A 56574-nucleotide genomic window follows, 5' to 3' on the forward strand; every position below is an offset into this window, starting at 1 on the left:
TTGTTCATAACTGCTTTTAACTTTCGCTGAGTAGTCATGCTATTCTTAATGTAAACTCCCAAATTTACACCTAATAGGTCTTCAAAGAATGAAGCAGTTCCAGTGTACCGTTCCTTCATTTCCTTATAAAAATGACTATTTTCGAGCGTATACAATTTGAAATTCATTGAAATGAATTTCACTAACTTTTGTTTAATTGTTTCATTTTGTAGTTTCTCTAAACTGATTTTTTCCTGTTCAAGAATAGTACAAGCCCAGAATAGGCATTCAAAAACTAGTTTATTATGCTCTATACCTTCAGTTTCTAACCTTCTTTTGATTTCCTTGGTAAACTCAACTTTTCTAATAAACCCTTCATAAAGTACCTCAACATCAGTTGTTGTATTACTAAGGTTTTCAAAGAAACGTTGTATCAATTCTTTTCTGCTTTTTGAGGTACTATAATAATTAATAGGAAGGTTATGTAGTACAAGGAATAATCTTACTTTCTGCATTGCTCTCTCTAACTTTATACCTTTTTTACTGGTTTCCCTCTCTCTTTCAGAAAAAAATAAATCTAAGAAGTCCCAATAGTCTTCTTTATGTTCTTTAAATCTCTTTTTGAAATAGGTTGTGGTATCATCATTAATGTAAATTGCCTTTTCAATTTCAGCATTCTTCAAAGGTGTAATTCCAGAATTGTAACGTCGGAAAATTTCTTTTTTTATTTGATCTTCTTTTCTTTCATCTAATCTAGGTTCATTAACTACGCTAAACTCTATGATTCTTATTTTTGTATCCCAAAACACATCTTGTAACCCCGTATCGAAATCATCAAAACTTTTCTTTTTTAAATCAGGAAAGACACTCAGCCCTTTATTAGTTAGATGGAATTTGTTTTCTTTGAACCTTTTTATTGTCTCAAATCTCTGCCGTCCGTCTATAACTTCTATGTTCTTTCCAGTATTAAAAAAGACTAAAGGTGGAATTTCAGTACCCAGTAAAATGCTTTCTATAAAGTAACTAGCCTTATCAGTATCCCACACATAATTTCGTTGATAATAGGGATCGTACACAGTGTTTTTTGTCCTTCTCTCATTTGCAAACAATGTTTCAATTGACATTACTTTTGATTCGATTTTTATATGTGTTTTAAAGATTTCTTTGATTTCTTCATCTTTTAAAAAGAGTTCAGCCACTATAAAATTCCTCCTCAACTGCTTTGTTAATAAATTCTACAAAAATTCCCATTTACCTTTTTAATACCAAAATAATCAGGTTTTCACTGGTAAAAATGATCATATCCATATTTTAAGAGCGATTTAACAAAGACTAAATGAAATATCAACTTAATATAAGTTGGAAAGCAATTAAGATTTCAAAATAGGGTAATGCCTGAGTTTTTCCTGGATAAACTAGAAGTTGTTCAAGGAGAATACATGAATATATTTGATACTTAATTAGTTAATTTAATTCTGGAAAAGCTTTCACAACCAACCTTCAAAAAGTGCTAAAGAGTATTTCAGGTTAGAAGGGTGGGTAAGAAATACACATATACTATGTTATAGGAATGATTCTTGATTCTTTACGAGATTCACTCGTTATAGTTTTTTGTTTGCCTCTGTCAAAGAATATGGTTGATTTTAAAGAATCTAGGGAGCGATAGTTCAAAGACTCCAACGGGAGATAACGGAAAGCGAACCCTAGTGCGGAAATCAACAGCGGTGCTTAATAACCTCTTTTGTTAAAGAGAAAGCACCGCTATCACGCAGCGGTGCTCTTCTTCATTATTGTTTTGCTGATTTCCATCTATAAAAGATGCAGCCACCTAATACCAGCACCACACCCAATGCTCCCACGACAAGATTCTGAGTGGAAGGGGAGTGGGCTGCTGCATCACCTGATCTGGTAGGGATGGTTCCATCCCCAAGTTCTTTTAGGTCGTCTTGTGCATAAGCCAATTCTGCTGTTCTGGAGCACAACGACGTTATATACTTCCCTTCTTCAAGGCTTGCATACACGATATATTCTTTGCCAGTTTCAAAATTCACGCCACAACCTGCAGAGTCTATGGCAGTATTCACCGTTACCTCTTTGGAGTCCATTCCTTTCCACGATTCTTTTACACTGATTTTGGCTGAGAGCGTACTGTCATCTGTTTTGACATCCATCACTTTTCCGGAGAAGACAGCATCCGATTTTTCCAATTCCGCTAACGGAGTACCGGGTGGGAAGCAGGAGCAGGCGTAGGTTGAAGAGGAAAAAGGTAGAGAGAAAAGACTGATCAGTAAGAAAAGGAAGCCGATTTTCATCACTTTCATATGTTTTTCACCTCGTCTTGTTATAGTTAATAAGTTTGACGTGAGAAGGAGGATGAAAGTTACAGATAACGGTGAAATTGGTGTGATTCCTAGCAGTTGGTGACATACAAATTCAATGTTTTGGTGTTATGCACAAAAATCTTGGTTTGCGCTCAATTCTGAAGGGTTTACGCTTAAAATCGGTTTGACCCCCTAATTCCTGACGAATTCTCCAAGAAGCTAAATGATTCTTAGTTTTTCATTTTTTCATTTCCTTCTTCACTTTTGACCTTTGCGGATTAGTAAGTGAAGAAGGAGAAATCCTGCATTCTTAAAGGCTTAAGGCCATTTCTTCGGGGAAGCCAATATCCTTATATTTCTCATAGAAATTTACGGGAGACATTCTGCCCAGGCTACCATGATATCGGCGGTGATTATAAAACTTCATGAACTCATCAATTTCATAGTAAGCCTCATCAAAAAGTTCGAAATCATAACGCCTGAATAAATCTCTCTCTAAAATACTAAAAAACGATTCAATATAGGCATTATAATTTGGTGATCTGGGAGGAATCCTTTCATGAAAAACCTTATTTCTCTCGCAAAATTCACCAAAAAGATTACTGACAAATTGAGGTCCGTTATCTGTTCTTATCACAATACAATGATCGTCCGTCTGCTCTAAAGCCTGTAACCCACGTCTAATAATGGCTTCATTAAGCATTCCCGTTATATCCTTGGCTGTGCATCTGGGTCCTCTGTAATATCCAACAATGGCGCGGTCAAAAACATCAATCGCACATGCGACAAAGAAAAACCTTCGGCTTCCTGAAATGGCCCCATATTTTATATCAAGCTGCCAAAGTTGATTAGGGGCAGTAACGAGCCGATTGCGGACAAATCTTTTTGGATACTTCGGATTACCCATTCGCTGGGGAAGGAGAATTCCTAATTTCCTGCATAACCTAGCGACCTTTTTATGATTAATTTGAAGGTCGTGGTGATCTTTTAGAAATTGAGTTAGATTTTTTACACCATATGTTTCGCCGTCCCCTTCGATGGCCTCCATTAGAAATTCTTCTATCTGCTCATCCGGAATGATTTCTCCTCTATTTGTTTTAGAGTAACCTGGAATCGGGCGTCCTCTTTTTTCCTTAGCTACCGCAGCTTCTTCCATGCCATTATGGTAGTAATATAGGGATCGGTTAACCCCCGTTACCTCAGAAAGTTTAGTGATGTGAAACCCCTCCTTTGCCCATAGTCGAACCTCTTCCAAGACCGTCAGGGCCGGTACTGGGTTTTTTTTAATATGTTTCTAAGCATGGCAACTTCCAGCTCTTTTTCACCTAGGAGTTTCATGGCCTGTTCGTATTTAGCCTTCAGCTCTTCTTTTGTGGGTTCAGTAGAAACAATAGCTGATGTTGGATCCTCCATTTGTTCCCTTACCTCATCCTCATACTCTTTGATCCACTTCGTAAGGGTAGTCCGAGAAATTCCTGCATGACGGGCGATGGACGAGTAATTACCACTTTCTAAAGCCATTCGGACATAGTTTCTTTTGACTTCCTCCAAGGCTTCAATCTTTTTCTTTGGCATTGAAATTCCCCCTCCCTAATTCCTGTGATTTTATGTCTCTAGTGTACTGTTTTCAGTACAAATGTGTCCAAAGGAATTAGGGGGTCGTAGAGAAATTTTGAAAATACGTGTAAAAAAAAGAATTTATGCACAAAAACTATACATTTATGCACAAAACGCAAAATAAGACAAGGAACATCAATTTTCGCCGCGTGTCCCCCGCTCCATCCCGCACAAAATAGTACCTCGATCGCACAAAAAAGACCAATCCCAAAAAGGATTGGTCTTCAACACGTAATTAAAACAAGCTCGTACTATGAAGCGGTTGTACTTTAGCCTTAGGATCTATATAGGATTTAGCGTTATTCACCGCAGTCGGTGCTTCCCCGAATCCGCAGGCAATAAGCTTCACCTTGCCATCGTACGTACAAATATCACCGGCAGCATAGATTCCTTGGATATTCGTTTCCATTTTGGAATTGACCACAATGGAGTTTTTCTCGATTTCAAGGCCCCAGTCTTTGATCGGACCCAAAGAGGACACGAAGCCGTAGTTAACGATTACGTCATCTACATCAAGTACTTCTCTTTCTTCCGATTTCACTTTTTCAAGTACCACTTGATTAATGGCATTTTCGTCGCCGTTAAGTTCAACTGGTACGTAAGGCGTTTTAATTTCCACCTTAGAGTTCATCAAGAGTTCCACACTATGCTCATGCGCACGGAACTTGTCGCGGCGGTGGATCAGGGTCACTTTTTCAGCGATTGGCTCAAGCATAAGCGCCCAGTCCACTGCTGAGTCTCCTCCACCGAAGACGACGACCTTTTTACCAGCGAACTTGTTCATATCATCAACAAAGTAATGGATGTTTTTGTTTTCGTATTCCATCGCATTTTCCAGTTCAAGACGTCTAGGCTGGAAAGCGCCGTTTCCTGCTGTGATGATGATAGCCTTGGAATAGTGGGTTTCTTTATCAGTGGAGATTTTGAATGTCCCATCTCCCATTTTTTCCAACGTTTGTACAGACTGTTCCAATGCAACCGTTGGCTCAAACTTGGACATCTGCTCTTTCAGGTTGTTGATCAGCTCTTGCGCACGAATTTTCGGAAAGCCTGCAATATCATATATGTACTTTTCCGGATATAAAGCAGATAATTGACCGCCCAATTGTGGCAGACTTTCGATGATTTTAACACTTGCCTGTCTCATTCCCCCGTAGAAAGCAGTGAACAAGCCTGTTGGCCCTCCACCAATAATGGTGATGTCATATACTTTTTGTTCTTCGTTCATCTCTGTCTATCCCCCTAAACATTGATATAACTTCCTTACCCTATCATAGCATAAATTCAGAATAATATCTTTTTTTCATTAGGGCGAATGCTGTCACGCTTCATCTAAATAGCAGTAAAATAGTAATAATAAAGGATGGAACGGGGTTCTCAGCCAGTTTTTTATCTAAATTTTCTAAAGGTTTCAAAACAATCTTTTAGTCTTGAAAAAAGTCAAGAAAAAGAATATGATGTTATGTAGGCAATTATAGTTCTGTGACAAATTAAGCACTTTTATGCCGTTCTTATTCGTGAAGTGTTTCACAAACATTTTTCTCCTATTTATCTTTAAAAACTTTCCTTTAAGGGGATTGTAAGAATAGGTTTAGTGGAATTTGTCTAGCGTCTTTATTTTTTACTTTTATACTTAATCAAAAATATTTTAAAGGTGGATGTGATTCGATTGAAAAAGCCAAGTATAGTAATTTTAGGTGCAGGTTATGGTGGATTGATGACGGCTGTACGTCTTCAAAAGATGATCGGAGTAAACGAAGCGGATATCACTCTTGTTAATAAAAATGATTACCATTATGAGTCTACATGGCTGCATGAAGCTTCTGCGGGAACTTTGCCTGCAGATCGCACGCGCTACAAGGTGTCGGAAGTAATTGATAAGAGCAAGGTACATTTCTTGCATGACACAGTTACGGGAATCAATAAAGAAGCAAAAACCGTTGCATTGACTAAAGGTGGAGAAATCTCTTATGACTTCCTTGTTGTCGGCTTGGGTTATGAAGCGGAAACATTTGGTATCAAAGGCTTGAAAGAGCATGCATTCTCGATTGCTAACCTCAATGTTGCACGAAAAATCAGAGAGCATATTGAGTATCAATTTGCGACTTACAACACAGAAGCTAATCGCCGTGATGATCGTTTAACGATTGTTGTAGGTGGAGCTGGGTTCACTGGTATTGAATTCCTTGGTGAATTGGTAAACCGTGTTCCTGAGCTTTGCAGCGAGTTTGATGTACCAAAAGAAAAAGTGCGTATTGTATGTGTAGAGGCTGCACCGACGGTTCTTCCTGGTTTCGACCCTGAGCTTGTTGAATATGCAGTGGGTACATTAGAGCGCAAGGGCGTGGAGTTCAAAATAGGTACTGCAATCAAAGAAGCAACAGAAGAAGGCATTATCGTTGCGAAGGATGAGCAAGTGGAAGAAATCAAAGCTGGCACTGTTGTATGGGCTGCTGGTGTTCGTGGAAACCACTTGGTGGAAGATTCCGGGTTTGAAAACATGCGCGGACGTGTGAAAGTAGATCCTTACCTAAGAGCACCAGGTCATGATGATGTATTCATCGTTGGAGACTGCTCTTTGATTATCAACGAAGAAATCAACCGTCCATACCCGCCTACTGCACAAATTGCGATGCAGCAAGGGGAAGTATGTGCTAAAAACCTGGCTGTTCTGGTTCGCGGTCAAGGCGAATTGCAAACATTCACTCCTGACTTAAAAGGAACAGTATGTTCACTAGGTGAAGATGATGCGATCGGTGTAGTATTCGGACGCAAAATCATGGGTTCAAAAGCATCCTTCATGAAGAAGATGGTTGATAACCGTGCTCTTTACATGATCGGTGGAGCTGGACTTGTAATGAAAAAGGGTAAATTTAACGTATTATAATTTTTATATCAAGCCGTCCTTTTTATGGGCGGCTTTTTCTTATGGTGAATTACTGATAACATATAGATAGAAGAGAGACTAAGGGGTTGCTATCATGTCAAAAAGAGGAAATGTTTGGTTGGCTGTAGCCGGTGTAGTGAGGTCAGAGGACGGAAAATGGCTCGTGGTGAAGAAGAAGTATGGGGGACTTAAAGGTAAATGGTCCTTTCCGGCTGGCTTTGTAGAACAGAATGAAACAGTGGATGAAGCGGTGAAAAGAGAGATCTTAGAAGAAACAGGAGTGACGGTTATGGTAGAGGGCCTGATTGGTGTGCGATCGGGTGTCATAAAAGAAGAAATCAGTGATAATATGCTGATTTTTCTCTGTAGGCCACTAGACGAAGCGGTGCTGTACCAGCAAAGTGAGCTGTCTGATGCCGCATTTATGACAAAAGAGGCGTTAGAGGAAGATCCCGACACCTCCTTGCTCATCCATTATTGCATCAATCAAGAGAATCTCTCGATACTTAAAGGAACGGATCCCATGAATCCGGGGATATCTTTGGGTACAGTTCCTATAAATTATTTTTCTAAAGATTCCGAAAATTTAAGAAAAAGAGAGATTGAGGTAGATTCCACTTGATGTTATCGCTTACATTAAGATTTTTCGCTATTTTCGTCCCTTTGCAGAATATATAAATGATGATATATTATCAGAAAATTAAATTAAATTTCTGTTTTTAGAGAAAACATCATTTGGAGGGATATGGAATGAAAAATCAACTGCAAACAGAGAAAAAGGACTGTGTTTACTGTTCAGGCAAAGGATATTTTCAATTGTTGTTAGGCGGATCTGAGACCTGCAATTGCTGCGGTGGAAGCGGCAGAAAATAAGATAAATGGCACTATCACATGGTTTCGGACAAAATACCGACAAATGTGATAGTGTTTTTTCATTTGGTTTTCAAATATAATTGACTCGTATCAAGCCATTCAGTACACTAAGAAAAGATGTGTATTGGAGGTGCGCGGTATGAATATACCTATATTGCTTATTTCGATCGTACTATTTTTTGTGTTATTTTTTGGAATTGGATTCCTTCTAAATATGTTATTGCGTATGTCCTGGATTATGGCAATCATCTATCCAGTGGTTTGTATATGGATCATCGTGCAGGATGACTTGAATCTGATAGACTTTTTCAGAAATACTGGAGAAGCATTCTCCACGGTCGGGACAGGGATTGCCTCCTTGCAGATGGCAGATATCTCAATCCTGATCAGTGGTTTCCTGGGAGCCATCCTATCCGGTATTGTCATAAAAATGCTTAGAAAAAGTGGTTATCAGATGTTTTAAAGGAAAGAATCGACAAAAAAGTCGGTTCTTTTTCTTTTGCTCTTAAAACATCGCTGTTGGTTTGCGAACCTTGCTTCGATTCAGGCGAGCAGAAGTTGTATAAATTTGGAGTTCGGGCGAAAAAGAGGTAAGTTCGGGCGCAAATTTTCTAATTCGGGCGTAAATAAAATTTTACGGGCGAAAATCCAACGATTCGGGCGAAAACCCCCAAGGAACGGGCGAATCCCTAAAACTAGTCTAAGCTCCGTGGTGAAAAATCGGGTGGACGGATGAAATTTGCTGCAATACGCTGGTAAAATGGTCAGTTTTTCACCACATAAGAATCATCATATAGCAATTGGAGGCTATTTATCGGCATTTTGAACTCCGCTGTTTCTTATTGCAAAACGGTTCTTTTTTATGGGAAAAATTTAATAGATTGTTAACATTTAATGGAAAAAATAACGTGTTTACTAGACAAATCTCACAAAAATGGAATATTTCTTGGTGAAAGAGGGAAGAAATACTTTGTGAGAGGAGTGATTGTATCACATGAAAACGGCGAAGACGATATGCCGAAGGATGGTTACAGCTATTTTGTTTACTCTGGCGCTATTTGTAACCTTCCAATCTTTATCTGGTGTGGAAGCATCGACCATACAGAATTGGCTAAAAGAAAATGAAATTTATACAACGAAAGAAACAGGCGAACATGAACATAAAAGCTTTTTTAAAAAAATCGGATTGGATTGGAAGAGTTTAAAGATTGCTTTTGCTACTCCAACACTTGTTTCTTCCGAAGAGGCGGTGGAGTCTTCCAAAAGGCTTGAGGATATGGATTGGAGTGGATACGAAAAGCAGACGGTATCTGCAACCGGTTATACAGCAGGCATAGAGTCTACTGGGAAAAACCCCGATCATCCAGGGTATGGAATTACATATTCAGGACTTAAAGTCCGAAGAGATCTATATTCTACAATTGCAGCAGACATAAGTGTATTTCCAATCGGGACCATTCTTTTTATTCCGGAATACGGATATGGAGTGGTGGCCGATACAGGCAGTGCCATCAAAGGGAAAAAGATTGACCTATATTATGAGACAGTCGAGGACGTATTTTCCGAATGGGGCAAAAGAACCCTTGACGTCTATGTGGTCAAAAAAGGTGACGGAAAAATAACGGAAGAAGAGCTGACCTTATTGAATGAAGAAGAAACGATGCAGGTGTTTCGTCAGAAGTTTATAGGGGACAGTGAAAGATAATGTGGACAAGCTGAATAGCTGATAAAATGGTCGATACTATCATAAAAGATAGTTCGACCATTTTTTATCTGTGGAAAATATATCGGGATGCAAAAGCTTGGCAAGTTTTTGGAGTCCTTCCAGCAGCCTTGGGGAGGGCCGGCAGAATAGACGTTCTTCCAGCACAAAAATGTTATCCTGCTTCACTGCATTAGTTTCTGTCCATCCAGGCCTTCTACGAACATGGTCAGGGTTCATTTTGGATTCCTTCACACCGACCCAAATCATGCAAATGACATCGGGATTCCTCTTTCTGACATCCTCCCAATCAGTCTGATAGCTAGCCACTTCCTGGTCAACATACATATTGCTGCTGCCTGCCAGTTCACTGATCTCCGTCAGCCAGTTTACCGATCCTGGAGTAAATACCGGCTTTGGCCACCACTCCCAATATACCTTGGGTTTTATTTTGACGGTTGTTGCCATCTCTTTGTATGATTTTATTAATGCGCACATGGACTCCGATACTTGTCTGGCAAGCTCTTTTCTATCAGTCAGCTCCCCGACATGCAATAAGTCGTTTTGAATATCCTTTAAAGTTTGTGGATTCAATACAATATGTGGAATGTTTCTTTTCTGAAGTGATTCAATATTACGTTCCATACCAGGTACACTAAGGCTCGCGAGAACAAGATCGGGCTTCAGTGCTTCCACTTTATCCATATCAATTTGAAGGTCAGGCCCCAGCTTAGGAAGATTGGTGACTTCTTGTGGCCAGTCAGAGAAATCATCCACCCCTACCAAATCATCAATCAGATTTAGGTAATAAAGTAATTCTGTATTACTAGGACATAAAGAAACGAGTCGCATTCTATCACCTACCAGATCTCTGTAAAATAATGAAGCACTAGCGTAAGTAATATTCCTGTCAGTCCCCCAAAGAAAACTTCAATGGGCTTGTGTCCCAGAAGCTCTTTCAGGTCTTTGACTTTCTCCTGTTCGTTCATTTTCGGCCACTTTTTTGTTTCTTCTACAAACCGGTTAAAATCTCCGACCAATTTATTCAACACGATTGCCTGTTCCCCGGCATGCCTTCTTACCCCTGTAGCATCAAACATGACAATGATGGCAAAAACGGTTGCCACAGCAAAAACGGGAGAAGAAAGTCCAACCTCAAGTCCCACCCCGGTTGCCAAAGCAGTTACTGCAGCAGAGTGGGAACTTGGCATACCGCCGGTGCTTGTTATGAGGGACCAGTCAATACTTCTCGTAGCAATAAATTGAATGGGTACCTTTACGAACTGTGCAAAAAAGATTGCTGCGAGTGCAGCCCATAACGGAAAATTTTCGAATAGTTCCATGCCTCTCCCAACGCCTTTCTATGATGAAATGATAAATATACTATTTACAGGTGGATTCTTCCTTACTATACCCTTTCTCATTTGTTGTAGCACATTTCTTTAGTAAGAAATTCCTTTTTAAAGAATGAAGGGTCTTTCTAATAATTATGAATTATTTTATACCTTTTGTTAAGATAATAATAAGAGAATTTTTGAAGAGGGGATTATGCCATGGTCATGTACCCGGAAGAATACTACGAATTTTTCATTTCTTTTAACGAAGGGGATTATTATACATGTCATGATTTGTTAGAGGAAATCTGGATGACGGATAAGGAGAATTACTTTCTAAAGGGTTTGCTGCAAATGACGGTGGCCATTTACCATTATGAATACGGTAATGTGAAAGGTGCGCGTCTGATGATGCACGCAGGTCTGGTGTATATCCAGAAGTATCGTCCGAAGTTTTGGGGGGTGGATCTGGAAAAGGTCAACGTGTTCATTGTTAATTGTTTGGCTACTTTTCCTCAAGACATTGATAGGGTGCCATTTGAGGAGGTTTCCAATCTGCCGGAGCTTCCTTCTCTTGTGCTTTTTTTGGAAGATGATTAGAAACTCGAAATATTTCTTCTTTTTCGATATAATAGAGACAAATATGTGGGAGGTGCCAGAGGATGTTTACAGTACAAAATCATACGGATTTTACAGAGCAGCAAACGGCAATCATTGTAGGGCTTTCAGAAAAAAATAAAAAGGTGGAAGGTCTGCTCGGAGAATTGGATGCTCAGCTTGACGGCCAGATTACCGATCTATTGAAGGAAGGCGACATTTCCTCCAAGAAAAACAAAATAGCTAAAATACATACGTTTGGAAAAACATCTTTTAAAAGGATTTTTGTTGTAGGTTTAGGCAGAGAAGAGAAAATGAATTTTGAAGAGCTTAGAAAGGTTTTCGGCAGAGTGGCAAAAACGGTTCAAGAGTCGAAGTATACGAGCGTTACGGTCGCTTTGGATACGTTTCTAACAGATAAAATGGATGCTTTGGATGCAGCCCATGCTTTAGGGGAAGCCATTCCGATGGCTACCTATATGTATGACGGATATAAAAAGAAATCCAATGAGCCAGAGGTAAAGCTAGCGAATGTCATGGTTATTACCGATTCCGATAGCGAGGAGATCAAGGCGAGCTTGAAGGTCGGATACCAGTTCGGAACAGGAACCAACTCGGCACGTACGCTGGTCAACCTACCAGGAAACATGCTCACAGCGACGGATATGGCAAATTATGCATCCGAACTATCAAAGAAATACGGATTTGAACTGGAGATCCTGGAAAAAGAAGATATGGAAAAGCTCGGAATGGGCGCGTTGCTTGCTGTAAACAAGGGCTCAGTAGAACCTCCAAAAATGATTGTCATGAAGTACCAGGGCAAAGATGAATGGACGGACGTGATCGGTCTTGTAGGGAAAGGTATCACTTTTGATACTGGCGGTTATTCCATCAAGCCAAAGGACGGCATTGTCGGCATGAAATCCGATATGGGTGGTGCAGCGTCTGTTCTGGGTGCCATGGAAGTTATCGGGGAGCTGAAACCGGAACAGAATGTACTCGCAGTTATCGCGTCTACCGATAATATGATCAGTGGAAACGCCTTTAAGCCGGACGACGTTATTACGTCGATGAGCGGTAAAACAATCGAGGTACTGAACACGGATGCAGAAGGCCGTCTAGTATTGGCTGATGCAATTACATATGCCAAGCACCACGGAGCTAACTATCTTGTAGATGTTGCTACGCTGACAGGCGGTGTAATCATTGCGTTAGGAAACCACACTACCGGTGCATTAACAAATAATGAGGATCTATTCGAACAGATTCTCGAGGCTTCCTATGAAGCGGGAGAGGAAATGTGGCGCCTTCCGATTTTCGAGCACGCGAAGGAAAGAGTTCGCAACAGTAAAGTGGCAGATTTAAATAACTCTCCTGGTCGCGACGGACATGCCATCTTCGCAGCTGCCTTTATCGGCGAATTTGCGGAAGAGACGCCTTGGGTACACTTGGATATCGCTGGAACAGCTACAACCAAATCGAATCACGATTTAGGTCCAGCAGGCGGAACGGGTGTCATGGTGAGAACCCTGGTAACCTTTGTGCTGCGTTTTGGTGAGACGGAAGAGAAATAATAGTACGACACACCTTCTTAACGGAAGGTGTGTTTTTTTGTTCGCAAAACCTGATTCTCCCACCCTCCTACTTTTCTATCATTTTTTGTTGACACACTTTAGCAATCATGATAATTTAGTTTTATGCTTTTTTGCTCTAACTCTCTAATAGTTTAATATAGTAAAGTATAAATATAAATCGTACTTACTGAAAAGAAAGGAAGTAACACTCATGAATGCAGTCCTCATAGCAGTTTTAGTTATGCTCGTATTAAGTTTACTTAGAATAAATGTGGTATTGGCGCTGGTCACTGGTGCGCTGATCGGAGGTCTTGTTGGAGGTTTGGGCCTTGAAACGACGATCAACACGTTTACCGATGGACTTGGTGGTAATGCCGCAGTCGCTTTAAGCTATGCGTTGCTTGGAGCTTTTGCGGTTGCCTTGTCCAAGACAGGCTTGCCGGATGCACTGGTAGAAGGTGCATTGAAGCTGGTCGGATCGAAGGGGGATTCTCGAAAAAAGGCTCTATCAAAGGTACTGATCCTCATGACTATTCTTGCCGTTTCGATCATGTCCCAAAACGTGATACCTGTTCACATTGCCTTTATTCCTATCCTAATACCGCCATTGTTGAAAGTATTAAATGAATTGAAAATTGATCGCCGTTTGACTGCGACCATTATCACTTTCGGTTTAACGGCACCTTATATTCTATTGCCTGTAGGGTTCGGAGGGATTTTCCATGATATCCTGAAAACCAATATGGCAGAAAGCGGAATGAATATCAGCCTTTCTGATATCCCGATGGCGATGCTTATTCCGACATCAGGAATGGTAGCCGGCTTGTTGGTTGCCATTTTCTTCAGTTATAGAAAAGAAAGAAACTATTTACAGGAAGAAATTGCAGGGCAACAAACAGAGAGTTATACAAAAAAATCACTTACTGTTGCGATCGTTGCCGTACTTCTTTCACTTGCTTCACAGCTGTATTTGACGGAAGTAGTTGGGGTTCAAGGGATGATCTATGGATCTCTCGTAGGTATCATCATCCTTTATGCTGGTGGTGCTATGAAATTTAATGAAACAGATGTTATTTTGACTTCAGGTATGCGCATGATGGCATTCATCGGATTTGTCATGATTGCTGCATCCGGATTCGCAAGTGTGCTAAGGGAGACAGGCCACATTGAATCATTGGTGGAGACTTCTGCATCATGGATAGGAACGAACCAGCTTTTAGCAGCGTTCGCTATGCTGCTGGTCGGCTTGCTGATTACAATGGGAATTGGATCTTCTTTCTCCACGATTCCGATTATTGCTGCCATCTTTGTTCCTCTTTGCATGGAGCTTGGATTCAGCCAGATGGCGACCATCGCTATAGTCGGGACAGCAGCAGCGCTTGGGGATGCAGGTTCGCCCGCTTCCGACAGTACGCTGGGGCCGACTTCAGGTCTGAACGCAGACGGACAGCACAACCATATCTGGGATACTTGTGTGCCGACATTCATCCACTACAATATTCCACTGATTATCTTTGGATGCATTGCTGCAATGGTTTTATAATGTAGGCTACCCTGAAAATAAGTATGTGTTCTGTTTAACTCCCTGTTGATTTCCGTTCCAGGTGGCAGCGATCGCGGGGCGGTGCTTGAGCCTCCTCGGCCTTGCCTGCGGGGTCTCAAGTCTACCGCTATCTCCCGCAGGAGTCTCACACCTTGCACTCCAATCAACAGGGGAGGCAGGTGACGCATAACGTCCTCACTATATTTTTATTTCTCATGGTGTAAACCTTTTACATGAGGTTTTTGTTAAACAAAAGTGTAGTTTTGTGTGTATACTAACTGTTGATTGGAGCAATAGGCGAAGACTCCTCGAAAATGCGAGCATTTTCTTCGTGCGATGTATCGCTGCCGCAGCCTTCCTTGTCCTGCGGGAAGCGGCGTTAAGTGGAGACCCCACAGGCGAAGCCGAGGAGGCTCCACGAACGCCCCTTGGGTCGCTGCGCCTAGTGCGGAAATCAACAGCGGTGTTTAACGGAGCCGTAATAGGAAAAGCCCTGCTACTGTAATATCGGTAGCAGGTCTTTTCCTATTATTTAAGCAACTCTCCGTGTGTTGGAGATGTTCGTAGTTTTATTCAATACATGGTACAGTCTCGGTGCAATCATTGCGCAGATAAGTGTAAACACAAAATCTTTTACGGAGAACCAAGCCATGATTCCCCATGCAGCTTTGTAGCTCATACTTCCTTCCGCCACATTGTTTACGATGAACCACATATAGGTTGTGCCAATTACATATATAAGGATGATTCCAACGAATGATGCAGTCATAAAAGTGGCAAGACCCGGTTTTTCGTTTCTTTCCACAATAAGACCAACCACAAAAGCTGTTACGATATAAGAAAGAATGAAGCCGCCTGAGCCGCCAAGTACAGCACCCATCCCAGATCCAAACTGTGCGAAAACAGGTGCTCCTGCAATTCCTACCAATAAATAAACAAACATGCTTATTGCGCCAAGACGTGATCCCAGTAGAATCCCGGCAAGTATACAGAAAAATGGCTGCATGGACAATGGAATGCCTGCCACTTCCAAAAATGGTGCCCAGGAAGTAATGTTGGCCCCAATTGCCATCAGTGCAACAAACATTGCTGCATATGTAATATCCAATGTCTTCATTCTACGCTTCATAATGTAAACCCCTTTGTCTGATGTAGTTAACAATAAAAATGATAATCTATCAGACTCTTGTCTGTCAACATGATTTTTGATTAGGTTGACAAAGAAGGGAGCGCAAATTTCGTCATTTAATAAACGGGCAGGAAAACATATCGTTTTCCTGCCCGTTTTTTAGTGACTAGTTATCTAGCTGATTTACGATACCCTGCTGCAACGGCGGCTTCCTCTGAATCAAACCATTCAATAGCTTTTGTAACTTCATAGAATTGTCCTTCCGGAACATGGTAGATGAGTTCACCACGTGAATTCTGGTTACCTTTTATTTTTACAGCTGCTTGAGCTTTATTGTCAGTACGTAATTTTGTTATGAGTGCTCCTACCAGACTACTGATAAGAATTCCATTGAAAAGCACTGCTTTCTTCATTTGCCTTCCTCCTGTCCATTTCTTTTCTATATGGCCATGTATAGCACCGCCGTTGATTTCCGCACTAGGCGAAGCAACCCAAGGGGCGGTGCTGGAGCCTCCTCGGGCTTCGCCCTGTGGTGTCTCCAGCCTACCGCTACCTCCCACAGGAGTCTTCGCCTATTGCTCCAATCAACTGCTAGCATTCACTTATTTTTTTTAAAGCCTTCAATATTAAGTTATAAAGAATGAATTATTTATTTCTTACCCTTCCTTTAAAGTGCCATAAACATTGAATGCACTAGAAATTATTCCTATAGAGGTAGCTATTACTAAAAAGATAGGGAATCTTACCCCTTTTCCCTCTATTTTGTTTAACTATCCGCCAAACCGTGAATATAACGAGAAACAGAATAAATTTTATCGAATAAAGGAGTGGAAGATTCATGGATGTTAAAGGTAGCGCATTACAACTTAAGGGAAATAAATGGGTGAAGGGTGCTGTAATTGGCAGTCTAGCCGCAAGTTCCGCATTCTTGTTGAAGTCGGACTCTCGAAATAAGGTGATGAAATTTTTTCGAAGAGACAAAGGGAACCAAGAACATGAAGCAACTGAAGAAAAGGCTGATTAAGAAGGTAAAGAGAGAAGCGACAGAGCAATATATCGACTATAAGAAAAAGAAGACGAAAGAAAAGATGCAGGGGAAAATCACAGCTGCATCCGAATCGTTGGAAGAGTCCAGAAGTGATCTAGCTGATAACGTCCACAATAAAGCGGACGAAATGAAAGTGAAAATACAGGAATCTCTATTAAAGGTCAAAGACAAACTGCAAAAAGTGAAAGAAGCTGGAGAGGCTTTGCAAGGAGACACAGGAAACCGGAAGCACTCCAGTGATATAAAGTCCTATACACAAACAAATAAAGCAACGGAAATAAAGGGAATGAATGCAGTAAAAAGCAATGTGGAAATCCCGCATGCAAGTGATACTAAAGGAGTGAAGTAAATTGGCAGCTATTCAAAAGAGTACAGATGGATCAAGTTTAGCAGAAGTAATCGATAGAATTCTAGATAAAGGGGTCGTCATCGATGTGTATGCCCGCGTTTCATTAGTGGGTATCGAGCTTGTGACAGTTGAAGCACGCGTCGTTATTGCGAGTGTGGACACTTGGTTGCGTTACGCTGAAGCGGTCGGACTGTTACGAGATGACCTGATGGATGATGAATTCAAATTATCCGAACAAGTAAACGAAAGACAAAAAGCGTAAATTTGATAATAGAATAGGCAGGGGACAAGGCACATACGATATGTGCCTTTGTTCCATTTCAATGAATTGGTGGGTGATTAGGATGAGTATGAAAAAGGTATTAAACGAAGTAACGGAGTTCTTTTGCGAATTTGTGAAGCCTCCATATAAAATTACGTCCGTTCAACCGACAGACCAAGGTTGGGACGTCATTGTAGAGGTGATTGAAGAGAAGGAATATATGAAGGCATATGCCAAAGATCAGATGGTTGGCGTCTATCATGCAAGATTAAATACAGAGATGGAAGTGGAATCTTATGATCGCAGAAGCCTGCGGGCAAGAAGTTCCCTGGATTTATATCAAGAGTAAAAGTCGCTGAAATGTCGTGGAGGTTGGAAAGATGAATAAACAATTGGAGCAGGAGATTGTCACACATTCCACAGTGGATGAAATCACATCCAGAACTGTAGATTATCTAAAAAACGGTTTCCCTGTGCATTTTACAGGACCAACAGGAGTAGGGAAGACCTCCATCGCACTTCATGCCGCGCGGAAGCTCTCAAGGCCCATAGTGGTTTTACAAGGGCATGAGGAAATGACCAATGCAGATTTGTTGGGGGACTTCAACGGATATACAAAGAAACTTCTAGTTGATAATTACGTCCGTTCCGTAATGAAAAAAGAGGAAAGCATGCGTGAGAATTGGCAGGAAGGCCTGCTGCTCGAGGCAGTGAAAAATGGTTATACCCTGATATACGATGAGTTCACCAGGTCAAAGCCTGAAACGAACAATCTGTTTTTATCGGTAATCGAAGAGGGAGTACTCCCTTTGTATGGATCTAAGCATAAAGAAAAATGGATACCTGTCCATGAGGATTTTTCCATCATATTTACAAGTAATCCATCTGAATATGCAGGGGTTCATGAAACACAGGATGCGCTGCTTGACCGGATGATCACGATGGAGCTTGATTATATGGATCCTGAAGCTGAATCTGCCATCCTTAGTCAGAAGGCGGAGATAGCAGAGGAGCAGGCTGAAATGATTGCGGGATTTGTATCCAATCTGCGTGAAAAATGCTTATCAAAAAGTAAGCAAGGACCAGGAATACGTGCCGCGCTGATGATTGCGACGGTATCTAAAGATAAAGAAATGAACATCAGTGCCGAGGATGAGGAATTCAAGCAGCTATGCGTAGATATATTATTGCATACCGTTCATAAGGGCATGCAGTATGAAAAGAAATCAAGAAGCTTATCTCTTATCACACAAGAGTTCAAGAAAGCATTTGGAGGGAATAACAATGGAAAGTAAACAAGGTTATTATACATTTTGTGCAATTCCAAAACAGGATACGGAATTAACGCTAGGAAATGTGGAACTCGAAGGAAAGTCCACTCCCTTGCAATTGATCGACTATAAAGAATTCTCCATGGTAGTTGCAAGCGCCCCAATTAAAATCTATCACCCGAAAAAAGACAATCTGCTCACCCACCAATCTGTGGTCTCTTCCATGATGGAAATATCCTCTGTCATCCCCATGAGTTTTGGGAATGTATTTGAATCAGAGGCGGACGTCCAATTTTTAATGAAATCATTACACGACGAATTTGTTGAGATTTTCGCCAAAATCGAAAATAAGATTGAAGTCGGCCTAAAGATCATGGGGAAAGATGAATGGCTGAAAAGCGAAATCAATAAAAATCAGAAGGCAATCAAGCTGAAAGAGAAGATAAAAGGGAAATCGGAAGCTGCCTCCTATTATGAACGCATCGAGCTGGGTGATATGGCACAGCGTTTCATGAAGGAAAAAATGCAGGCATGTATGAAGGAAATCTTCCTGCCACTTGCGGAAAAAGCAGTTTCTGCCAAGCAGAATGAAACGATTGGCGGGAAGATGCTGATCAATGCTTCCTTTTTGATCGACCGTGATGATGAAGCACAATTTGACGAGCTTGTTAATGAGCTATATGAAAAATGGTCCGATAAAGTGGAATTCAAATACACAGGTCCTTGGCCGGCTTACAACTTCATTGATATTAAGCTGAAGGCGAAGAATGCTTAATGATCCATAAGTTGTTGACCGGACCGATGGGCGCGATTGTTAAGCTCGGTGAAAAAATACAGGAAGAAGTGGACAAAGAGATGTATGATCTCGATACGATCCAGCAAAAGCTCGTACAGCTTGAGATGATGGCAGAAATGGATGAGATCACAGAAGAGGAACATGCAGAACAGGAAGAAGTATTGCTAGAACGATATGAGATAGCAAAGCTTCGTGAGCAACGAATGTTTGATGATATGAAGAAAAGAGATGGAGGTATATAAGTAATGGAAGCTATCAGTACAGAACAGCTATTTTACTTATACGGATTAATCCCGGCTAAAGAAGTCGAAGATAGACCATTAGATGCGATTATCGGAATTGATGATAAACATGAAATCTATACAAGGCAGCTTGGAGAGGTGTTGGCTGTCATGTGCAGACTGGACGCCGAGGAATACTCGGAGGCAGCAATCGAGGAGAAAATGAACGATATGGAGTGGCTGAAAACGAAAGCTTATCATCACCATGAAACATTGGCCACTCTCCATGAATCATACACACTTGTTCCTCTTAAGTTTTGTACGATCTATAAGAGTGAAGAAAATCTGGCTCTGACCATCGAACAGCAAGAGGAAAAAATCAAAAGTCTTTTTGCAGAGCTTGCCCACAAAGAAGAATGGAATCTAAAAATCTATTGTGAGGATGAGAAAATCAAAGAGGAGATCATGAATCATTCTCCAGCCATAAAAGAGAGGGAAGAAGAAATAGCCGCTTTAAGCCCTGGCAGGCAATTTTTTGAAAAGAAAAAGCTGAAGAACCTGATCGATCAAGAGACAACAGAGGCGAAGAGGAAAAGCTGTGATATCATCCATGAGCAGCTTGGGCATCATTGTTCCGATTCAGCGGTAAAGAAAAATTGGAGCCAGGAGATGACAGGCAGAAAACAGGATATGAACTGGAATGGTGTGTATCTGATTCCAAAAGAAAAGCGTGAGGAATTCATCCAGGAACTTCAGCGCATGAAAGAGTCACATGCCGAAACAGGTTTTACGATGGAATATACAGGACCATGGCCTTGTTATTACTTTGCCAATCTATAGAAGGAAGGGTTCACAATGCCAGCACCTAATGGAGTAGATCCGAATCAAGATGTTTCCTTACTCGATATACTGGATGTCATCCTCGATAAAGGGGTTGCCCTTAGAGGTGAGCTGATCATCTCCATCGCAGATATTGATTTGATTTATTTGGATTTGCGTCTGCTCATTACCTCCGTGGATAAACTCATGCAGACCAACGAGCGGAAAGTAATAGATGAGGAGGAAGAAGAATGGAACACCAGCCACAAAAAAACGGTAGAATTCAGCTAGATCCGGATAATGTGGAACAAGGGCTTTCCCAATTGGTACTGACAGTGATTGAGCTGTTAAGACAGCTGATTGAAAGGCATGCGTTAAGACGTGTGGAGAGAGGCAATCTGACAGACGAGGAGATTGAAAAGCTCGGTACCGCATTAATGAATCTGGAATTGAAAATGGAAGATTTGAAAGAGATTTTCGACTTAGATGATGAAGATTTGAATATTGACTTAGGTCCTTTAGGGAACCTGTTGTAATCTTCTGAGCGATTAAGGAGCTGTTAATTATGTCCATGCAAACCCCAGGTCAATCTAGTAACCTAGTGGAAGTATTGGAAAAAATATTAGACAAAGGTGTCGTCATTGCAGGGGATATCAAGATAGGCCTTGCGGATGTTGAACTGCTCACCATCAAAATCCGTCTGCTTGTTGCATCTGTCGATAAAGCAAAAGAAATCGGCATGGACTGGTGGGAGACAGACCCTTACTTCTCCTCCAAGCAGGCAACGCGCGAATTGGAGTCACAGAATGAAAAGCTGCTCGAACGGATCGATCAGTTGGAAAAACGTTTAGAAGCACCTAAAAAGTAATGGCTATTATTCTATTTTATTTACTCTATAAACACCGCTGTTGATTTCCGCACTAGGCTCAGCGACCCAAGCGGATTATGCACCGCCCCGCGATTGTTGCTTCAGTGTGTATAGACAAAAGGGATTCGGAATGGTCACATTACGAATCCCTTATTTAGATTTAGTAGGACTTTATCGTCGTTTAGATCTCTTGGCTCCTTTACTTAAGATAGCTATCGCTGGGACAGGCTTAAAAAACACGTGGTTATCGTTCCACAAAAAGTTTAAAAAACTCAGTTGATTGGAGTGGAAGGCACGGAGACTCCTGCGGGAGGAAGGGACAAGGGAGACCCCGCAGACGCGCAGCGTCGAGGAGGCTCCCGGACCGCCCGCGGAAAGCGCAGTGCCTGGAACGGAAATCAACGGGCTTCATCATACAGGTACATAAAAAAACTGTAGACAACCTCGAATGACCTCGAGTTTGTCTACAGTCTAAAGCAGCGAAATGATTCGCTGCTTTTTTTCTGTGTCTGGAAGTGGAATTATGCTAATCTATTGGAAAGGGAGGGATGTTGGTGGAGAAAATAGCTGTAATTACCGGTGCCAGCCGATTGAAAGGGATAGGAGCAGCCATATGCCGTGAATTGGCGGATGCCGGCCATCACATTTTTTTTACATACTGGATGGATTACGACAGGGCAATGCCGTGGGATTCGGAAAGCAATGAGCCTGTCCTGCTGAAAAACGAACTCGAAACCAAGGGCGTGAAAGCCGCGAGCCTGGAATTGGACTTGTCCCGAAGTGATTCGGCAGAACTGCTGATGGAAGCGGTGCAAAAGGAGTTGGGGAAGCCTGATATCCTCATAAACAATGCCGCCTATTCGACCAATAACGACTTCTCGGACCTGACTGCTGAAGAGCTTGATAAGCATTATTTAATCAATATCCGTGCCACCACACTATTAAGCATTCAATTTGCTAGAGTGTTTGATAAGCAGGCTGGAGGGAGAATCGTCAATCTTACATCCGGTCAGTCACAGGGCCCGATGCCAGGAGAGTTGGCCTATGCCACTACCAAAGGGGCTGTCGATGCGCTAACCCTGACTCTATCTGCAGAATTGGCTCCCTTGGGCATAACCGTTAATGCTATAAATCCTGGACCGACAGACACGGGTTGGATGACCGAATCCATCAAAAGGGAGCTACAGCCCTTGTTCCCTTTTGGCAGGGTGGGAGAGCCTCGCGATGTGGCAAAGACGATCCGCTTCCTCGTAAGCGATCAGGCCGATTGGATCACGGGACAGGTCATTCATTCAGAAGGCGGATTTAGGAGATAGATAACAAAAGGCTCGTTTCACCAGGTTTCTGGTAAAACGAGCCTTTACTTATATGAAACTACAAAACAACTATCAATCAAACATAAACTGCTTCGTCCTGTACTTCACACTCATGACAATTCCCATCGCAATCATATTGGTCAGCAAAGCACTGCCCCCATAACTCATGAAAGGAAGAGCCAAACCGGTTATTGGCATAAGACCGATAGTCATACCGATATTCTGGAAAATCTGAAAAGCAAAGAGTCCGATGACTCCGGTTACCAAGTAGGTGCCAAATGGATTATCACAGTTAATTGCAATCATGATTAATCTGTAGATCATAATGAAATATATCGAAATAACTAGTGTTGCCCCGACAAATCCAAATTCCTCCCCGATCAAGGCAAAGATGAAGTCCGTCTGCACCTCGGGTATTCTTCCGCTTTGTGACTGGACTCCCTGCAACAGGCCGCGTCCGGATACTTGCCCTGCTCCAATCCCTTTTAACGCTTCCGTCAATTGGAATCCATAGGAGGACGCGTATTCCTCTCTGCTTAACCAGCCATAAATACGTTCAAGCTGATGGGGTTCGATAAATTTGGTGAATAGCTCAAAATGAAAGTTATGCAGATAGACCAGTGTCCCTAATACTGAAATAATGAATCCCGCTAACAGCGACAACACTTTCCAGGACGTCCCACTGATGAATATCATCGTAATCATGATTGCAGCGATAACAAGTGCCGTACCAAGGTCTGGCTGTTTCAAAATCAGAAGAAAAGGCGGCATCGTATATGCAATCAGTTTAATAACTACGATTGGTGGTGTCTTAAAGTCCAGTTCATGCTTTTCCTTCATCCATTTATTGATGACTGCTGCAAGAAGGATGAGTAAAAATATTTTCATAAACTCTGAAGGCTGCAGCATGAACCCCCCAAGATTGATCCAACGTTGTGAACCGTTTCGGACCGTACCGAATAACTCGACGGCAACCAATAGAATCAGTCCGAGCGTATAGAAGGGAAGGGCAAGGTTCTCCAACAGTTCATAGTCAAAGAACATGATGGAAACCATGATGCCAACCCCGATGATGTACCAAACAATCTGCCGTTTAAGAAAGTAAAAAGGGTCATTTGCAAAATACTGACCCGAAGCACTATATACTGCCACTAAACTTATAATAAAAAGTAAAAACAGCAGAAATAACAATGTATAATCGACTCGATTATACTCTAGCTTGTTATTTTCTGTCCCCATGATGTTTGTGTCTCCTCTCGAGCCTCAATAGCCAGTTTTGCATGTTTCGATAGGTGGACTAAAATTCCTGCAGCAAAAATCGTGATAAGTAAGGAAGAACCACCATAACTGATAAATGGCAGGGTTATTCCTGTAATAGGTAACATTCCATTAACAGCGCCGGCATTCATAAATACTTGGCTGCTGATCTGAAAAGTGATCCCGAATGCGAGCAGCTTACCAAATGGATCTTTGATGGCTACCCCAATGCGGACCCCTCGAACAAGTACGATTAGATACAAAATAAAGAGAAATATTACCCCGAACATGCCCAATTCCTCTGAAATGACAGCCAGGATAAAGTCTGTGTGGGCTTCAGGAAGGTAACCAAGCTTCTGTATTCCTTGAGCGAGGCCTCTTCCCCACAATCCCCCTTCACCAATGGCAATATAGGAGTTGATTAATTGATAGCCATCTCCTCCTGCATCTGCAAAAGGATCGACAAAAGAGGTCAAGCGTTTTAATCGGTAGGTGGCAGTAGTGGCTAATAGACCTATTACCCCGACTGCAACTGTACCCAATAAAAGAATATGCTTCAATTTTGCCCCTGAACAAATCAATATCGCGCCACAGCCTGCAATAATTGCGGTGGCTGTCCCGAGATCGGGCTGTTGCATCAACAGAACGAAAATCAGCCCCAAAACCAGAAGCGGTGGAGAAACACCTTTTTTGAATTGATGTATGTATGGCTGTTTCCGCGCATAAACCCTTGCGAAATAAATCAACATCCCAAGCTTGGCAATTTCGGCCGGTTGAATGGTGAAACTTCCTACTGGAAACCAGCTTCTCGCTCCATTTACTTCTTTTCCAATACCAGGAATCAATACTAATAATAAGAGGAGAATGATTACTGCAAGCATGAGTGGAGTGAATCTATCGTATAGCTTATAAGGAGTAATAATGGCGGTGATAAAAACGGGAATTCCTACGTAGAGCCAGACTTTCTGCCGGTTAAAAAAATAACTCGCATCATCGTAGGTCTCCAGGCCAAAAAGCATCCCTGCGCTGTATATCATGACCAATCCATAGACACATAACAAAACAAGTGCTGTAATCAATATCCAATCTAGCTTTTTAAAATGTGTAATCATTATATTAACTCCTTTAAAAACACAAAGAATCTCCCAAAATAATTATACAATACAAGCCCATTACAAAGATATGAAAAGAATATTACAATTCAAAACCGTGAAAGCGGACGGAGCCAGACATTGCATGAAATTCAGTGAAGACTCTCGAAGACCACCTTTCCCTTAGCCATTATCAAAAACAAAAAGAAGCTAAGAATTGCTAGCTTCTTTGATAGATTGTTTACGTATGAAGAACGCATCCTCCATGGTAGGAGGAATCCTTGCAAAGCCTGGAGCGGGCTGCTGTTGTGACGCGCATTTTACAAGCAGGCGTTCCGGAAGGCGGCCGGCATACACGATAAGATGCTTTTTGAAAAGTCATCATAGTCCTCGTCTCGCAGTTCCCCTTTCCATACATTTGCAGGAAGGTTTTCTTTCCACATACTCTTCTGTCCCGAATAGAGGACTTCTCCCCGGTTCATCCAAAGGACGGAGTGGCAAATATCCTCCCATTCATTCAGTTCATGTGTTGCCACGACAATGACACAATGTGAAGAAAGGGTTGTTAAATAGTTTAACAGACATTTTCGCTCATGGATATCCAAAAAGTTTAATGGCTCATCCAGAAATATATACCGTGGCCTGCCAATGAATGCCTGTGCAAGTGCCAATCTTTGCTGCATCCCTTGGGAAAGTCTCTTGATTTTTTTCTGGGCCACATCCTCCAGGTGGAAAATTCCAAGCAGTGTTTTTGTTTGCTGTATGGCAAAATCCTTTCCGATCCCTTTGAGCTGGGACATATACAACATTAATTTAAAGGGGGTATAGTCTTGGTACAGTTCAATGCCGGTAGGGACAAAGCCTATCTTGCTGCGAACATGGGCAAGATTGTTATCCATGGTATCTTCGTCGTAATGAATGGACCCAATAGATGCGCTGATGGCTGTTGCCAACAGATGAAGCAGTGTCGACTTTCCGGAACCATTGTTACCTACAAGTATCGTTATACCCTTTTCAAATGTAAGTTCATCAATGGAAAGTGAAAATTTTTTATAGCTCCAATTCAGATCCTTTATCGTAATCATGCTGATGCCCCCGTTATTGTTCCATTGACTGAAGTACTAGACTTTTTCTGAAAGCATGGAAAAGGAGTAGTGTTCCCAGAATAACCAATGACCCTTGAATACTGGCAATCTGGCTGTAGGAGATATCCAGGCGATAGGACATATCCCTGACCATGACGGTTCCAATGAAAATGGCAACCCATGAAACGATCCCCATTCCGAATCCGATCTTCACTCCTCTGTTCATCATAAAATAGGCAAATACTCCGAATATGAAAATGGCTGGTGCAATCCAATGCAATAAAAACGGAAGTAAATGGAACTGTGCCATGGCAAAGCTGAGATAAATCGAGCTGACTATACCGAAAAGTAGGTTCATGGCAAATATGATAATCATTCTGCTTAACAGAAGTAAAGCAGGCGGAAATGGCGTAATCCCTTCAATGGTGCGCATCTGCTTGTTCCAGGTCTGATACGTATAAAATACTCCTACCAACATGGATAAGGGGATGGCAAACATATAGAAAACAGGTGCACTTGAAACATCAACATTGGAAGTATAAAGGGTGAGCATGATGAAAATGATGATGCTTGCTACCCAGAAATGCCACTGGTAAAAGGAAACCTGTGCCTTCAGTTGGTAAAAGAGCGAAGGTGCTTTCATTGCTTCGTAATGGAATTCTTCCAAATCTTCATCGGCTATTTGATTAAAAGCAGGCTGCAAAGCTGCAAGTAAGGCTTTCGTATCCTGACTTGTCGGCGTCTTTACTACATAAGAAGAAAACATGTCCTTCATTTCATCCTCTAGTTGATATAGCTCTTGGTCGTTCTGATGCTGATGGTCCTTCATCTCTCTTCGCCTCCTTTTCCGATTCTTTCGATAATACCCCTTTAAGTTTCTTCAAGGCATGGAACAGATTGGACTTCACTGTTCCGAGTGGGATATCCAGTATTTCGGCAATTTCCTTCAGTTTCAAATCCTGGTAAAACCGCAGCACGACAATCTGCTGCTGGGCATCAGATAAGGTGTTAAGGGATGCCAATACTTCTTTACGTGTTTCCTGTCGTTCATATATCTCTATGACAGAGGCTTTCTGATCCACAGCTATCGGCATTTCCTCTTTTGCTGTACCTTCCGTGCGATACTGGGCGCTTCGCCAATAATCCCTGCAAAGATTGGATGCCACCCTATAAAGCCATGCCTTCGGATAGGTAGGGATTTTCTTCATCTGTAGCTGTTTTATTAATCGGATAAATGTCTCCTGTACGATATCTTCCGCTTTTTTTGAATCTTTTAATAGTCTCTCCACATACTGGTGAATCGGTACATGGTATCGATGGACAAAGGCTTCAAATGCAGCCTGGTTGCCCTCTGCCATCTGTTCGAGCAGCTGTTCATCGCTGATCACTGGCTGTCCCTCCTTTTGGTCTTGTCCTTTTCTCCTATTATTTACGCATTATCTTATTCCATTTAATTTTCCAGTCGTAATAACTGTAGCCAGGGGTGGAGCTTGCCTTCATATCCTCGTGGACCTCACGAAGAAACTGCTTTACTTTCTCTTTATTACCTTTTTCCCATTCCTTTGCCACCAGAAATACTATTTCTTCCTCCGGTGCAAGTTCTTCTTGTGTAAGCCTGTTATCCATCTTCTCCACTATCGTACTGCCTTCTTCATGATCTAGGTAGCCTAATGAAGTGAGATTCCAATAATTTGAGCCACCTAACCGCTGGAAATCCTCCCAACTGAATTGGTAGTATTCCTTGAAAACTACAAGCAGGTATGCCTGGATCATCCCATGGTAGACCGTGAAATCGTCAGAAGTAGCGTACGGACTATGCGGATAATGCTTAAATAGAAGGTCGGTAATAAAATGCGCTTCTACATCCAGGAACAAGTCTTGATTAACGACTTCAGGACCATAAGAATAGAAGTACTGCCTGCTTCTTTCATCCGCAAAAAATGCATCATCGATTGTATTGATAAAGTAACTTTCAGAACCTGTATACTCCAGGGATGGTAAATACACGAATTTTCCCTTAAAACTATTACTGATGGTAAGCCAACTGTTCAAATAGGGAAGAATTCCGTCAAGATCCCCCAATTCCTTCTCAAGCTGCTCCACATGCTTTTCCATGCTGATAATATGTGTCCCAAAAGGCAATTTCTTTTCCACCAAGCCTGCTTGTGAGAAAAGGGTCAAACCTGGAGTTGTATTGCTTGTAATTAGAATGGACCCATCAGGCTGTCTGCTGATTACCTCAAAAGTCCCGTAAATAGGCTGTTCAAAGCCCTTCAATGTGACGGAAAAATTGGTCGGAGGTATGTTTCGGCTTAATTCTGCGGAACGATGATAGTAATTGGTAAATAGATTTTTCGTCGAACCATTCACGAATTTCTCAAATACCGGAAATTCCCCCATAATTGGATACCAGGCGATATAAGAAGGAAGAAACATATTGTCATCCTGCAGAAAAGCAAAGTTTTTTTCTCTGGAGAATGAATAGCTCCATTCATTCAATGTTCCTTGATAGGTGACAGACAAGGTGTTGGAGAAATTGTTCTCAAGGTTTTCGAGCGTGATGTTGCTGTTCTCCCTATGATAATCCACATCTTTTCCGTTCCATCTGATGGAAGAAATTTCAAAAGTTGGATAAAGGGTGAAGGTTAAGCGGTTCTCTTCCAAACTGTCCAATCTTATTTCGGATTCAACGAGAATGGTAGAGTCGCCAACACGTTCGACTTCCAATCTATAGTTCTCCGTTTCAATAAAGGAAGTAAAGTCAGTCTTTGATTCTTCCAGATTTTCCTGGTTCACTGCATGGCGGAAAAGCTTTTCCGATTTGGTGACTCTCTCTGTCCATAGATTGGTGTAGGGAGCAGCGGAAGCGGTGGTCAACACTACGATGAGCACTACACCTATAGCTGCACTTCTCTTTTTGGAAGAAAGACGGTTCGTCCCCGATCTCCACACCGTTAAACTCAAGAGCAGCAAACTGAAAAAGAAGACAAACATCCGGGACAGCCATGCTTCCTTTTGTGCCAAATTGAAGGCCCAGCCCTCTGACTGGTTTTGGTCCAGAAAAAATTGACTCAGGTGAAAAGTTTTCAAATAATAGAGTTGATATTTTTGAATAATAAAACCTTCCATGAAAAAAGTACCGAACATCCAGGCACAGAATGCAATGATATAGACAATCCGGTTTGGAATCATCGCAGCCAAAAACATCCCTAGGGCAATCGATACAAAGTAGGATACTTGGCTTTGAAGTGCCAGCACCCAACCATGATCAGCCAGGAAATCCAACGGCTCATCCTGTATCATTCCAATTGCTGTAAAAGATACAAAGAAGATGACCGTATAGATCAGGCTGTATAGATTGATGGCACTGAATTTGGCTAGTATGATTCCCCGATAGGAGGTGGGCAGGGAATTTGTCCAATCCAGCATAACCGTCTGCTTTTCCCTCCTGATACTTAGAACACTTGCAAGAAACATAACACCTAAAGATACGGTGTGACCAACAGCCAGGAATTCATTTGAACGCTGTAAAAAGGGTTGTGCTGCTTGATATGGTCCCTGAAAGGTAAACCAGATATAAATGGAAACAAAATAAAGCAGTGGACCGATGAGAAACAGCCAATTCTTGAAAAGGAAGGTAAGCTCCAACTGCAGGTGTCGAATATAAGTAATCATGATCTATCCCCCAACAGGGAAAGATATCCCTCTTCTAAAGCAGGTGTGGTAAGGGTGGCGCCTGAAAAGGGCTTTTCATCTGTCAATATTCTTACCTTTACGAAGCTTCCTTGCTGTTGCTTGATGGAATAGATCAAGTTTTCCGCTTTAAGATGCACAAGTTCATTCTTATGCATGTCCATCTCCCAAACCTTACCCTTGGCTTCCTCCGATAGATCCTCCACGGTCCCATCCAAAACAAGTCTGCCTCTATCCAAAACGGCTATCTCATAGCAGCTGCTTTCAATATCTGTTACAACATGTGTGGATAGAATAATAGCTTTATCTTTCCCTTCCGAGGAAAGAAGGTTTCTGAACCTTAGCCTTTCCTCCGGATCAAGCCCGACGGTAGGCTCATCGAGAATGACGACCGAGGGGTTCCCGATGAATGCCTGTGCAATACCGAGCCGTTGCTTCATCCCATGGGATAAGGTCTTCACTTTTTCATTGATTTTTTCCTGAAGATTCACTCTTTCAAGCAGATCATGTATGGTCTTTTTACGAAGTGATTTACTTCTGATGCCCTTCATCACGGCCACATAATCCAATACCTCCATCGGAGTCAGCTGGGGGTAAACGTGAAAACTCTGAGGAAGATAACCAATCATATGACGTACCTTTTCAGGATGCCGGGTCAGAGAAATGGCGTTCATCCTTATGTCTCCGCCTGTTGGATTCAAAAGCGTTGCCAGTATTCTCATCAATGTCGTTTTTCCGGCTCCATTTGGTCCAAGAAGTCCAAATACGCCATTGGATATGCTTAAATTAATTAAATCGAGCGCAGCAGTTTCTTTATAATGTTTTGATAGATTCTCAATTTTTAACATGGTAGATCCTACTTTCTTGTAGAAAAAACATATATGCTTTCCTTCATTATAACGAAATAAAAGGGAAAAGGGTTCAGGTTAGAGTATAAAAAGAATTGGTTGAAAAGTTTTTCAACAATTCTAAAAAAGACATTGACTATGGGTGATGTGTATCATATACTAAATTTCGAAAGCGCTTTCGTTTCGAGTGAGGGAGAAATTATGACAACTATTTATGACATTGCCAAAAAAACAGGTTTTTCTATCACTACTGTATCAAAAGTTTTAAATAACTATACAGATGTGAGTGATAAAACCAAAAAGAAAGTATTAGCAGCTGTGGAAGAAATGGGGTATTTCCCTAATTCCCACGCTAGGACATTGACTACCAAAAAGTCATGGACAATCGGTGTTGTTTTCATGGAATCACTCGGTGGAGGAATGAAGCATCCATTCTTTAACGCAGTTATTGAAAGCTTCAAACAAAGAGCTGAGCAATTTGGATATGATATGCTCTTTGTTTCGAGGAACATACAAAATGAGAAGAAAAGCTACCTTGACCACTTTCAGTATAGAGGAGTGGATGGAGTAGTCATTGTATGTTCAGTTGTGGATGATCCGGAAGTGAAGAAATTAATGGAATCCAATGTTCCAACAGTAGTAATCGATATGCACAGTACGAAGTCAAGTGTGGTCTACAGTGATAATAGCCATGGAAGTGTCCTGGCTTTCGATTATTTGTACGCTTTGGGCCATAGAAAAATTGCTCATATCTTTGGTCATCAGGAAACATTTGCAGGTACTGAAAGATTAAAAGGGTTTTTAAGAGCTGCGGAAAAACACAACCTTGAAATCCCCAAGTCGTATATTGTAAGCGGTGAGTACTTCTCCATAAAGGGAGGAGAACAGGCAATGCATACATTATTGTCTTTGGAAGACCCTCCTACCGCTGTGTATGCAGCCGGGGACAATATGGCTTTAGGGGCGATGAAAGCAATCAGGGCAAAAGGTTTAAAAGTACCCGAAGACATTTCTGTAGTCGGTTTTGACGATATTGAAATTGCGAAACATCTTACTCCTGCTTTAACGACCATCAGACAGGATATGGAACTGATTGGTTCACAAGCAGCAGATGTACTGTTATCACAAATCAACGAAAAAAGAAAAACAAGTGTAGCCATTACCATACCAGTAGAGTTGCTGGAAAGAGATTCTTGCAGGCCGATAAATGGCTGAACTGTTTTCCTCTAGTTCAACAAGGATTGTAGGATTAACACATCCTCTTTCCTGTGTCTGATTGTTTACGAAAGCGCTTTAGTATTTTATGGATATTTACGAAAGCGCTTTAGTAATAATGTGAAAGTATAAAAATAAAAGAAATCTTAATGGGGGTAGTTCAATTGAAGAAAAGTTTATTATTAATGATTACTGCAATTCTTTCTTTATCGATTTTTGCTGGTTGTAATAGTGACAAAACATCTTCTAAAGCTGATTTGACGGTTTGGTCTTTTACTGACGAGTTGCAGGAACCTATCAATGTGTTCAAGGAAAAGAACGGCGTTACCGTAGATCTTACAATCATTCCGATTGAAGATTATCCAACCAGATTACGTCCGGTCCTGGAGAGCGGTCAGGGTGCACCTGATGTATTCACAGGAGAACTTGCTTTTATCAAGGATTGGGTGGAACAGGACTATTGGGAAGATTTATCACAGGAGCCATATAATGTGCAAGACTGGGAAGAAGACTATATCCCTTATGTATTCGACCTTGGGAAAGACTCGGAAGGAAAGATCAAAGCTGTATCCTGGCAGACGACACCTGGAGGAATCTTCTATAGAAGAAGTATTGCCAATGAAGTCTTAGGTACTGATGATCCCGCTAAAATTGGTGAAATGTTCAGTGATATGGATGGCTTGTTTGAGGTTGGAGAGCAAATGAAATCAGCTGGATACCGTTTGTTCCCGGATGAAGGGGCGGTCCGTTGGTTTGCACAAGGTCAAGATCCACAACCATGGGTGAACGAAAATAATGAATTGGTACTTACGGAAGGCAGAATCAATTACTTCGATTATGCAAAAGAATTAAGAGATAAAGATTTGACTGCATTTGCTCCGGAATGGTCTCCGGCTTGGTTTGCTGCAATGGATGAACCGATCAATTACAATGCAGGCTGGGAAGAAGTGAAAGAGGACAGTTCAGATCAGACAGAAGTATTTGCATACGCACTACCAACTTGGGGTCTTCACAGTGTTTTGAAAACGAATACGGAAGAAACTGTTGGAGATTGGGCAGTAACAAACGGCCCGAACTCATATTTCTGGGGTGGGACTTGGTTAGGAATCTATAAAGGCTCTGACAATAAAGATCTAGCTTGGGATTTTGTACAAATGATGACTCATGACGAAGAGTTCTTAACAGATTGGGCAACAGAAACGGGAGATGTCTTGTCGTACCTGCCTGTTACTGAAAAGATTAAAGGTGAATTTTCAGAGCCATTCTTAGGGGGACAAAATAACTATACGTTCTTCTTGGAGGAAGCACAAAACATCAACCCAGGTACTGTTACAAGATATGATCAACAGATCGACGGATTCTTCGGATCCATGGTTGGGGAGTATGTGGAAGGAACGAAAACGAAAGAAGAAGCAATTGAAGAGTTCTATCGTTTAGTGAAAAATGCATATCCGGATATCAAAACACCTGAATAATGCAACAAATGGATGTGGTGGGGGTGAAAAATTGGCTCCCATCGCATCATTTAAAGAAGGAAGGCGATTACTTTGAAGAAAAAAGATCATTATGGATACCTGTTCATCCTGCCATTTTTTATCGTCTTTGCCATTTTTAGCATCTATCCAATACTATTAACCTTTTATTATAGTTTTACCAACTATTCCGGTATGGGAGTACCTGATGTTATTGGATTGGCTAACTATACAAGACTACTGACTGACAGCTACTTTCTACAAGCATTTTTTAATACTTGGTACATATGGGGAGTCAACTTCTTCTTTCAAATGCTGATTGCATTGGGGCTTGCCATCTTGTTCTCCGATATTCGCATGAAAATGCAAGGCCTCGGCTTCTTCCGGGCGGTACTTTATCTTCCCAACCTGATAACCATTGCTTCGGTAGCCTTACTGTTTGGTATTTTACTAGGATGGCATCATGGTACATTGAATCATCTATTGATGGATTTAGGGATTATTTCACAGCCAATTAACTGGCTGAACGATCCTACTACAGCAAAATGGTCCGTTGCTCTTATTGGAGCCTGGATGTGGTTTGGCCATACATTCATCGTTTTAATGGCTGGTATTTCAGGTATCTCAAAAGATTATTATGAAGCAGCACTTATCGATGGAGCCAACCGTTGGAAAACATTGTTCCATATTACCTTGCCTTTGCTTAAGCCGATCATGTTATACATTATGATTACTTCTTTAATAGGCGGATTGCAGATTTTCGAGCTCCCGATGTTATTGACGGATGGAATGGGTGCGCCGCAAGGATCTTTGAACACGATGGTTTTATATATGTATAATCAGGCATTTAAATTTAACAACTATGGATACGCCGCAGCGGTCGCATACGGATTATTCTTGATTACGTTAATCTTCTCGTTTGCAACATTTAAAGCTATGTACCGCAAAAGCATGGATTAGGAGTGAGTTAGTGTGAATAAAAGGATTTTTATCAAAAGCCTCCTATACGGGCTTTTAATATTGCTTGCGATTATTAGCTTTATCCCTTTTTATATGATGGTCATCAATGCCACCAGGTCCAATTCGGAAATCCTGCGTGAAGGATTTACCCTGCTGCCTGGCACTTCCATTATGGAAAATTATGAAAGATTGATAAGCTTCGTCAATATATGGCAAGGCTTCGGTAATAGTGTATTTATCGCAATTTGTGTAACGGTATTAAGCTCATACTTTTCTGCACTGACGGCGTATGGGTTTGCAATCTATAACTTCAAAGGAAAGAACTTTCTATTCGTATCCGTTTTAATATTGATGATGGTACCAGGTCAGCTTGGCCTGATCGGTTTTTATGACCTTAACAAAACTCTAGGTACATTAGATAGTTATATTCCATTAATTATTCCAGCTATAGCGAGTCCATTCGTTGTTTTCTTCCTACGACAATTTCTTGTCTCCACCCTGCATCCGACATTATTGGAAGCTGCCAGAATGGATGGAGCAAGTGAAATAAGAATTTTTCATACGATAGGCTTACCTATCATGATGCCGGCAGTAGCTACAATGGGTATTTTCACCTTTATCGGATCTTGGAACAACTACATCGTTCCGTTAGTTGTCTTATTCAGTCCGGAAAAGTACACCTTACCTGTAATGATGGGCTTCTTGAGAGGATCAAAGGTAGCAGAAAATCTAGGTTCTATGTATTTAGGAATAGCGATATCGGTTGTACCAATTATGATCATCTTCTTGTTCCTATCAAAATACATCATAAGCAGTATTTCAGCAGGTTCAGTAAAAGAATAGATTTTAGACAATATACAACTAGATAAATAGAAGAGGTGATCGGCATGTCAAGTTTTTCAAAAGACTTTATTTTTGGAACAGCAACATCCTCCTATCAAATAGAAGGAGCGCACGATGAAGGAGGTCGTACTCCCTCCATCTGGGATGCTTTTTCAAGGACGCCAGGGAAAGTGTGGAATGGAGATACAGGTGATATTGCTTGTGATCATTATCACCGCTATGAAGAAGATATCAACATTATCAAAAGCCTTGGTGTGGATTCGTATCGTCTATCCATTGCCTGGCCAAGAATTTTCCCCCAGCAAGGTGTTTATAACCAAGAGGGGATGGACTTTTATAAGAAGTTGATCCATGGGTTACTGGATGCCGGAATCAAGCCGATGGTTACGTTATATCATTGGGACCTGCCAATGTGGGCTCATGAGCAGGGGGGCTGGGTTAGCCGCGAATCAGTTTCATGGTTTATGGAATTCGCAGAAAAATGCTATGAGGAACTTGATGAACTGGTCTATTCCTGGATTACCCACAATGAGCCGTGGTGTGCGAGCTTCCTGAGCTACCATCTTGGGCATCATGCTCCCGGGTCTACGAACCTTGAAGAGGGAGTAAAAGCAGCCCATCATATTCTACTTTCACATGGTGAAGCGGTTAAATTGTTAAAAGGAAAATTCAGCTCCTCTACACCGATCGGGATTACACTTAACCTTGCACCGGCGTATGCACCTACGGATACATTCAATGACCAAATAGCAAGAAATAATTCGGACGGCTATGCCAACCGATGGTTCCTGGATCCAATTTTCAAAGGTTCCTACCCTATGGATATGATAAATTTGTTCTCAAAATTGATTCATAACTTTGATTTCATCCAGGAAGGAGACCTACAGACAATATCGACGGAATGTGATTTCTTTGGAATCAACTATTACAGCAGGTCACTAGTAGAGTTTGATCCAAGCTCGCCAATGTTGAGTAAAGGCGCTTACTCGGACTATCCGAAAACGGGAATGGGTTGGGATATCTCTCCAAAGGAATTCAAGGAATTGATAAGAAGCCTGCGAGAAAACTATACAGATCTGCCAATCTATATAACCGAGAACGGTGCGGCGTATGACGACTTCGTTGAGAACGGATGTGTCCATGATAAAGAGCGTATAGACTATGTTGAAAAGCATATTAAAGCTGTAGCGGAACTGAACGATGAAGGAATGAACGTTGCCGGATACTTCCTATGGTCCTTATTCGATAATTTTGAATGGGCGTTCGGATACGACAAGCGATTTGGAATCGTCTATGTCAATTTTGAGACACAGGAAAGAATCCTTAAAGATAGTGCAAAACGCTATAAAGAAATCATCCAAACAAGAAATATCTAGCCACTCTTTCCTGAGTGGTTTTTTTTATAAAGTTCTTTTAAATGAAAGGAGGTGATATTGCAAGGGATTTGCAGTGAAAAAAGGATTTTGGGAGGAGAAAGAAGATGGTGAAAAAAGGGGTAAGTGTAGCTGTGGCTTTTTTGTTAATGTGGGCAAGTTTGGCTCCTGCCATGGCAAATGAAAATGTCGACGAAAGAGCGGTTGAATCAGATGGGGAGAAAAATTGGCAGCTGGTTTGGGAAGAGGAATTTGAAGGAAGTACGCTCGATTACAGCAAATGGTCCTACGATCAAGGAAATGGCTTTGTCCAGGAAGACGGCAACTATGTTCCGGGGTGGGGAAATGAGGAGCTGCAGTATTATTCCAAGGATAATGTGAAAGTGAAAGATGGAATGCTGACAATCGAAGGGAAAAAAGAAACCGTGTCGGATGAAAGAGGGACATATGACTATACGTCCGGAAAAATTCATACGAAGGGTAAGTTCCATCAGAAATACGGAAAATTCGAAGCGAAAATAAAATTGCCGCCTGGTCAAGGGTTTTGGCCAGCTTTTTGGATGATGCCACAGGAAGATAATTATGGTGGATGGGCAGCTTCCGGGGAAATTGACATTATGGAGGCGGCTGGAGGAACACCCGATAAAATGGGAGGAGCCATTCATTATGGTGGCCAATGGCCAAATAACACCTACACGGCCAAAGACTATCATTTTGCAGACGGAGAAGATATCACAGACTTTCATGTTTATTCAGTGGAATGGGAACCTGGCGAAATCAGGTGGTATGTGGATGGTGAGTTGTTCCAGACATTGAATAATTGGAGCAGCATTGGCGCGGGAAATGCAACCAAGTATTCCTACCCGGCTCCTTTTGACCAGGAGTTCTATCTTATACTGAACCTTGCAATCGGAGGGTGGTATGGAGGAGGTCCCAATGATTCGACCGTTTTTCCTGGAGAAATGCTGGTGGATTATGTGAAGGTGTATAAAATGGAAGATAGCGAGTATAGAGAGGCAATAGAACCTGTTTTTGAACCGGAGGAATTGCCAAGCGGTTCTAAAGAGGCGATTGATGGCAACTATATTTATGATACGGACTATGAGAGAGGCTTCACTACTGTAAAAGCACAAACAGATCAGCTAAATGATACATATTGGAACTTTGTTCATTTAGACCAGTTTGGAGGCAATGGGGCAGTAAGTGTGGATACCATCAATGAAAAAAGGTTTGCAAAAGTGGATATCTCGCAAGCGGGGGGACAACCACATTCTGTCCAGCTCATTCAGCAAATGCCGGTCGGGAAGGGCAGAACCTATAAAGTAAGCTTTGATGCAAGAGCTTCGGGTAACAGGAATGTGAATTTGAAAGTAAGCGGCGGTGAAGAAAGAGGATGGTCCCTTTACTCCGCAAATTATGAAGTGCCATTAACGGATGAAGTTCAATCTTATGCTTACACATTCCAGATGCAAGCCGAATCCGATTCGAAAGCACGCTTGGAGTTCAACATGGGTCTTAATGGCCAGACAGTCTGGATAGGAAATGTGAAAGTGGAAGAAGTGGATGCCATCGATCCATACAATGAAGACGCAGCGAAGCCACCGCTACGTAATGGCAACCACATTTATAATGGTACCTTTGATCAGGGCCGCATGGACCGAATGACATATTGGAATTTTATAATAAACGGTGCAGATGCACAAGCATATGTAACAGAAGAGCAAAGGGAGTTGGCAGTGGATATCAACGATGGCGGGGATATCGCGGCATTACAGCTTGTCCAAAAAGGTATAAAACTTGAGAAAAACAGCGAATATTTGCTGACATTCACTGCAAGTGCTGCAGCCAACAGGGATGTTCAGGTTGCCTTGGTAAGCAAAGACGGTTCTGTCGATTACTCAGGTTCACAAACAATTGGATTGTCCACAGAAAGTGAAGAAAAGACAGTTACTTTGACAATGAATGATTTGGAAGACCTTGAAGGCCAGCTGGTCTTTTATTTGGGAGGCAGTAATCATGATGTCAGGCTGGATGATGTGACACTATTGCAAGTGTCAAAGCCTGAAGCCGGGGCATTACCCCTCCATGAGATTTTCCCACTGAAGAACGGAAATTTTGCAGATGGTTTGAACAGCTGGAATTCCCATGTTCAAGGAATCTATGATGGACCTTCCAAAGCGAGTTTTCTAGTGGTTGATGGCAAGGCGGAAATATCCATTGATCATGAAGGAAACAATCCTTGGGACTTAATTTTCATGCAGGAAAATCTGCCATTGAATTCTGGGTATCGCTATACTGTTTCTTTTGATGCGAAATCCAGTGAAAGCAGGGAAATGGAAGTAGTAATGGAAGATAGTCAATATAATCGATTCTTATCGGAAAAAGTGGCATTGACCTCTGAATTTGAGCGTTACACATTTGAGTTCGATATGGAAAATTCGGAGACAGCTGCCTTAAAGTATCTGCTTGGGAAAATCGATGGAGCAGATATAATCGGCAAAAGTCACCATGTGACGATAGACAATGTATTGGTAGAAATCAAAGAAGAAAGAGAGAAACTGTTTCCTCTGAAAAATGGAGACTTCGGATTGGAATTGGAGCATTGGAATTCTCATGTCCAAGGAGTCTATGATGGACCGTCCAGCGCAACGGTGACAGAAAAGGAAGAAGAAGCGGTGATCAAGATCGACAATGTGGGTAACAATCCATGGGATATCTCCTTTTTCCAAGAAAACCTTGAGTTGACGAAAGGAAGGACATATCTTTTAGAATTTGATGCCAGGTCAACAGTAGATAGAAAAATGGAAATAGTGATAGATAATGGAGCGCCTAGCTATACCAGATATTTTGAAAGAATCCTAGACATATCCACAACAACTGAAACATTCACATTTCAATTTGAAGCGGGTACCGATGATATTACAGGCTTGAAATTTCTCCTGGGTAAAGTAGATAACATTGATGTTCCAACAGCCCATGAAATTTTCATAGACAATATAAAGTTGGAAGTGAAGGATGCTAGGAGCTACATTGAAATGGAGGAGCAGCCAGAAGGAACCAATCCTGAAAATCCTGAAGAAACGGAAGACCCAGAGAATGAGGAAGAAAATCCTGTAATAACGGATCCTCATAAGGAAAATCCTGAAAATACGGAAGACGAAGACCAAGACAAAGACAAGGATAAACAAGAAGAGGAAGCTTCAACGCCAGAGAAAGAAAAACAAAAAGGGAAAAACACATTACCGATAACTGCTACATCAATTTATACGTATTTATTGTTTGGAATTATCTCACTTTCATTGGGAATGGCCCTATTCTTTGTTCAAAGAAGGAGGACTTCCTGAACCTTCTCTTAGGAAGAGAAACAAGGACTGCTATCAGGCAGTCCTTGTTTCATTTATGATATCTGCCCCTGCTATCGCCATCTAAGAGATATCGTCAAATGGCAGCACTCCGTTTCACCGACAGAAGAGGAAAGTTTTAAATTGATGCCATCGGGATTATAATCCGTTTTCACTCCTGCGTGTACCCCCGTGCTCTTTAAGAGCTGATCCACTTTCTCCATCTTCCCTTCTTGAGCTGCACCCATTACTTCAGAAGCAAAATCTTTTGAATCGGATAATTTCTTTAAGATAATACTCGCTTCCTTCATCAGCTGCTGCATGGCCCCTGCGGATTCGGTGAAAAACGTTGGATCCACAGTGGGGTAGGAACGGTACTTCGGGATGTAGGTCCCATTCAAATAGGGATAAACGGGAAAGTACGTATTGCGGGGATAGTAGTGGGGCTGCGGGTATTGATGATAGTACATGACTTTTCCCTCCAAACCAGGATTTCATTTTACATACATACTATATGTGAAAAGACCGGTTTGGAGAGTTGTCAACCCAAATGAAGTGGTCATTCAGGGCTTCTGCAGCTGTTTTAGAACCATGCGCTCCCAGGTTTTCCAGGGGATGAGCCTCTTAAGGGTTAGCATAAAGGTGACACCCTTTCCTACTGTATAGCGAAGGGATGGGTTCCCCTTGGCTTCTGCAATTTTCAGAGCCAAGAATCCAACCTCGGAAGGATCTCCATAACTGCTTCTTTCTGCTAGCATTCTATTATTTATCGTTGTAAACATGCTTTTGTATGGGGAGATGTCACTACCCGCATTTTGGGAAAGATGTGTGCCGCTTGTCCAAATATTTGTCTGAAACGAACCGGGTTCCAAAAGCACGACATCTATTCCAAAGTCTTTTACCTCCAAGCGAAGGCTTTCACTGTAGCCTTCTAGGGCGTATTTGGAAGAGACATAGGGTGAGAGTGCGGGAAAGCCGACCAATCCGCTGATCGAGCTGATATTGATGATCCTCCCGGAGCCTTGCTTCCTCATGAAAGGGAGGACAGCATTAGTAACGCGGATCACTCCGAAAAAGTTTGTTTCGAATTGCAGCTTATATTCCTCAACTGTAAGCTCTTCGGCAAACCCTGCCACGGCAAAACCGGCGTTATTGATAAGCACATCTATCCGTTGGAAAGCATTTAATGCAGTTTGAAATTGCGCGACAGATTGGTCATGTGATACATCTAAGAATAAGAGGGTTAGATTCGTTCGGTCCTGTTCAGATAGTCCGGAGAGGACCTCCTGTATTTTATTTTCCTGCCTTATCGTAGCAATCACGTGATAGCCAGCCTGTAAAAAGACTTTCGTGAACGTTTTTCCAAAGCCCCCGGAAGCGCCTGTAATCAGAACGGTTTTATTGGTCATGCACAATCTCCTTTCCATACAAGTAATATAGAAAAATCTGTCAGCGAGTTGTTTAGTTTAGAGAGCTGATATAAAAGGAATATAGAGGTAACACGAAGAAGTACAAATAAAAAGGCTCTTTTCGCAAAGTTTGTTGCTTATGTCCGTAAAAGATCGGCTTTTGGATTTTTTACAGCATTTCTCACTTTAATATTCAAAGAGAAAATAAATCAATTTACACGGGAAAAGAGCACGAATGCAAGTAATATTACGTGTTTAAGTTAGATACGTCAAAAGCAACAATTTAATGCGAATACAGCAAATAAAAATGATTTGTATCAAATCCTTCGCTGAATGCGGAAAGAAGGGATCGCATGGATTTTGATATTATTTTACAACTAATACGCGACTATGGATATATAGGATTGTTCTTTTGGCTTTGGTTAGGCATGTTTGGCATACCGGTCCCAAATGAAGTGCTTGTCAGTTCAATAGGAATCATTTCCTATAAAGGGATTCTGCAGACCACTCCAGCACTGCTGACCATCTATTTGGGTGTAATCTCAAGTTTGACCACTTGCTATCTTTTGGGAAGATGTCTTGGAAGCGGCTTGTATTCCACAATGGAGAAGAATGAAAAAGTGGAGGCCTCCCTGGCAAGAGGGGAAGCGCTAATCAATAAGTATCATGCATTTGCCCTATGTATTTCCTACTTCCTTCCAGGCGCAAGAAATGTCGTTCCGTTTTTAGCAGGATTTATGAAGCTCCCATTCTATCAATTTGCGCTGGCTGCCTATTCGGCTGCCATAGTATGGGTGACAATCTTCTTCTTTATGGGGAATTATGTCTGGCATCAGGCGCAGTTTATCGTCGAATATAGAATGGAGCTTTTCCTAGCTTCCGCTATTTCTTTTGTCTTGTACTATGTCCATAGATGGTATAAAGAACTGAATGATCCCACCTTCTCTTTGCAAAAATACCGATAAAGTATTATTTCCTTCTCCCCCCTCATACAATTTAACTACAAGTAGCTATTAATAGCCAATGGAAGAGGCGGGTGTGTATGGAAAGTCCAAATCATCGTAAAATGCTGGTACAAGGAACGGCAAAAAAAGAAGTCCGTCCTGATATTGCGTATATTCAGTTGGGGGTGGTTACGTCCAATCCAAACGTTCAAACGGCCCAAGAGGAAAATCGGATAAAGGCAAATAGGATGATTCAAGCCTTGCTTCAAGCAGGAATTAATCAAAATGATATTGAAACGTCCTCCTATACATCCTTTCCCAGGTACACAGATCAGTCAGGCACACCAGTATTGACATCCTATGAAGTGCGGCATATTTTCCGAGTAACGGTGAGGGATATCACTAAGGTGGGCTCTGTAGTGGACATCGCATTTGAAAATGGAGCCAATATTTCGGAAAACCTGTCCTTTGAGGCTACCAATTATAATACGATCTACCGTCAAGTACTTCAGCAGGCAATCCTCAATGGATATAAAAAAGCATGTGCCATGGCTAGCACGATAGGTGTACGCCTTCATCCAGTTCCAGTAAGGATGGAAGAAGTGGCCCAGCAAGTGTTCTTTGGACCAAGATATGCAGGCTTTGCCCTACAGGAAAAAGCAAGTACCCCTATCGAACCCCAGGAAATTACCATTAACGCTACAGTGAACCTTGAATATATTTATTAAGTATAGGCTGTGTTACTGTCTAGTGTTGATTTAATAAGAATCTAGCTGTTGATTGGAGCAAAAGGCGGAGACTCCTCGAAAATGCGAGCATTTTCTTCGTGCGATGTATCGCTGCCGCAGCCTTCCTTGTCCTGCGGGAGATGGCGTTTAGTGGAGACCCCACAGGCGAAGCCGAGGAGGCTCACGTTAGCCCCGCGGAAAGCGCAGCCTTTTGCGGAAATCAACAGCGGTGTTTAACAGAGCATAAAAATAATACAGACCGTTCCTATCATGGTTTCCCATTAAAGGAACGGTCTGTTTTTTTCCACCTATTAACCTACCTGAACAGACAGCAAAGCTCCTCTGATAAAAGGTTGTCAACTTCCTTCTGATTCAGAGAATAATAGCTCCAGGTTCCTCTCGTTTCTTTTACGATTATTTCCGCATCAAGCAGGATTTTCAAATGATACGATAATTTAGACTGTGGCATCCCGATCAATGGAACCATATCGCATACGCACATTGCTCCGTGTTGACACAGAAGATTCATGATGTGCAGCCTTTTTTTATCGGCAACCGCCTTGTATTTACTTTCATATTTCTCGAATGTCTTCTCCAACGAAATATCATGTAGAGGTATTTCATTATTCAACGCATTTCACCTCTAATTATCAATTATCTTTTAATCATTATATGCGATAACAAAGTGCCGCTCAACTCACAGGTTTGATATTTAGCAAATAGCCGAATTTTTTATGATTCGGTTTTTGGAGGTTGGACAATATGTGGGTTTGGCCTGCTCTACTCCCAATTTTTCTATTCTTTTCTGTATACTTCCTTGCTGCAGTAGTATTATTGAGAGATAGGAAATGATAGGAGGAGAAAAAAGTGGAGCTAACCAATACATTAATTGAGGCACTTGGGATGGAAATCATTGAATTATCAGAAGAACGGGCTGTCGCAACCATGCCGGTGGATAAGCGCACGCATCAGCCATTTGGATTGCTGCATGGGGGTGCATCCGTAGCACTGGCAGAGACAGTGGCAAGTATCGGAACCTTTCATCTGATTGACAAGGAGACGGAAATTTGTGTTGGTCTGGAGATTAATGCAAATCATTTAAAAGGGAAAAGGGATGGAATGGTGACCGCCATTGGTACTGTCCTGCACCGTGGGAAAACGACAATGGTATGGGATATCAAAATTGTCGATGAGAACGAAGCGCTTATCTGTGTTTCCCGCTGTACGATGGCGATCCTGAAAAAAAGATAAAGTAAAATGAGGAAGAGGCGCTTACAACACGCCACTTCCTCATTTTTTATCTATCTTAGGTTAAGTGTTTGGACATGTTTCATGCCTTCCCGCTGGCTGAGCGGTGCCAATTCATTATTTTTAATGAATGTAATTACAGCATCAGGGGAGGTTTTGCTATATTCCCTCAGAGCCCATCCAATCGCTTTTTGAATAAAAAATTCCTTTGAATCTTTTCTTTGATTGATTAGTTGGAAAAGCTTTTCTTCATCTGTTTTTTGCTTGTACTTCAGTTGAAATAGAATGGCAGAGCGTTGAAGCCAAAAGTAGTCGTCCTGTATCCAGCGATCAGGATAATCGGCTATGGCATTTTTGTCTTTTAAAAGGATCGCACCCAGGTGTTTCGGTGCAATATGGTCAATGGTATCCCACCAGGAATTTGTGATAATCAATTTTTCCAGAAAAGGCAGGAATTCTGCATCCAGTTTCTTTATGTGCAGGTCAATCATGGCAAGTGCTGCATAATGAAACTCACGTTCAGGCTGACTGTATAAAAAGGTGACGAGCTGCTCGAGCCACTCAAGAGGCGGCTTTCCGTTTTCAAGTAGAAATCTACGTAGAATATCTTTTCTTTCCGGTGTTCTAATACCTAGGAACGGAAAATGATTGCGCATGTATTTTTCCATCGGTTCCTTGTTCTCGCCATTTGCATGTGTGTGGAATGCATGCAGAATCCTTGTTTCGTAGTCTTGAAGAGTCAACATCATTTGCCCCCTTATAACTAATATATTAAACAAAATCATACAGGAACAAGGAAGAGAATGGAAGAAGGAATAAAAAAAGGCCTCAGCAGAGGAACTGCTGCGACGCTCAATTGGATGATTCCACTGTTTTTTCTGCTCTTTCCGGGTGGGTGATCCCGTATAGCAGAATGATTCCCGAGCAAAGGAAAATGAAGCTCGTTACATAAAATACCGTCGAGATGCTATAAAAGCTTGAAATCAATCCGCCCATTGCAGGCCCGATGACATTCCCAAGAAATCGGAAGCTTACATTGTACCCGAGTACTTCCCCTTGCATGGAAAGGGGAGCGGCAGATCGAATGTATGCGGTCATACACGGAATCAGTCCGCCAACCACCATTCCGAAAAAAAATCTGAACAATACTAATTGCCATAATGATGTAGACAGGGCCTGGGGAATAAAAAGCAGGGAGCTTAGGAACATCAATAGTACAATAACTTTCTCGTACCCTATTTTATCTCCGAGCTTTCCCCAGTTCCGAGATGCCAGCAGGTTGCCAAAACCTGTAGCAGAGAAGGCAAATCCAGCAAGCAAAGCAAGGTTGGCCGCTCCAGTCAATTCGCCTACATAGAGTGTCAATAATGGTTGAATACTGAAGTTTGCCGCTTGTATCAGTAAGGAGAGAAGCATGATTTTTAGCAGCATCGGTTTTTGGACAATATAGGCCAAAACTTCTTTTCGTGTATAGTTCTTTTCTTTATTGTTTTTGGGTTGCTTTTTCTTTTCTTTAATGCCAAATGCTACGAGTAAAACTGCAAAATAAATGACAGCTGCGGTAATGAAAAAAGTATAAGTGAAGCCAAAGGAATCGGCCAGCATCCCTCCAAGCAAAGGACCCAATAATCCTCCGGAAACAGTACCTGTCTGCAATGTACCGAGTGTTCTCCCAGCGATTTCTTTTGACGTCTGGGAGGATATCAAGGCCATGGATGTTGGAATGAAGCCGGTAACCAACCCCATGAACATACGCAAGATAAAAAGCCCATGAACACTATCGACAAAGCTCATCAATAGAATACTAGTCGCAATCCCGGAACCAGTTAAGATCAAAATAGGCTTGTAGCCATACTTATCCCCAATTCTTCCCCAAATCGGTGAAACGAAGAAAGCTGTCAGGAATGTGATTCCAAAAATAAATCCGGACCAGCGCTGAACATAGGAATCAGAGTAATTCCCGAACGTTTCAATGAATAAAGATAGAAAAGGGAGAACCATTGTAGCACTCGCAGCAACGAAAAAGTTCGCAAACCACATGATGAACATGTTCCGTCCTGACGTTGAAATATTACTCACCTTCTTTGGTTATTTCGGATATTAAATATTTCGTATAACTAAATAATAGCGCATTGATGTAAAAAATCAACCTAAAAGCCGGTAAACAAGCATATTTTTTTGAAAATTGTATTAATTATCGTACTTAAAACCTATATTCCCATGATATAATAAAGTAATAAAATTCTGAAAATTAAGAGAAGGGAGGGTAAAGATGAGTCTTCCTCCATTATTTTTGTTCATTGATTTTGAGTTCACCATGCCTGAAAACAGGCATTACCCCAAGAATTTCTTTCCTGAAATCATTGAAGCCGGTATTGTGGCGGTAGAGAACGAACAGATTATCCAGCAGTTCTCCACATATATCCAGCCGAAAGCATTTCCGACCTTAACTGACCGTTGCCGATCCTTTTTAAACATCAGCCAGAAAAAAGTGGATGAAGGAATAAGTTTTTTTGAGTTGATTGAGGTTCTGAGTTCCTTTAAAGCGCATGAAAGGGGGACCGTCATTACATGGGGAAACATGGATATGAGGGTACTGAAGAATAATTGTGATATTCATGGCATTCAGTTCCCATTGCCATGCAAACAAGTGGACCTTTCCATGGAATATAAAAGGTTCTTTGGAGATCAGAATCAGACAGGACTTTGGAAAGCGGTCCAAGAATATGGAAAAGAGGGTACAGGAAAACATCATCGAGCTCTGGATGACGCACTAACGACCTATAATATATTTCGGTTAGTGGAAAAAGATAAAAGCTACCTGGCAAGGCCAAAGCCGACTACCATCGGAGACCGCATCGACCTATCTAAAATAATGAATAAATATGCCTTATAAAAAGCCAAATCACCTCAAGAGTGATTTGGCTTTCAGTTTTGCATGGAGACATTATGATAGTTTGTATTCCGTTTCAAGGACAGACAGATTCGCCAGGCATTTTTGAGCCCAATCACCCGAGTCGTTTTGGAGAGCCTGTTTTGAGCTTTCGAGGGCAATCTTCAAGGATTCCTTATAATCGATTACTTCTCCACCATAAAGCTTTACCATATTTTTCGGAATGTTTGTTTGTTCATTGTGGGCAAGTGCACGTCTTTCATGAAAAAGAGGTACGTCCACTTCCTTCGGGGCATGAAGATCCCCTTGCTGTGGATGCTTCAGCACAGCTTTCACCTTCACTAAATAGTGCATAGGGCGAACAGCTGTCACCTCGCCTATGTATTTTCCCGTCTTATAGATGCCTGTAACGACAGAACCTACATTAATTTCGTCCATCTTAAGTCCCCCTTTGATTATTAATGGATGATTTTTCTTATTATTTCTAGTAATATCTTCTGTAAAGAATAATAATGGAGTGTGAAAACAACATGAAGAAAATTTGGTCATTTATGATGCTTGCTCTACTACTTATTGTAGCAGGTTGTGGACAAGGTACAAGCAACAACAGCGAATCGGAAGGAACCAGTGGCGAGGAAGCAGCTGCCTATGAGTACGATAAGAAGGACGATAAGGTGGAAATCACAACGTCAAAGGGGAAAATAGTGGTCGAATTATATCCGGATGCGGCACCTAAAGCTGTCGAGAATTTTGTCACGCATGCAGCCAATGGTTACTATGATGGGTTGATCTTTCATCGTGTCATCCAGGACTTCATGATTCAGACAGGTGATCCGGAAGGAACGGGTATGGGTGGAGAGAGCATTTGGGGTGAGCCGTTTGAGGACGAGTTCAGTGAAAATCACCCTCACAGAAAAGGGGCACTTTCCATGGCAAATTCGGGTCCTTCGACAAATGGAAGCCAGTTCTTTATCGTTCAGGCATCCGAGGTTACAGAAGATATGATCGCCCAAATGGAAAGCGCTCAATTTCCTGCCGAGACAATCGAATTGTACAAAGAGCATGGAGGAACGCCTTGGCTGGACAATAAACATACCGTCTTTGGACAAGTAGTGGAAGGTATGGAGGTAGTTGACGCCATTGCTGAAGTACCAGTGGACGGATCGGCAAAGCCGACAGAGGAAATCAAAATCGAGAGCATGAAGCTTATTGATTAAGCCACAAGATGTTTCCCAAAAAAACAGGAGTTTGTTATACTGAGACATGACTGTTCCCAATTAGAAAGGTCGTGTTCCAACCGTGATCATCTCATCACTGATATTACAATTGTTTCTCTATTTTCCTGAGGACAAATCAGAATATATCCCTGCTGCCATCACTTTCACCATTTTCTTAATTGCAGCCATCTTCGTTTTCAGACTGATTATGAAAGTATCCAATAAAGAATCGGAAAAAGCGAAGGAATTAGAGGAACGATTAAAGCGAGAAAAAATTATAAAAGAATAGTTGATAAATTGAGATGGACCCTATGTTTATGGGGGCCATCTCTTTTTTTAGGCTCTTTTCGTGAAGATTTTGCTTTAAGAATAGGACTGGGCTAAAGATAAGATGTCAACATTAAACACCCTGTTGGTCTCCGTTCCAGGCGTTCGCTTTCCGCGGGCTGCCTCGGGAGCCTCCTCGGCGCTTTTGCGCCTGCGGGGTCTCCCTTGACACGCTGCTCCCGCAGGAGTCTCACGCCTTGCAGTCCAACCAACAGGGGTGACTCAAGTAAAAAATTTACCTTACTAAAGGTAAATAAATGGGTTTTGTCTTGGTTGTTATTAAAGCTCTTCATTATAGCAAATAATCTTTTAACCCGTGAGTTGATTGTAGCGGAGGACACTTGACTCCTGCGGGAGAGTAGAGGGCAAGGGAGACCCCACAGGCGAAGCCGAGGAGGCTCCCTTCCGTCCCCGGGGAATCTTGTGTCCGGAGCGGAAATCAACGGGCTATATTTGATGTGTACACTTTATTCTTAATAACAACAATGAATGCGAAAACAGTCTTTTTTTATTTCAGTAAATACTTTTCCTTCGCAACGGAGAAACTTAGGGAAAAGATGTGATGGAGGAAAGTATGCGTAGACTGATATCTTGCTTAAGTGTACTACTGCTATTGGTGTTGAATGGATGTATGGAAGAAAAGATAAATTCACTGGACGTGGAGGTTTTCAATGGGGCCGGTGATAGCCTTGGGGTGGCAAAGATATCCGAGGATAGCAAAGGAGTAACTGTAAAGCTGAACCTTGAAGGGCTCCCACCGGGGGAGCATGGTGTACATATACATGAAGAGGGCTTGTGTGACGCGCCGGATTTTAAGACTGCCGGCAATCATTTTAATCCAGATGACAAGGAACACGGTCTTTTGCATCCCGAAGGCGCACATGTCGGGGATTTGCCAAATATCATTGTAGAGGATGACGGAACGGTGATTGCGGAGTTGATGGCGCCTGCAGCCACATTGAAGGATGGAAAAACGTCTCTTTTCGGGAAAAATGGTACTGCAATCATCATCTCTGAAGAACCGGATGACGGAATGACGCAGCCAACCGGAGAGTCTGGTGCAAGGATTGGATGCGGGGTCATTTCAAAAGAGGTGGCTAAGAAGAAGGAAGTTGTAGAAGAGCCGGTGGATGAAGCGGAAAAGAAAAAGTAACATGATTTCCAAAATGTCCAAAAAAATATTAACAGGCTAGGAAACGGTCCGTTTCCTAGCCTGTTTTTTGTTATCTCGGGACATATTTTGAACGGCGCAATTCTATAATTTTTGTATCATTTAAGAAATATTCGTAATCTTATTGACATAGTTCATAGTTTTGCGATAATTTTAAATTTATAGATAAAGGGGGTTTCATCTTTGGAGATACTACTTATACGACATGGGCAGTCGGAGGCAGACCTCATAAACGTGCATGAAGGCAGAGCTGATTATCCTCTTACAGATATTGGGAGGGAGCAGGCCAGAAGATTGGCTTGCCGCTTGAATGAACATTGCCCGCCGGATATCATTTGGACCAGCACATTAAAAAGGGCATCGGAAACAGCGACCATTCTTGCCGATGAAGTAGGTTGTATGATGATAAAGGAGCCGGGTTTAATGGAATATAATAATGGAGTACTGGCTGGAATGCAAAGGGAAGTTGCTGCCACCAAGTATCCATTGCCGCCTGGTGGAAGAAAACCGCACGAGAAAATTCAAAATGGGGAGTCGGAACTGGAATTTCGGATGAGAACAGAAATTGCCTTTTCGAAAATACTGTCTGAAAGTTATGCGGTTGCAAGAATTGCGATTGTGTCCCATGGGGGGACGATATCCAACCTGTTGAAGTCATTTCTCCAATTGCCTGTGACGGCCAATGTAAGTTTTTATACAGGAGACACGGGTATGCATTTACTTCGGAAAAATGGGGATAAATGTACACTGATTTCTTTAAACAATACAGAGCATCTAATAACCTTATAAAAAATGGGTTGTGCCATTACAGCATAACCCATTTTTAATTGGGCTGATTAAGCAAGCGCCTGTTTCAAACGTGCTAATCCGTCCAGTAATATTTTTTTGGGGCAGGCTACGTTCATTCGGATGAAGCCATCTCCCTCATCGCCGAATTTCTTTCCAAAATCAAGTGCCAGTTTACCTTTTTGAAGCAAGCACTCTTTGAGCTCTTCATCGGTCATTTTAAGCGCACGACAATCAATCCACAGCAGGTACGTTCCCTCCGGTTTTGCTACTCTTAATTCAGGAAGCTCACTTTCAATATATTCGATTGCAATCTCCATATTTGTTTCGATATACGCCAGCACTTCTCTAAGCCATGTATCTCCGTACCGATAGGCAGCTTCCATCGCAATAATTCCAAAGGTATTCAACATGATGGTTCCTTGCTTCATTTGAAACAGGTTGACATGTTCTCTTATTTCCTTGTTCGGAATAATCATGACAGCCGCCTGTAACCCAGCAATATTGAAGGTTTTCGTCGGGGCGATGCATGTAACGCTTATTTGTGCAAACTCTTCTGAGATGGACGCAAATGGAGTATAGGAGTGACCTTTTAGTACATGATCGCCATGGATCTCATCTGCAACCACTTTTATATTATGCCTAACACAAATGTCCCCAAGCTGTTTCAGCTCTTCTTTGGACCATACCGTACCACCAGGATTATGTGGATTACATAAAAGAAGAAGCTTCACATCTTCATCTATCATGCTTTCAAAATGATCCAGATCCATATAATAACGGCCATTCTCAAAGTGGAGCGGGCTTGTGACAAGCTTTCTCTCATTCCATTTGATCATATCAAAGAAAGGATAATAGACTGGGGAGAATAGTATTACTTTATCGTTTTGTTCCGTCAACGATTGGATCGCGGCACTTAGTGCAGGAACAACGCCTGATATATAGGAAAGCCAATCCTTTTCCACGTTCCAATCATGCCGTTTTTTCAACCATGATTGAACGGCCTCACGATTGGATAAAGGAACAGAGGTATATCCATAGATGCCATGCTCCGCTTTTTCTCTTATCGCGGCAGTTACCTCGTTTGGACACTGGAAGTCCATATCTGCCACCCACATAGGAAGCACATCCCCATAACCGAATACATTGGTGGTCTCGTCCCATTTTACACTGGAGGTACCGGTTCTCTTAATGATTTGGTCAAAATTATATGTAGCCATATTCTGTTTTCCCCCTTTGTTTCTTTCATCTTAAAAAATTTATCGAAGCTTGTCCAATACCGATAAAGTAAGGGGAGTAATCGGATTAGCACGTTAAATCGGTAAGCTGAAAATACGCCAATAGCACCCCACTCAACATTTTCCTTTAAAAGAGTTATAATAAAATGACAAGCAAAAAGAAGGCAGAAAGCAAGGTGTGCAAATGGATATGAAACCGAGTATCAATGTTCGTTTAATGGAGAACCTTCTTCAATGGGATCCATTAGGATATGGTGTGGATGCTTACGATACCGAATGTGTGGATGTAGTTCAGGCTGTTCATGAACTTGATGATATAAATAGACTTGCAAAGAAAATACAAGCGATATATGAGTTTTCGTTCGAGGAGAATATTCCGCTATCTCATTGCAGGGAGAAGGCGATGGAGCTTTTACATATAAAAAATGAAGACTCGTCCTGTTCCTTTTAAAAAAAGAAAAGCCAATGGCTTTTCTTTTTTTAGAACTAATAGGAAGTTTGGATAAAATCCAGTATGTTTTGGCGGACATCCTGGGGTTTCTCTTCTGGAAGCAGGTGTCCTGTTTTTTTATAAGTGATGAGGTGTGAATTTGGCAGATCCTTGTGTAATCGTCGTCCAATTTCAAGAGGGACGACTTTATCATCCTCGCCCCAGATCAAGAGGCTTGGTGTTTCAATCTTTTTCAGGATATCCGATGCCAGATCACCCTCACGATCACGGATCATTCGCGTCAGTGCGTGGAAAATCTGATCATCATAAAAAGGCTGCGTGTAACCCTCAATCATTTCATCATCAATTAATGAATGGTCATATACAACATTCAAAAGATTTTTCAGCGGTCCCTGTCTTGCCAGCCAGAATTTCAGATAGAGATAAAAATAGGGAATCTTAGAGGAGTAGACAATTCTTGCAGGCAGTCTTTTTAAGTAGCCGGAACTGCAGAGCAGGACCACTTTTTCAACAAGCTCCGGCTTCTGGTTGCTGACATTCAGTGCTATCTGTCCTCCCATGGAATGTCCGATTAATACGGTTCTCTTGATGCCAAGCTTATCAAGCAATGCAATCACCACTTTGGCAAGGTTTTCATAGGAATAGACAAACTTCTTGGATTTTTCGCTTTTTCCAAATGGGGGAAGGTCTATGGCCATTACGGTGTAATCCTTGGTAAGCAAAGGAATCAATCTACGGAAGCTGAAGGATGACGACAAAAAACCATGAATCATCACAAGTGTCGGTTTTGTTAGTCCACTTGAATCTGAATCATGATGGAATTCGTAAAATACATTGATACCGTTAATGTTTGCTGTAAAGTGATTTGTTCTCATCTTCCAACACTCCATCCAGAATTATATAGGTATTTTAACCTCTTATAAGTTTTTCAAACATGTGTAATTTTGTTAAAAGTTTTTGTAAAATAACAGTAACCCAAGCAGAGGAATAATTTGTTATAATGAGACATCGTTTATCGAAAAGGAGTTGGGCTTGTACTATGCAACTTACAGAAAAAGAATTGGACATACTGCAGATCATCGAAGATAACGGACGAATTGACGTGGGTGTCCTTGCAAAAATGGTAGAACTAACAGAAGAAGAAACAAGAAATATATTGGATCAATTGGAAAACCAACGAATAATCGTAGAGTATGGTGCAATCATTGATTGGAGAAAAGTGGACAATTTTGAAGGGGTAACTGCCATGATCGATGTGAAAGTTACACCTAAACGGGATGTAGGGTTTGATGAAATCGCTAAAAATATTTACCGATTCCCAGAAGTTAAATCTGTGTATCTGATGTCAGGTGCATATGATCTTTCGGTTGTGGTCGAGGGTAGATCGTTATCCCAAGTGGCCAACTTCGTATCTGAAAGGCTAGCGACATTAGATTCGGTCATTTCGACGACTACACACTTTATAATGAAAAAGTATAAACATGATGGGACGATCTTTGATCAAGGAGAAGATGACCGCCGAATCGTGGTGTCACCATGAAAAACCGAGTAGCACATCATGTGAAAAAGCTTCAACCATCAGGAATCCGTCGATTCTTCGATTTGGCTGCGAATATGGAAGGTGTGATTTCCTTGGGAGTGGGGGAACCGGATTTTGTCACCTCCTGGGGAGTGAGGGAAGCGTGTATCACCTCATTGCAGAACGGCTATACTTCCTACACTGCCAATGCAGGTCTACTGGAGCTTCGCAAGGGGATCAGCAAATACCTGGAGCAGCAGTTTGATGTTACATATAGTGCCGACAGTGACATTATCGTAACAGTTGGGGCAAGCCAGGCATTGGATCTCTCGATACGCGCAATTGTAGATCCCGGGGATGAAGTAATTATCATTGAACCAAGCTTTGTATCCTATGCTCCCTTGATCGAGCTTGTGGGCGGTAGAGCAGTCAAGGTCGGAGCAGATGCTAAGAATGGGTTTACGGTGGATATGGAGGATCTTGAGAATGCAATCACTCCTAATACTAAGGCAATTCTTCTTTGTTTCCCAAATAATCCGACAGGTACGATGCTGAGCAAGGAGGAGCTGTTTGAAATAAGTATACTGGTAGAAAAGTATGACCTTCTTGTGCTTTCGGATGAAATCTATGCGGAGCTTTGTTTTGATACCAGCTTCACTAGTTTTCCAACCTTGCCTGGCATGAAGGAAAGAACGATTTTAATTTCAGGATTCTCCAAAGGCTTTGCAATGACGGGTTGGCGTTTGGGGTTTGTTGCAGGACCGACCGATATAGTCGAGGCGATGCTGAAAATCCATCAATATGCCATGATGTGTGCCTCCACCATGGCTCAGTATGGCGCCATTGAAGCCTTGAAAAATGGACGGAAAGATATTGAGGATATGAAAAAAAGCTACCGCAGGAGAAGAAACTATTTTGTCTCATCCTTAAATGAAATCGGCTTGCCTTGCCATGTTCCCGGAGGTGCCTTTTATGCCTTTCCATCTGTAAAGCAGACAGGGTTATCTTCACAGGAGTTTGCGGAAAAGCTATTACTGGAAGAAAAAGTCGCCGTCGTCCCAGGCAATGTGTTCGGAGAGAGCGGCGAAGGTTACATCAGATGTTCCTATGCTTCAAGCATGGAACAACTCCAGGAAGCCATAAAACGAATGGAGCGCTTTGTCAAAAATTATAGATAAAAAAAGAGGGCCAAATCCGTAATGGATTCGGCCCTTAACAAAAGGGGGAATACTAGAAAGCCTTGATATTCTTATGATTCCCACTTTAAAAATAAAATAAACATATTTTTTAAATATTTTATTAATTTATTTTATACTTTTTTTCAAAAAGCATTTGCATCACATTTAGGAAGTCCTCGTCGGAATACTCTTTTGCTTTTCGGAGAATCAACTTTGCGCGTTTTACGCCTATTTCCTCAATTAATTGTTGCAGTTCATGGTCTAATCCATGTGAATTTATAGGTGAAACAGATTCCAGTAGTTCAGAAGCAGGAACATCAAGGACAGTAGATATTTTTAAAATTGTTTGCATATCCGGGATCTGTTGGCCACTTTCATATTTCTCAATCGTTGCAGTTCCAACTCTTAGCTTTAAAGAAAGTTCACTTTGTGTCAGTTTTGCGCGCTCACGGTATTGTCGAATATTCTCACCAACATTCTTCATTTCCATCGCCCCTTTTTCCTATTTCTCACTTTATCATATCATTTATTGCTTGTTTAAAATTTGTACATTTTTTGATTTTTTCTATTTAAGTAACTTGAAAGTTCCACCTTTATATATACGTGCTAAAAGGACAAATATATTTCATTCGATTAAGGATATATAATATGAAAACCACGAATAATAAAGGCACAGATCAATCTTATGAAAAAGTATCTTTTGATAAAAAGTAGAATGTGTGGTATAATTTTTTATTGCGTTCAATGTGTATAAAAATATAATATTTAGGAGTGTTTTCATGTCTAATAAATTTGAATTAGGTACGGTTTTAACAGGTAAAGTAACAGGTATCCAGCCTTATGGAGCGTTCGTAGCGCTTGACGAAGAAACTCAAGGTCTTGTTCATATTTCCGAAATTACACACGGTTATGTGAAAGATGTAAACGAACATTTAAAAATGGGCGATGAGGTTCAAGTGAAAGTTCTTTCTGTTGACGAGAAGTCCGGAAAAATCAGCTTGTCCATCAAAGCTACTCAAGAAGCACCTGCAGAAGCTCCTCAAGCTTCAGCACCAAGAAAGCCTAAAAAGCGTCAAGCTACTGTAGTGAAACAACACACAGAAACAGCTCCAGGCGGCTTCAACACTTTAAAAGATAAATTAGAAGAGTGGATTGAGCAATCCAACCGCGAAGATCTAATCAAGAAATAATATACGAACGAACAAAGGCACCTGCTGTTGTAGGTGTTTTTTTTATGCTTTTTTCGTAAAAGTGCCTCTATATTTGCCTTTATATTTTGATACATATGAAACACCCCTATTGGTTTCCGCTCCAGGGGTTCGCTTATCCATGGCGGCCTCGGAAGCCTCCTCGACGCTAAAGCGTCTGCGGGGTCTCCCTTGACACGCTGCTCCCGCAGGAGTCTCACCCCTTGCGCTCCAACCAATAGGGGGAGAGTACAATCAATTTTGTTATTTTTAAAAAAATAAGAGAAAAATTCCTTTGGACAAAACATTTTAATGTATTCATCGATTCCTTTTTGATTTTCATGGACACTAGCTGTTGATTGGAGCAATAGGCGAAGACTCCAGCACCGCCCCTTGGGTCGCTGCGCCTAGTGCGGAAATCAACAGCGGCGTTTAACAGAGCAATAATATTAAAAACCGCCTCCTCCATTACGGAGAGGCGGTGTACGGTTATCTTGTGGTTCTTGGTTCTACTTCTCTTTCATGCTGTTCGGATGGGACGAAAAGAAGTCCAAGGTTGATCAGTCCGGCGATTCCGACTAGACCGTAGATGAT

Annotated in this window: 64 protein-coding genes (2 of these 64 running past the window's edge); 38 read left to right on the forward strand and 26 right to left on the reverse strand. The window is 41.6% G+C overall.

What is annotated here, in order from left to right; all coding sequences use genetic code 11:
- The 5 genes from ABN702_RS01480 to ABN702_RS01500 form a co-directional block, all read right to left on the reverse strand.
- Positions 1-1178, reverse strand: partial view of an HNH endonuclease family protein gene (locus ABN702_RS01480; RefSeq protein WP_417899103.1) — the 5' end (the start) only. Its footprint begins 1402 nt before the window's first position; the window shows 1178 of its 2580 coding nt (coding positions 1-1178); it begins with the start codon at positions 1176-1178; the stop codon falls past the left edge of the window.
- 588 nt (positions 1179-1766) lie between these two features.
- Positions 1767-2300: a hypothetical protein gene (locus ABN702_RS01485; RefSeq protein WP_417899104.1), complete on the reverse strand. Its 534-nt coding sequence runs from the start codon at positions 2298-2300 to the stop codon at positions 1767-1769.
- Between the two features lie 310 nt (positions 2301-2610).
- Positions 2611-3555 carry an IS3 family transposase gene (locus tag ABN702_RS01490; RefSeq protein WP_417899105.1) on the reverse strand — a complete coding sequence of 315 codons (945 nt, stop codon included), beginning with the start codon at positions 3553-3555 and terminating at the stop codon, positions 2611-2613.
- 5 nt (positions 3556-3560) lie between these two features.
- The gene (locus ABN702_RS01495) at positions 3561-3875 is read right to left on the reverse strand and encodes a helix-turn-helix domain-containing protein (protein ID WP_417897840.1); all 315 of its coding nucleotides are present in this window, start codon (positions 3873-3875) and stop codon (positions 3561-3563) included.
- Positions 3876-4152: 277 nt separating this feature from the next.
- A complete protein-coding gene (locus ABN702_RS01500; RefSeq protein WP_417899106.1) occupies positions 4153-5145 on the reverse strand; it encodes an NAD(P)/FAD-dependent oxidoreductase in 993 nt (330 codons plus the stop codon).
- A gap of 432 nt (positions 5146-5577) precedes the next feature.
- On the opposite strand from ABN702_RS01500, the gene ABN702_RS01505 reads away from it, so the two are divergent.
- The 5 genes from ABN702_RS01505 to ABN702_RS01525 all read left to right on the forward strand — a co-directional run bounded on the left by ABN702_RS01505 (position 5578) and on the right by ABN702_RS01525 (position 9382).
- Positions 5578-6804 carry an NAD(P)/FAD-dependent oxidoreductase gene (locus ABN702_RS01505; protein WP_417899107.1) on the forward strand — a complete coding sequence of 409 codons (1227 nt, stop codon included), beginning with the start codon at positions 5578-5580 and terminating at the stop codon, positions 6802-6804.
- A gap of 94 nt (positions 6805-6898) precedes the next feature.
- Complete coding sequence (locus tag ABN702_RS01510; RefSeq protein WP_417899108.1) at positions 6899-7426, forward strand: NUDIX domain-containing protein; 528 nt, start codon at positions 6899-6901, stop codon at positions 7424-7426.
- 128 nt (positions 7427-7554) lie between these two features.
- Positions 7555-7677, forward strand: coding sequence for a YuiA family protein (locus tag ABN702_RS01515; RefSeq protein ID WP_417899109.1), 123 nt, complete (start codon positions 7555-7557; stop codon positions 7675-7677).
- Between the two features lie 139 nt (positions 7678-7816).
- Entirely contained in the window at positions 7817-8140 is a 324-nt protein-coding gene (locus ABN702_RS01520) for a YuiB family protein (protein ID WP_417899110.1), read from the forward strand.
- 531 nt (positions 8141-8671) lie between these two features.
- The gene (locus ABN702_RS01525) at positions 8672-9382 is read left to right on the forward strand and encodes a 3D domain-containing protein (RefSeq protein ID WP_417899111.1); all 711 of its coding nucleotides are present in this window, start codon (positions 8672-8674) and stop codon (positions 9380-9382) included.
- A gap of 39 nt (positions 9383-9421) precedes the next feature.
- On the opposite strand, the gene ABN702_RS01530 is transcribed toward ABN702_RS01525, so the two are convergent.
- A complete protein-coding gene (locus tag ABN702_RS01530) occupies positions 9422-10231 on the reverse strand; it encodes a cobalamin-binding protein (protein WP_417899112.1) in 810 nt (269 codons plus the stop codon).
- Positions 10232-10239: 8 nt separating this feature from the next.
- Positions 10240-10722: a divergent PAP2 family protein gene (locus ABN702_RS01535; RefSeq protein ID WP_417899113.1), complete on the reverse strand. Its 483-nt coding sequence runs from the start codon at positions 10720-10722 to the stop codon at positions 10240-10242.
- Positions 10723-10932: 210 nt separating this feature from the next.
- On the opposite strand from ABN702_RS01535, the gene ABN702_RS01540 reads away from it, so the two are divergent.
- The 3 genes from ABN702_RS01540 (at position 10933) to ABN702_RS01550 (ending at position 14427) form a co-directional block, all read left to right on the forward strand.
- Entirely contained in the window at positions 10933-11313 is a 381-nt protein-coding gene (locus ABN702_RS01540) for a DUF309 domain-containing protein (RefSeq protein ID WP_417899114.1), read from the forward strand.
- Positions 11314-11375: 62 nt separating this feature from the next.
- Complete coding sequence (locus tag ABN702_RS01545; protein ID WP_417899115.1) at positions 11376-12884, forward strand: leucyl aminopeptidase; 1509 nt, start codon at positions 11376-11378, stop codon at positions 12882-12884.
- Between the two features lie 211 nt (positions 12885-13095).
- Positions 13096-14427 carry a Na+/H+ antiporter family protein gene (locus tag ABN702_RS01550; protein WP_417899116.1) on the forward strand — a complete coding sequence of 444 codons (1332 nt, stop codon included), beginning with the start codon at positions 13096-13098 and terminating at the stop codon, positions 14425-14427.
- A gap of 532 nt (positions 14428-14959) precedes the next feature.
- Here the strand turns inward: ABN702_RS01550 and ABN702_RS01555 are convergent.
- Both ABN702_RS01555 and ABN702_RS01560 read right to left on the reverse strand, forming a co-directional pair.
- Positions 14960-15556: a biotin transporter BioY gene (locus ABN702_RS01555; RefSeq protein ID WP_417899117.1), complete on the reverse strand. Its 597-nt coding sequence runs from the start codon at positions 15554-15556 to the stop codon at positions 14960-14962.
- A gap of 170 nt (positions 15557-15726) precedes the next feature.
- Positions 15727-15969: a hypothetical protein gene (locus ABN702_RS01560; RefSeq protein WP_386641203.1), complete on the reverse strand. Its 243-nt coding sequence runs from the start codon at positions 15967-15969 to the stop codon at positions 15727-15729.
- 425 nt (positions 15970-16394) lie between these two features.
- Between ABN702_RS01560 and ABN702_RS01565 the strand changes: the two genes are divergently transcribed.
- The 12 genes from ABN702_RS01565 (at position 16395) to ABN702_RS01620 (ending at position 22506) form a co-directional block, all read left to right on the forward strand.
- Complete coding sequence (locus tag ABN702_RS01565; RefSeq protein WP_386641206.1) at positions 16395-16580, forward strand: hypothetical protein; 186 nt, start codon at positions 16395-16397, stop codon at positions 16578-16580.
- Positions 16552-16953: a hypothetical protein gene (locus tag ABN702_RS01570; protein ID WP_417899118.1), complete on the forward strand. Its 402-nt coding sequence runs from the start codon at positions 16552-16554 to the stop codon at positions 16951-16953. The genes ABN702_RS01565 and ABN702_RS01570 overlap by 29 nt, the downstream gene beginning before the upstream one ends.
- Before the next feature lies 1 nt (position 16954).
- Positions 16955-17215 (forward strand): gas vesicle structural protein GvpA, encoded by a 261-nt coding sequence (gene gvpA / locus ABN702_RS01575; protein ID WP_204418811.1) that lies wholly within the window; start codon positions 16955-16957, stop codon positions 17213-17215.
- Positions 17216-17297: 82 nt separating this feature from the next.
- On the forward strand, positions 17298-17564 hold the full coding sequence (gvpO, locus tag ABN702_RS01580) for a gas vesicle protein GvpO (protein ID WP_417899119.1): 267 nt from the start codon (positions 17298-17300) through the stop codon (positions 17562-17564).
- A gap of 31 nt (positions 17565-17595) precedes the next feature.
- Positions 17596-18510, forward strand: a complete 915-nt coding sequence (gene gvpN / locus ABN702_RS01585; protein WP_417899120.1) for a gas vesicle protein GvpN — start codon at positions 17596-17598, stop codon at positions 18508-18510.
- Complete coding sequence (locus ABN702_RS01590) at positions 18500-19261, forward strand: GvpL/GvpF family gas vesicle protein (protein ID WP_417899121.1); 762 nt, start codon at positions 18500-18502, stop codon at positions 19259-19261. Before gvpN ends, ABN702_RS01590 begins: the two co-directional genes overlap by 11 nt.
- The gene (locus tag ABN702_RS01595; protein ID WP_417899122.1) at positions 19261-19524 is read left to right on the forward strand and encodes a gas vesicle protein GvpG; all 264 of its coding nucleotides are present in this window, start codon (positions 19261-19263) and stop codon (positions 19522-19524) included. The genes ABN702_RS01590 and ABN702_RS01595 overlap by 1 nt, the downstream gene beginning before the upstream one ends.
- 3 nt (positions 19525-19527) lie before the next feature.
- A complete protein-coding gene (locus ABN702_RS01600; protein ID WP_417899123.1) occupies positions 19528-20343 on the forward strand; it encodes a GvpL/GvpF family gas vesicle protein in 816 nt (271 codons plus the stop codon).
- 15 nt (positions 20344-20358) lie between these two features.
- A complete protein-coding gene (locus tag ABN702_RS01605) occupies positions 20359-20613 on the forward strand; it encodes a gas vesicle protein (protein WP_417899124.1) in 255 nt (84 codons plus the stop codon).
- The gene (locus ABN702_RS01610) at positions 20574-20858 is read left to right on the forward strand and encodes a gas vesicle protein K (protein ID WP_417899125.1); all 285 of its coding nucleotides are present in this window, start codon (positions 20574-20576) and stop codon (positions 20856-20858) included. Before ABN702_RS01605 ends, ABN702_RS01610 begins: the two co-directional genes overlap by 40 nt.
- A 29-nt stretch (positions 20859-20887) precedes the next feature.
- Positions 20888-21190 carry a gas vesicle protein gene (locus tag ABN702_RS01615; RefSeq protein ID WP_417899126.1) on the forward strand — a complete coding sequence of 101 codons (303 nt, stop codon included), beginning with the start codon at positions 20888-20890 and terminating at the stop codon, positions 21188-21190.
- A gap of 548 nt (positions 21191-21738) precedes the next feature.
- Positions 21739-22506, forward strand: coding sequence for an SDR family oxidoreductase (locus tag ABN702_RS01620; RefSeq protein ID WP_417899127.1), 768 nt, complete (start codon positions 21739-21741; stop codon positions 22504-22506).
- 72 nt (positions 22507-22578) lie between these two features.
- Here the strand turns inward: ABN702_RS01620 and rodA are convergent, their stop codons facing one another.
- From rodA to ABN702_RS01655, 7 genes are all read right to left on the reverse strand, one after another.
- The gene (gene rodA, locus ABN702_RS01625) at positions 22579-23745 is read right to left on the reverse strand and encodes a rod shape-determining protein RodA (RefSeq protein WP_417899128.1); all 1167 of its coding nucleotides are present in this window, start codon (positions 23743-23745) and stop codon (positions 22579-22581) included.
- A complete protein-coding gene (ftsW, locus tag ABN702_RS01630) occupies positions 23721-24875 on the reverse strand; it encodes a putative lipid II flippase FtsW (protein ID WP_417899129.1) in 1155 nt (384 codons plus the stop codon). Before ftsW ends, rodA begins: the two co-directional genes overlap by 25 nt.
- Positions 24876-25174: 299 nt before the next feature.
- Positions 25175-25939, reverse strand: coding sequence for an ATP-binding cassette domain-containing protein (locus tag ABN702_RS01635; protein ID WP_417899130.1), 765 nt, complete (start codon positions 25937-25939; stop codon positions 25175-25177).
- A 13-nt stretch (positions 25940-25952) separates the two neighbouring features.
- Positions 25953-26768, reverse strand: a complete 816-nt coding sequence (locus tag ABN702_RS01640) for a hypothetical protein (protein WP_417899131.1) — start codon at positions 26766-26768, stop codon at positions 25953-25955.
- Positions 26716-27327 (reverse strand): RNA polymerase sigma factor, encoded by a 612-nt coding sequence (locus tag ABN702_RS01645; RefSeq protein ID WP_417899132.1) that lies wholly within the window; start codon positions 27325-27327, stop codon positions 26716-26718. The genes ABN702_RS01640 and ABN702_RS01645 overlap by 53 nt, the downstream gene beginning before the upstream one ends.
- Positions 27328-27364: 37 nt before the next feature.
- The gene (locus ABN702_RS01650; protein ID WP_417899133.1) at positions 27365-29614 is read right to left on the reverse strand and encodes a hypothetical protein; all 2250 of its coding nucleotides are present in this window, start codon (positions 29612-29614) and stop codon (positions 27365-27367) included.
- Positions 29611-30480 carry an ABC transporter ATP-binding protein gene (locus tag ABN702_RS01655; protein ID WP_417899134.1) on the reverse strand — a complete coding sequence of 290 codons (870 nt, stop codon included), beginning with the start codon at positions 30478-30480 and terminating at the stop codon, positions 29611-29613. Before ABN702_RS01655 ends, ABN702_RS01650 begins: the two co-directional genes overlap by 4 nt.
- 201 nt (positions 30481-30681) lie before the next feature.
- Here ABN702_RS01655 and ABN702_RS01660 point away from each other — a divergent pair, with 201 nt between their 5' ends.
- The 6 genes from ABN702_RS01660 to ABN702_RS01685 all read left to right on the forward strand — a co-directional run bounded on the left by ABN702_RS01660 (position 30682) and on the right by ABN702_RS01685 (position 39687).
- A complete protein-coding gene (locus ABN702_RS01660; RefSeq protein WP_417899135.1) occupies positions 30682-31695 on the forward strand; it encodes a LacI family DNA-binding transcriptional regulator in 1014 nt (337 codons plus the stop codon).
- A 164-nt stretch (positions 31696-31859) separates the two neighbouring features.
- On the forward strand, positions 31860-33170 hold the full coding sequence (locus tag ABN702_RS01665; protein ID WP_417899136.1) for an ABC transporter substrate-binding protein: 1311 nt from the start codon (positions 31860-31862) through the stop codon (positions 33168-33170).
- A 72-nt stretch (positions 33171-33242) separates the two neighbouring features.
- On the forward strand, positions 33243-34127 hold the full coding sequence (locus ABN702_RS01670) for a carbohydrate ABC transporter permease (protein ID WP_417899137.1): 885 nt from the start codon (positions 33243-33245) through the stop codon (positions 34125-34127).
- A gap of 12 nt (positions 34128-34139) precedes the next feature.
- Entirely contained in the window at positions 34140-34970 is an 831-nt protein-coding gene (locus ABN702_RS01675; RefSeq protein WP_417899138.1) for a carbohydrate ABC transporter permease, read from the forward strand.
- 44 nt (positions 34971-35014) lie between these two features.
- Positions 35015-36346, forward strand: coding sequence for a GH1 family beta-glucosidase (locus ABN702_RS01680; protein ID WP_417899139.1), 1332 nt, complete (start codon positions 35015-35017; stop codon positions 36344-36346).
- 104 nt (positions 36347-36450) lie between these two features.
- Positions 36451-39687, forward strand: a complete 3237-nt coding sequence (locus ABN702_RS01685) for a carbohydrate binding domain-containing protein (protein ID WP_417899140.1) — start codon at positions 36451-36453, stop codon at positions 39685-39687.
- A 71-nt stretch (positions 39688-39758) separates the two neighbouring features.
- Here ABN702_RS01685 and ABN702_RS01690 read toward each other — a convergent pair whose 3' ends face one another.
- Positions 39759-40154, reverse strand: coding sequence for a hypothetical protein (locus ABN702_RS01690; RefSeq protein ID WP_417899141.1), 396 nt, complete (start codon positions 40152-40154; stop codon positions 39759-39761).
- Positions 40155-40247: 93 nt separating this feature from the next.
- Positions 40248-41093 carry an SDR family oxidoreductase gene (locus ABN702_RS01695; RefSeq protein ID WP_417899142.1) on the reverse strand — a complete coding sequence of 282 codons (846 nt, stop codon included), beginning with the start codon at positions 41091-41093 and terminating at the stop codon, positions 40248-40250.
- 353 nt (positions 41094-41446) lie between these two features.
- Between ABN702_RS01695 and ABN702_RS01700 the strand changes: the two genes are divergently transcribed.
- On the forward strand, positions 41447-42058 hold the full coding sequence (locus ABN702_RS01700) for a DedA family protein (RefSeq protein ID WP_417899143.1): 612 nt from the start codon (positions 41447-41449) through the stop codon (positions 42056-42058).
- Positions 42059-42135: 77 nt separating this feature from the next.
- Positions 42136-42765, forward strand: a complete 630-nt coding sequence (locus ABN702_RS01705) for an SIMPL domain-containing protein (RefSeq protein ID WP_417899144.1) — start codon at positions 42136-42138, stop codon at positions 42763-42765.
- A 316-nt stretch (positions 42766-43081) separates the two neighbouring features.
- Here the strand turns inward: ABN702_RS01705 and ABN702_RS01710 are convergent, their stop codons facing one another.
- The gene (locus tag ABN702_RS01710; RefSeq protein WP_417899145.1) at positions 43082-43396 is read right to left on the reverse strand and encodes an ArsR/SmtB family transcription factor; all 315 of its coding nucleotides are present in this window, start codon (positions 43394-43396) and stop codon (positions 43082-43084) included.
- 236 nt (positions 43397-43632) lie between these two features.
- Here ABN702_RS01710 and ABN702_RS01715 point away from each other — a divergent pair, with 236 nt between their 5' ends.
- A complete protein-coding gene (locus tag ABN702_RS01715) occupies positions 43633-44016 on the forward strand; it encodes a hotdog fold thioesterase (RefSeq protein ID WP_417899146.1) in 384 nt (127 codons plus the stop codon).
- A gap of 50 nt (positions 44017-44066) precedes the next feature.
- On the opposite strand, the gene ABN702_RS01720 is transcribed toward ABN702_RS01715, so the two are convergent.
- The gene (locus ABN702_RS01720) at positions 44067-44759 is read right to left on the reverse strand and encodes a DNA alkylation repair protein (protein ID WP_417900788.1); all 693 of its coding nucleotides are present in this window, start codon (positions 44757-44759) and stop codon (positions 44067-44069) included.
- A gap of 106 nt (positions 44760-44865) precedes the next feature.
- A complete protein-coding gene (locus ABN702_RS01725; RefSeq protein ID WP_417899147.1) occupies positions 44866-46062 on the reverse strand; it encodes an MFS transporter in 1197 nt (398 codons plus the stop codon).
- A 223-nt stretch (positions 46063-46285) separates the two neighbouring features.
- Between ABN702_RS01725 and kapD the strand changes: the two genes are divergently transcribed.
- Positions 46286-46909, forward strand: a complete 624-nt coding sequence (gene kapD / locus ABN702_RS01730) for a 3'-5' exonuclease KapD (protein ID WP_417899148.1) — start codon at positions 46286-46288, stop codon at positions 46907-46909.
- Positions 46910-46960: 51 nt separating this feature from the next.
- On the opposite strand, the gene ABN702_RS01735 is transcribed toward kapD, so the two are convergent.
- Positions 46961-47344 carry a kinase-associated lipoprotein B gene (locus ABN702_RS01735; RefSeq protein WP_417899149.1) on the reverse strand — a complete coding sequence of 128 codons (384 nt, stop codon included), beginning with the start codon at positions 47342-47344 and terminating at the stop codon, positions 46961-46963.
- Positions 47345-47436: 92 nt separating this feature from the next.
- On the opposite strand from ABN702_RS01735, the gene ABN702_RS01740 reads away from it, so the two are divergent.
- The 4 genes from ABN702_RS01740 (at position 47437) to ABN702_RS01755 (ending at position 50410) form a co-directional block, all read left to right on the forward strand.
- Positions 47437-48123: a peptidylprolyl isomerase gene (locus tag ABN702_RS01740; protein WP_417899150.1), complete on the forward strand. Its 687-nt coding sequence runs from the start codon at positions 47437-47439 to the stop codon at positions 48121-48123.
- Between the two features lie 82 nt (positions 48124-48205).
- Entirely contained in the window at positions 48206-48412 is a 207-nt protein-coding gene (locus ABN702_RS01745) for a hypothetical protein (protein WP_417899151.1), read from the forward strand.
- Positions 48413-49024: 612 nt separating this feature from the next.
- Positions 49025-49603 (forward strand): superoxide dismutase family protein, encoded by a 579-nt coding sequence (locus tag ABN702_RS01750; protein ID WP_417899152.1) that lies wholly within the window; start codon positions 49025-49027, stop codon positions 49601-49603.
- Positions 49604-49804: 201 nt separating this feature from the next.
- Positions 49805-50410 (forward strand): histidine phosphatase family protein, encoded by a 606-nt coding sequence (locus tag ABN702_RS01755; protein ID WP_417899153.1) that lies wholly within the window; start codon positions 49805-49807, stop codon positions 50408-50410.
- A gap of 47 nt (positions 50411-50457) precedes the next feature.
- Here ABN702_RS01755 and ABN702_RS01760 read toward each other — a convergent pair whose 3' ends face one another.
- Positions 50458-51627 carry a MalY/PatB family protein gene (locus ABN702_RS01760; protein ID WP_417899154.1) on the reverse strand — a complete coding sequence of 390 codons (1170 nt, stop codon included), beginning with the start codon at positions 51625-51627 and terminating at the stop codon, positions 50458-50460.
- Between the two features lie 208 nt (positions 51628-51835).
- Here ABN702_RS01760 and ABN702_RS01765 point away from each other — a divergent pair, with 208 nt between their 5' ends.
- Positions 51836-52096: a DUF1871 family protein gene (locus ABN702_RS01765; protein WP_417899155.1), complete on the forward strand. Its 261-nt coding sequence runs from the start codon at positions 51836-51838 to the stop codon at positions 52094-52096.
- A gap of 35 nt (positions 52097-52131) precedes the next feature.
- On the opposite strand, the gene ABN702_RS01770 is transcribed toward ABN702_RS01765, so the two are convergent.
- Positions 52132-52971 (reverse strand): alpha/beta fold hydrolase, encoded by an 840-nt coding sequence (locus ABN702_RS01770; protein ID WP_417899156.1) that lies wholly within the window; start codon positions 52969-52971, stop codon positions 52132-52134.
- A gap of 164 nt (positions 52972-53135) precedes the next feature.
- Here ABN702_RS01770 and ABN702_RS01775 point away from each other — a divergent pair, with 164 nt between their 5' ends.
- Together ABN702_RS01775 and ABN702_RS01780 are read left to right on the forward strand one after the other, a co-directional pair.
- On the forward strand, positions 53136-53636 hold the full coding sequence (locus ABN702_RS01775) for an Lrp/AsnC family transcriptional regulator (protein WP_417899157.1): 501 nt from the start codon (positions 53136-53138) through the stop codon (positions 53634-53636).
- Positions 53633-54793, forward strand: a complete 1161-nt coding sequence (locus ABN702_RS01780) for an aminotransferase (RefSeq protein WP_417899158.1) — start codon at positions 53633-53635, stop codon at positions 54791-54793. The genes ABN702_RS01775 and ABN702_RS01780 overlap by 4 nt, the downstream gene beginning before the upstream one ends.
- 121 nt (positions 54794-54914) lie before the next feature.
- Here the strand turns inward: ABN702_RS01780 and ABN702_RS01785 are convergent, their stop codons facing one another.
- On the reverse strand, positions 54915-55277 hold the full coding sequence (locus ABN702_RS01785) for a helix-turn-helix domain-containing protein (RefSeq protein ID WP_417899159.1): 363 nt from the start codon (positions 55275-55277) through the stop codon (positions 54915-54917).
- A 295-nt stretch (positions 55278-55572) separates the two neighbouring features.
- Between ABN702_RS01785 and yugI the strand changes: the two genes are divergently transcribed.
- A complete protein-coding gene (yugI, locus tag ABN702_RS01790; protein ID WP_204420091.1) occupies positions 55573-55983 on the forward strand; it encodes a S1 domain-containing post-transcriptional regulator GSP13 in 411 nt (136 codons plus the stop codon).
- Between the two features lie 486 nt (positions 55984-56469).
- Here yugI and ABN702_RS01795 read toward each other — a convergent pair whose 3' ends face one another.
- Positions 56470-56574, reverse strand: partial view of a DUF378 domain-containing protein gene (locus tag ABN702_RS01795; RefSeq protein ID WP_224841174.1) — the end only. It continues 129 nt past the right edge of the window; the window shows 105 of its 234 coding nt (coding positions 130-234); its start codon lies beyond the right edge, outside the window; it ends in the stop codon at positions 56470-56472.

The sequence above is a fragment of the Bacillus haimaensis genome (assembly GCF_048270625.1).
Lineage (GTDB): Bacteria > Bacillota > Bacilli > Bacillales > Bacillaceae_I > Sutcliffiella_A > Sutcliffiella_A haimaensis.

Excerpts from the sequence above, each read along its gene's own strand:
- ABN702_RS01485 (WP_417899104.1), bottom strand. The coding sequence starts at position 2,300 with ATGAAAGTGATGAAAATCGGCTTCCTTTTCTTACTGATCAGTCTTTTC.
- ABN702_RS01495 (WP_417897840.1), bottom strand. The coding sequence starts at position 3,875 with ATGCCAAAGAAAAAGATTGAAGCCTTGGAGGAAGTCAAAAGAAACTAT.
- ABN702_RS01500 (WP_417899106.1), bottom strand. The coding sequence starts at position 5,145 with ATGAACGAAGAACAAAAAGTATATGACATCACCATTATTGGTGGAGGG.
- ABN702_RS01510 (WP_417899108.1), top strand. The coding sequence starts at position 6,899 with ATGTCAAAAAGAGGAAATGTTTGGTTGGCTGTAGCCGGTGTAGTGAGG.
- ABN702_RS01515 (WP_417899109.1), top strand. The coding sequence starts at position 7,555 with ATGAAAAATCAACTGCAAACAGAGAAAAAGGACTGTGTTTACTGTTCA.
- ABN702_RS01520 (WP_417899110.1), top strand. The coding sequence starts at position 7,817 with ATGAATATACCTATATTGCTTATTTCGATCGTACTATTTTTTGTGTTA.
- ABN702_RS01525 (WP_417899111.1), top strand. The coding sequence starts at position 8,672 with ATGAAAACGGCGAAGACGATATGCCGAAGGATGGTTACAGCTATTTTG.
- ABN702_RS01530 (WP_417899112.1), bottom strand. The coding sequence starts at position 10,231 with ATGCGACTCGTTTCTTTATGTCCTAGTAATACAGAATTACTTTATTAC.
- ABN702_RS01535 (WP_417899113.1), bottom strand. The coding sequence starts at position 10,722 with ATGGAACTATTCGAAAATTTTCCGTTATGGGCTGCACTCGCAGCAATC.
- ABN702_RS01540 (WP_417899114.1), top strand. The coding sequence starts at position 10,933 with ATGGTCATGTACCCGGAAGAATACTACGAATTTTTCATTTCTTTTAAC.
- ABN702_RS01545 (WP_417899115.1), top strand. The coding sequence starts at position 11,376 with ATGTTTACAGTACAAAATCATACGGATTTTACAGAGCAGCAAACGGCA.
- ABN702_RS01550 (WP_417899116.1), top strand. The coding sequence starts at position 13,096 with ATGAATGCAGTCCTCATAGCAGTTTTAGTTATGCTCGTATTAAGTTTA.
- ABN702_RS01555 (WP_417899117.1), bottom strand. The coding sequence starts at position 15,556 with ATGAAGCGTAGAATGAAGACATTGGATATTACATATGCAGCAATGTTT.
- ABN702_RS01560 (WP_386641203.1), bottom strand. The coding sequence starts at position 15,969 with ATGAAGAAAGCAGTGCTTTTCAATGGAATTCTTATCAGTAGTCTGGTA.
- ABN702_RS01565 (WP_386641206.1), top strand. The coding sequence starts at position 16,395 with ATGGATGTTAAAGGTAGCGCATTACAACTTAAGGGAAATAAATGGGTG.
- ABN702_RS01570 (WP_417899118.1), top strand. The coding sequence starts at position 16,552 with ATGAAGCAACTGAAGAAAAGGCTGATTAAGAAGGTAAAGAGAGAAGCG.
- gvpO (WP_417899119.1), top strand. The coding sequence starts at position 17,298 with ATGAGTATGAAAAAGGTATTAAACGAAGTAACGGAGTTCTTTTGCGAA.
- gvpN (WP_417899120.1), top strand. The coding sequence starts at position 17,596 with ATGAATAAACAATTGGAGCAGGAGATTGTCACACATTCCACAGTGGAT.
- ABN702_RS01590 (WP_417899121.1), top strand. The coding sequence starts at position 18,500 with ATGGAAAGTAAACAAGGTTATTATACATTTTGTGCAATTCCAAAACAG.
- ABN702_RS01595 (WP_417899122.1), top strand. The coding sequence starts at position 19,261 with ATGATCCATAAGTTGTTGACCGGACCGATGGGCGCGATTGTTAAGCTC.
- ABN702_RS01600 (WP_417899123.1), top strand. The coding sequence starts at position 19,528 with ATGGAAGCTATCAGTACAGAACAGCTATTTTACTTATACGGATTAATC.
- ABN702_RS01605 (WP_417899124.1), top strand. The coding sequence starts at position 20,359 with ATGCCAGCACCTAATGGAGTAGATCCGAATCAAGATGTTTCCTTACTC.
- ABN702_RS01610 (WP_417899125.1), top strand. The coding sequence starts at position 20,574 with ATGGAACACCAGCCACAAAAAAACGGTAGAATTCAGCTAGATCCGGAT.
- ABN702_RS01615 (WP_417899126.1), top strand. The coding sequence starts at position 20,888 with ATGTCCATGCAAACCCCAGGTCAATCTAGTAACCTAGTGGAAGTATTG.
- ABN702_RS01620 (WP_417899127.1), top strand. The coding sequence starts at position 21,739 with ATGTTGGTGGAGAAAATAGCTGTAATTACCGGTGCCAGCCGATTGAAA.
- rodA (WP_417899128.1), bottom strand. The coding sequence starts at position 23,745 with ATGGGGACAGAAAATAACAAGCTAGAGTATAATCGAGTCGATTATACA.
- ftsW (WP_417899129.1), bottom strand. The coding sequence starts at position 24,875 with ATGATTACACATTTTAAAAAGCTAGATTGGATATTGATTACAGCACTT.
- ABN702_RS01635 (WP_417899130.1), bottom strand. The coding sequence starts at position 25,939 with ATGATTACGATAAAGGATCTGAATTGGAGCTATAAAAAATTTTCACTT.
- ABN702_RS01640 (WP_417899131.1), bottom strand. The coding sequence starts at position 26,768 with ATGAAGGACCATCAGCATCAGAACGACCAAGAGCTATATCAACTAGAG.
- ABN702_RS01650 (WP_417899133.1), bottom strand. The coding sequence starts at position 29,614 with ATGATTACTTATATTCGACACCTGCAGTTGGAGCTTACCTTCCTTTTC.
- ABN702_RS01655 (WP_417899134.1), bottom strand. The coding sequence starts at position 30,480 with ATGTTAAAAATTGAGAATCTATCAAAACATTATAAAGAAACTGCTGCG.
- ABN702_RS01660 (WP_417899135.1), top strand. The coding sequence starts at position 30,682 with ATGACAACTATTTATGACATTGCCAAAAAAACAGGTTTTTCTATCACT.
- ABN702_RS01680 (WP_417899139.1), top strand. The coding sequence starts at position 35,015 with ATGTCAAGTTTTTCAAAAGACTTTATTTTTGGAACAGCAACATCCTCC.
- ABN702_RS01685 (WP_417899140.1), top strand. The coding sequence starts at position 36,451 with ATGGTGAAAAAAGGGGTAAGTGTAGCTGTGGCTTTTTTGTTAATGTGG.
- ABN702_RS01690 (WP_417899141.1), bottom strand. The coding sequence starts at position 40,154 with ATGTACTATCATCAATACCCGCAGCCCCACTACTATCCCCGCAATACG.
- ABN702_RS01695 (WP_417899142.1), bottom strand. The coding sequence starts at position 41,093 with ATGACCAATAAAACCGTTCTGATTACAGGCGCTTCCGGGGGCTTTGGA.
- ABN702_RS01700 (WP_417899143.1), top strand. The coding sequence starts at position 41,447 with ATGGATTTTGATATTATTTTACAACTAATACGCGACTATGGATATATA.
- ABN702_RS01705 (WP_417899144.1), top strand. The coding sequence starts at position 42,136 with ATGGAAAGTCCAAATCATCGTAAAATGCTGGTACAAGGAACGGCAAAA.
- ABN702_RS01720 (WP_417900788.1), bottom strand. The coding sequence starts at position 44,759 with ATGTTGACTCTTCAAGACTACGAAACAAGGATTCTGCATGCATTCCAC.
- ABN702_RS01725 (WP_417899147.1), bottom strand. The coding sequence starts at position 46,062 with ATGTTCATCATGTGGTTTGCGAACTTTTTCGTTGCTGCGAGTGCTACA.
- kapD (WP_417899148.1), top strand. The coding sequence starts at position 46,286 with ATGAGTCTTCCTCCATTATTTTTGTTCATTGATTTTGAGTTCACCATG.
- ABN702_RS01735 (WP_417899149.1), bottom strand. The coding sequence starts at position 47,344 with ATGGACGAAATTAATGTAGGTTCTGTCGTTACAGGCATCTATAAGACG.
- ABN702_RS01740 (WP_417899150.1), top strand. The coding sequence starts at position 47,437 with ATGAAGAAAATTTGGTCATTTATGATGCTTGCTCTACTACTTATTGTA.
- ABN702_RS01750 (WP_417899152.1), top strand. The coding sequence starts at position 49,025 with ATGCGTAGACTGATATCTTGCTTAAGTGTACTACTGCTATTGGTGTTG.
- ABN702_RS01760 (WP_417899154.1), bottom strand. The coding sequence starts at position 51,627 with ATGGCTACATATAATTTTGACCAAATCATTAAGAGAACCGGTACCTCC.
- ABN702_RS01765 (WP_417899155.1), top strand. The coding sequence starts at position 51,836 with ATGAAACCGAGTATCAATGTTCGTTTAATGGAGAACCTTCTTCAATGG.
- ABN702_RS01770 (WP_417899156.1), bottom strand. The coding sequence starts at position 52,971 with ATGAGAACAAATCACTTTACAGCAAACATTAACGGTATCAATGTATTT.
- ABN702_RS01775 (WP_417899157.1), top strand. The coding sequence starts at position 53,136 with ATGCAACTTACAGAAAAAGAATTGGACATACTGCAGATCATCGAAGAT.
- ABN702_RS01780 (WP_417899158.1), top strand. The coding sequence starts at position 53,633 with ATGAAAAACCGAGTAGCACATCATGTGAAAAAGCTTCAACCATCAGGA.
- ABN702_RS01785 (WP_417899159.1), bottom strand. The coding sequence starts at position 55,277 with ATGAAGAATGTTGGTGAGAATATTCGACAATACCGTGAGCGCGCAAAA.
- yugI (WP_204420091.1), top strand. The coding sequence starts at position 55,573 with ATGTCTAATAAATTTGAATTAGGTACGGTTTTAACAGGTAAAGTAACA.